A 52,593-nucleotide genomic window follows, 5' to 3' on the forward strand; every position below is an offset into this window, starting at 1 on the left:
ATGTGTGTACTGAACTGCATAGTTCTGACTACCTTCTGCGTATACTTCGATATCAGCATCGCCATTGCCCTTATCGGTAAGTTTTCCTGCTCCGCCTTCTCCTGTCCAGAAATCCCATCCGTCTGCTGTAAGGAGATTATCACCTGATACTCCTGATTCTACAGCATCAGTATCGATCAGGGCCAGATTTGCGATGGTTACAGTCTTGCCTGCATTGCCCGTTCCGTTACCGAACATAAGAGCAATCTTACCATTTGTCTCAAAGTTAGCACCTGCTGCTGAAGTTGTAACATTTAAATGTGTTACTTCTCCGCCCTTGAGCTCAAGCTTATATGGATTACCTTCAATTATAGAATTCCAACCAAGGATCTCCTGAATGTTAATGAGAACTACAGCATCATCTTCACTGTAGAAATCACCTGAAAGCTTGTATGTCTTACCTTCTGTAAGATTGAGCATCTGTGGCAGCTGAACTGACCACTGCTGACTTCCTTCAGCATCAATCTTTACAACGCCTGCTCCATCTTCATTGTAGCTAAATGTTCCGACTCCGCCTTCGCCTGCCCAGAAGTCCCAAGATTTCTTTGTAAGTTCGTTGTTTTCATTATCAAGCACAAAAGCTGATTCCATGGAACCCGGAAGTTCAGGGGTCTCTTCTGTTCCTTCGCTGCCTTCGCCGTTATCAACGTTTTCAGGCTCTACATAAGCGCCATAAAGGCTCATGTTTGAAACAGTGATTGTCTTACCTGCATTGTCAGTTCCATTACCGAACATAAGAGCAAGTTTGCCGTTCTGTACAAAGTTCGCACCGGCTGCACTTGTTGTGATGTCAAGGTGAGTTGTTTCTCCTGCCTTGATTTCAAGTCTGCACTGACTCTCATCAAGTATTGAAGTCCAGCCCAGGCTTTCCTGTACGTTGATGAATACAACCGCATCCTCGTCGCAGTAAAAATCACCGGTAAGATGATAGGTTTCGCCCTCTACGAGATTCAGCGCATGTGTGTACTGAACCGCATAGTTCTGCCATCCGGTTGCATCAACTCTGATTTCAGCATCGCCATTACCCTTATCGGTAAGATTTCCCGCTCCGCCTTCACCTGTCCAGAAATCCCATTTTCCCTTTTCAAGAACATTAAGCTTCTGAACCTGCTCTTCTTCGCCGGTTCCGCTCTCTCCGGAATTTCCACCCTCTACGGGCTCTTCCTGTCCGGATCCGCTTGAAGCAGCATCACCTGCAACAGTTACTGTAGCTGTGCATGCATTTGACAGCTCATCGCCTTTCTGTCCCTGGATCTCAATGAGATATTCCCCTGCAGCATAGCTGTCAGGATACCAGTGATATCCTAAGGTCTGATCAGCATATACCTCTTCATAGCCATTTGCTTCGCATGAGATTGTCACAGTATACAGTTCGTATCCGGCAGCTCCCCATACGAGCCCTATGCCCTGCTCTGCATTGTAATCAGCCACCAGTCCGAAGGGTGTAGTCAACTCTTCATTGACCGGTACCTGTGCTGCATAGGCCTGCATGCCTGTCAGTGTCGGTGCCGAAAGCGACAAAGTAAGCGCAAATGCCAGCGCTATGGCCATCCGGGTCTTATGATTTTTCTTCATCATTACAAAAACACCTCCCTATTAGAATGTCCCCAAATTGTTATCACCATTTTCGCATAATCCCCGATAACGTTTAAGGTCTCATTTTTTAGAGAGGTGTTATAATTTTATAGATTTTTTATACTATTTTCCGACTGCAGCATTAGCTGTCAGCGCCCATGTTTTTCCTGTATTCGCTGGGCGATACGCCGACAATAGCCTTAAAGCTCTTCATGAAATGTTTCTCATTATCATACCCGACTCTTGCGGATATTTCGTTCACCTTAAGAGGCGTTGTGGCAAGGAGCTTTTTTGCTTCGCCGATCCTCAGATCTCTTACAAATCCCACAAAGTTGGTTCCGGTATAATTCTTAAATGCCGACGAGAACAGCGAATAGTTCATTGATACTTCATTGGATACCACTGCCATGTTGATGTCGGTCTTATAATTTTCCTTGATATAACTGATAGCTTCCTGTATCTTAAGCCTTGTCTGATCTGCGCCATCAGGCTGCTGATGCTCTGCTGATGCCCTTCTAGCAAAGTCCATAAAGCACTGTCTGTAGTCCTCGATGGTCAGAAATGAAAACGGCATAAGCAGCTCTGAGTCAACTTCCTTCTGATATACCTTAAGATATTCAGCTGCAAACTCATCCATGGCAGACCTGAAATCCTCAGGAATTATCTGGCCTCTCTGAACTGATGTAAAGAAAGCGTTCCACTCTTTTTCAAGATCGTCACTTCTGCTGGTTCCAATCAGCTGGACCCTTGCTGCGACTGCCTCTTTTTCGCACAGCTTTTTTCCGCTCTCTAAAAGAGACTGCGCCACACTAGTGTTTCTGTCTTCGCTAAAGAGCGCTACCTTCCTGCAAAATGCATTTTCTCTGCGTAAAAGGGCCTCTTTATAGGCTCTCTTTAGCTCTTTTGAATCCGTGCACACATCGCTTAATCCGGCAAAAGAGCTTATTCCTTCTATAGACTTAAGTTCCTCCACCTTCTCTTTTCCCAGAATAAAAATGTCCATTCCATCGGGCCCGGATATGGCGCTCTGATCGTCAAGATAAGGCATAAGAGTATCTGACCCTGCTGCGATCATGCAGTAAAAAGTATCGCCTGCCGTGTCCCTTATGTTCTTGCTGATAAGCTCAAGCTCGTTCTCCGAAGCATCATCATCCATAAGAAGATACTTTATCAGCTGCCTTCCGGCGTGCTCAGTTTTTTTTTCATCCTCGAGCTTCTGACTTATCTCTTCGTCGAGCTTTTCCATGATAGCTTTTAACTTATCTCTCTCAACGGGTTTAAGGATGTATTCACGAACGCCCTGTCTCATCATCTCGACAGCGTAGGTGAAATCATCATATCCGCTCACAGCCACGGACAAAGGCGGATTGCCAAACTCCTTCATGGCCTTGACCAGCTCGATGCCGTTCATCTTGGGCATTCTGATATCGGTGAACATAACGTCAATGGTCTGCTCTTTAAGAACTTCAAGAGCCTGAAGTCCGTTGGCGCACTCTATGACTTCCTCCACCGGAACTCCGCACCTCTTTATCATGGTGGCGATTCCCTGCCTTATGAGTTTTTCATCTTCTACTACCAAAACCTTGCGCATAAAAAGGCTCCTTTAATCTTTTGATATACTTACTCTCTTCATGGGTATGCGTACGCACACCTTGGTGTAGCATCCCTCCATGGCTGCCACTTCTATTCCGTACTGCTCGCCGAACTCCATGTGGATCCTGTCCTGAACATTCTTAAGACCGATGCCGTTGCTGGATCCGCCTTTGGTCTCGATCTCGCCGGATATCTTTTTCCTAAGAACCTCAAGTTCCTCATCATTCATGCCTCTGCCATTGTCGGTGATCTCTATGGTGCAGCTCTCACCCTCAGGAATTCCTTTAACATAAATGGTAGTGTCATCGGCCAGTTCTTCAACACCGTGAATGATGGCGTTTTCAATTATCGGCTGCAGACTCATCTTAGGAATGCTCTGCTTCATTACCTCCTCGGGTACGTTGAGAGAAAGGTAAATCTCATAGTCAAATCTGAGGTTGATGAGGGCCATGTAATCCTTGATATACTCCAGTTCCTCTGATACAAGGACCGTCTTGGAAGTCCATCTCATACTGTAGCGAAGGAGCTTGCCAAGGCTTGTGATGGCATCTGAAATATCGTACTCTTCCTGCATCTCAGCCATCATCTTGATTGACTCAAGAACGTTGTATATAAAGTGTGCATTGATCTGGTTCTGCAGCGCGCGGAGCTGTGAGTCTTTTACCAAAACCTCTCTCTGAATGTTCTCATTCATAAGAGACTGGATGTTGTCCAGCATTCGGTTAACCTGATGCGCAAGCTCTCCCATTTCATCGTTTCGTCCATCCTCAGGAGTTCTGATGTCAAGGTTTCCGCCTCTGACAGCCCTGATTGTTGAGAGAACTTCGTAGAACTTCTTCAGTACATGATTGACCAGAATGTTAATGATAAAGGCCATCATGAGAAGGATCAGGATCATGCCGATTATGTAATTGTTCCTGAGCTGATATACTTGTGAGAGGCTCTCTGAAATGTCATTTACCGACACCAGCGTTCCGCCCAGTTCCGAGATGTACATTCCGGAGATAACACTCTTTTTCTCTTTGTCATAAAAAGTTGTTATACCGGGCGTTTCGCCTTCCTGAACAATATCTCTCATCTGCTGTGAAATAGCCGTAGCTATCGGTGTGACCGAGGTATCTTCATTACTTCCGAATATGATATTCTCTGTGTCTGTCACAAAACAGCTGGTCTCACCCGGCACATTCTCGTACATGGACGGGAACATAGTCTTCATGGCCATGTTGGCTTCAATGGTTCCAATATTTCCATACTGTCTGTTCACAACAGGGGTTATAAGCGCCAGCATCGGCGTTGTGTCCGAGTTGTCAAAGAGCTTGTCGGTGTAATTAAATATCCATCCCCCGCTCTCGGCCATAACTGCCCATTCCTGCCTTAAGAGCCTGTCGTGATTATAAAGGACAGGCATCATTTCCTGCACATTGTCTGTGACAGCATAGTATCTGACGCCGCCAAGCACCGGGTTTGTGTTTATAAGTCTCTCAAGAGCAGCAACATCGCTCTTGTAGATATCAAGCCACTCTTTGGTGCTGTGCTTGTTGCCTACCCTGGCGTCGATGAGAACAGAATTGAGTTTCTCATTGGATAAGAAGAACTGCGTGGACATGTTGATGGAATCAACGTTGTTGGTGATACTGTCACGCCTTCTCTCCATGGTAGCCTGAGTAAAGCTCACGTTCTCCCTGATTGTAGACTGCTCCATATTGTAAAAGACAATTCCACCCAGGATAGCTACCGGAATGATAACAAACAAAAGCACAATTCCGGTAAGTCTTATATTCAGTTTTTGGCTGTTAATAAAGCCCCAGCTTTTCCTTGGCTTCAATGACATACCTGTACTTTTTCTCCATAAGTTCCCTGTAGCCCAGGGCATCTCTCTTTAGCTTAAACTTCGCCAAAGCAGCGTTAAATTCATCATCACTTTCGGCAAGAAGCAGCTCTTTTAACGTGCTGCCCCATAACCTGTCTATAGCTTCTTCCGTATATTCTTCATCACTTCCGGCCGGGAAGCTCACATCATACTGGCCTGTATATGCAGAGTATTTGTAAGTCCACTCCTCAAGCTGAGCTGTCGGGCCTTCATTCTTCTGACGCCACTTCTGTTGCATTACGTTGTCCTGGAACATCCAGTAGGCATCATCTGCGCCGTAGAGCTCGTCATAGGCTGCCCTGTCTGTATTTAAGAGATCCAGCACATCAGGCCTTACCACTTCTTTCCCATCGATAACATCGTAGGTCACACCCTCAATTCCGAGATATACCATCTTCTGGCCTTCCTCGGATATAAGGTAATCAATGAACTCGATGGCCCTGTCCGGATTCTGACAGTTTTTGGACACCATGGTTATGGTCCAGCCATTTACCGTGTTTGTCGGAAGAACATGATCATCTCCGTTTTCATTCTTGGGTCCGTCAACTGCTATATAGATGCTGTCAGGGTCTTTTGAATAAAGAGTCTTCTGCTGGGCTGACATATCTGTGTACTGATACAGCATGCAGAAATACCGGCCCTGAGCAATCTTCTCCTCCATCTGAGTTCTCTGATCTATGAAGACGTCTGTGGAGAGATACCCTTCTCTTGAAAGGCGGTTGAACATCTTAAGCCATTCTAGATACTCCGGATCAGTATCCCTGTCATAAAGCTTGCCGTCCTTCTCATAGGGGACAGCTAAAAAGTTCTGCAAATACTGGTCAAAAGACACATTTCCTATATCGTCAAAGTAATGCGCACCGATAGGGATAAGAGGCTTGCCATCGATAGTCGGAAATTCCTCTGCAGCCTTTTTTACCGCATTTTCAAAGCCCTCAATGGTAGTCATGTCAGGAGAGCCGATTGCTTCATAAATGTCTTTTCTCACAAGGAATGTCTGATTGGAACCGATGTTGTTATCGGTGTTTATGACATCATCCGGAGTTACTGATGAACATGGATAGCCATAGATATTTCCATCATCCTGGGTATACCAGCTCACAGCCTGATCATCGGTCACTGTCCAAAAATAAGGATCATACTTATCAGCCAGTTCGTTGAGGGCATAGACCATGTCCTTTTGGATGATCTCATTGACCTGTGGCTCCCACCATCCAAGGGTAATAAGGTCAGGAAGAGATCCGGATGCTATGAGCGCGTTAAGCTTCTCCTCCTCGTTTCCCTGGGGAGTGATGAAATTTATATTTACCCCTGTCTTCTCTGTAATAGCCTTAGATACAGCATTCTGTCCCCACTTGGTGTTAAACCAGGAGTAGTTGATGTACCAGTCAAAGGTCACCGGGTCTTTATCAGTGGCCACGGCTTCAGGAGTATCTGTCGGTTTTAAAGTTTCACCGTTTTCCTGATGAACCTCTCCACATCCGCCAAGTACAAGGCTTACAAGAAGCACAGATATTAGGTTTGTTTTCAAAAGTTTCGTTAGTTTCATAGTCCATATTATACCCCATGATAAAGACTGACGCATTAAAACAATGCGTCAGCCTAGGGGTAAAAATTATTCTTTTACGCTTCCTGCGGAAATACTGCTTATGATGTATTTCGAGAAGAAGCAGAAAGCAATGATTATAGGTACAACTGAAATTGCAACTCCTAAGTAAATAGCACCCTGATTCTTTTGCAGATCTGTTGCTGCATTAAGTGTAGAAATCATAACCGGGAGGGTCATTTTCTTTGGTGTGTTAAGGAGGATCAAGGGTACCAGATAGGAATTCCAGTTACCTATAAATGTTCCAATTGACATTGTTGCTATACCCGGTGCCATGATGGGAAGTACTATCCTGTGGAAGATATGGATCTCACTTGCTCCGTCGATCCTGGCTGCTTCCATAAGTGATTTTGAAAGCGTAGCCTTTGTGTACTGCCTCAGGAAGAATACAATTCCAGGTGATGCTATGGCCGGAATAATAAGCGGAATGTATGAATCGATCAGGTGCAGCTTCTGACAGAGGTTATAAAAACCGATCAGAGAAAGCTGTGCCGGGATCATCATAAATACTACTATAACTCTAAAAAGAACGTTGTTTCCTTTCCAGTTGTACATAGCCATACCAAAAGCTGTGATAGCTGAGAAGTAGGCTGTTAGGAGAGTTGCCGGAACAGCAACCTTGAAACTATTAAAGAGTCCCAAAAAGAGATTCACATAGTCAAAGAGAACTTTCCAGTTGTCTTTCAGACTGTGTCCCGGCAGAAATGAAAAGGAATGCGTTATTTCAACGCCTGACCTTGTTGAATTTACCATCATCAGCCAAAAGGGAAGAAGGCACATCAGACCAAGTATTATGAGCGCTATATAGAGAATTGCTCTTTTAATTTTGGTTGCCATGCTTTAATCCTCCTTTCCACCGATGAATTTAAATTCCATGATTGATACAAATAAAATGATAAAGAACAATGTGTATGCTATTGCCGAAGCAAAGCCTACCTGATGAGTTTCAAATCCAAACTTGAACAGATACATAACAACTGTCTGCAGCGTTCCACCGGGTTCTCCTGCCGTTGAAGGTCCGCCGGTTCCATTCATAAGGAATGGCAGATCAAAGAGCTGAAGGCCACCGATCAGTGATGTTACAGCAACATACAGAAGGATAGGTCTTAGGAGTGGAAGTGTTATACTTCCGAACACCTTCCATCTACCTGCACCGTCAATGGCTGCTGCCTCAAAATAATCAGTAGGTATACCCTGTACTCCCGCCATCAGTATGATGAAGGAGTTTCCAAACCACATCCAGGCCTGTATAACGCCGATAACCGCCCAGGCTGTTGATCTCTGTCCCAGCCAGTTTATCTGCTGATCCACTATACCTGTAGCCAAAAGGATCTGGTTAAAGGTTCCGTACTTCCAGTCAAGAAGTGTCTTGAACAGGAAGGCTACAGATGTTGCGGCTATCAGGTTTGGCAGATAGTACACTGCCCTGAATATCGCAAGGCCGCGAAGTTTGTACTTGATATCACTGAATATGATAGTCAATAAAAACGCCATGCCCAGCTGAAGGACAATGTTGAGTGACCACATCTTAACAGTGTTACGAAGGGCTCTCCAGAAGAACTTATCCTTAAGTACTCTGGTGTAATTGGCAAGCCCGTTAAAGACGGGCTCGCCATATCCCTTATATTCTGTAAAGCTCAGGAACAGTGTCCTTAAAACGGGATAAACACTGAATATCAAAAATACTATTACAAATGGCAGCACAAACAGATATGCAGCGTTTTCCCTATTCTTTTTCCTCATTGATGCTCTTTTCTTCATAAAAGTTATCTCTTAATTATCTGTTTACTGTGATTTCTGGATATGTTGACTCAACTACATCATAGAACTCACTTATAGCTGCTTCCTTGTCCATCTCACCTGTCTTAACTGCTGTGCAAGCTGCGCCCCAAGCATCGTTAATGATCTTGTCGAAACGTGTAACCTTTGAGTAATCGATACCGGCTGCCTGCTCCTGCCAGAATGAGTAGAGGTGCTCACCGCCGTAAACTTCGTTAGCATCGTCTTTGTGCTTCTCAAGAACAGATACAAGTGAAACTGTGTCACCTTCTGACTTCTCGATCCACCACTCAGCTGTGTTCTCATCAAGTGTTACCCACTTAAGGAAATCCCATGCAAGATCCTTGTGCTCTGACATAGCTGAGATACCGATGAATGTACCGCCACCGAATCCGTATGAAGGACCTGAGCAAACGCCCCAGTTTCCTGATGTCTCGCCTACGTTATCTCTAAGTGTGAGAACGCCCCAGCTGGGAAGACCAAATGAGAATACCTGAGTCTTATCAAGATCCTTGGTAGCCTCAGCAAATCCCTCTGCATCCCATACGTTGATTGAATCATCAGCATAGCTCTGAACTGCTGCTGTAAGGATCGGAACCTCACCGGCCATAGCCTGGTACCAAGGTGTTGACCACTGGTTTGCATAAGCTGTAAGGTCATTCTGGTAAAGATCTGTTACAAGATCCATGTAGTCAAGTCTAGCCTGATCTACGTTAAGTGTTCCGTCTACTACCCAAGCTGAATCTCCTGAGAAGTAACCAATCTCAGCATCTGATGCAAAGATACGGTATCCGGCAGCCTTAAGTGTCTCTGCTGTATCAAGGATTGTAGGATAATCTTTGAAGAGCTTGCCGATCTCATCTGGATCATCTGTTCCGAATACTTCCTTAGCAATGTCTCTTCTGTAATACATACCTGCAGGAGTGATCTGGTAAGAGATTGCTCTCTGGATACCATCAGCATCCTGACCAACTTCCCAAACGTAATCAACAATCTGTCCCTTGTAGTCCTGAGCGTTGTAAGGAGCCTGGTTAAGATCCTCGAAGTAACCTGCATCATAGAAATCCTCGAGCATCTGAGGCTCACCTACGATGATGTCAGGTGTTGTCTGTCCGCCGTTAAGAGCTGTCTGAACCTTTGTTACGTAGTCAGCAGGCTCGATAACTACTGTCTCGATCTGTACGTTGTGATCTTCTACATACTTCTCAGCGAAGGTCTGAAGGTCTTTTGCCAGTGTCCAGATAACGAGTTTCTCGCCGTCTGTTCCGGCTGTCTCTGTGTTTGTGTTCTCAGCTGCCTCTGCTGCAGGAGCTTCCTCTGAAGTTGCAGAATCTGTAGAAGCTGACTCTGTTCCTGTAGCTGACTGTCCGCATGCTGCAAGTGAAAGTGTCATTGCACCAGCGAGCAAAGTTGCCATTATCTTTCTAAATTTCATATTCTTTCCTCCCAATAGTGAAATTAGATTTATGATGTTTTTGATTATAGAGAGGAAACGGGCAACAAAAAATCACACTTTTTTTATTTAAGTGTGATTTTTTTAAAACGTTTTTATTTTTGTGTGAAGTAAATGGGGAGTCAGTGGGGACGGTTCTCTTTGACTCATTTTGCTTTGCAAAACGAGTCAAAGAGAACCGTCCCCACTGACTCCCCCCAAAAAAAAAATCAAACCTTAAAGCAACTTCCGCCCACGAATTCTCTGCAAATAGAATTCTTCGGAAGGAATGAACTGTCTACGCTTACGAAGTAGTCGAGGAACTTAAGAAGTCTCTTGGCTTCGTAGTACTCAGGCTCGTCCTTGCCTATGTTGAAAAGTAGCGGCTCTGCGTACTGCTTGATGATAGCCAGCTCATAGATCTGAGCTGAGTTGAACATCTCATCGGCCTCTTCCTGGAACGGGAAGATGTTGGCTTCCTCACCGGCTCTTACTGAAGCCCACATACTGATGGTCTTCTTGGCAGATGCGCCACGGGTTCTTGCATCCCTGACCATCCTTCGAAGGAGTCTGCCGTCGGTTGTTGCAATTCGGTTGTGGTTGTCGATGTTAAGAGTTGTAAGTGCGCTGATGTAGATCTTGAACTTGGACTCTGCCGGAAGTGCATAACTCATCTTCTCATTAAGTCCGTGGATTCCCTCGATTACAAGGACATCGTTCTTGCCAAGCTGAAGGAAATCGCCGTTCATCTCACGCTTTCCTGTCACGAAATTAAACTCGGGCATCTCGACTCTCTCGCCCTTTAAAAGTCTTGTCATATCCTGATTAAATCTCTCAACATCAAGAGCTTCAAGGCACTCAAAGTTGTAGCTTCCATCCTCGTTAAGAGGAGTGTCAACTCTGTTTACAAAGTAATTATCAAGACTTATCGGGTGAGGAGTAAGTCCGTAGGTACGAAGCTGGATCGAGAGCCTGTTGGCAAAGCTGGTCTTACCTGAAGAACTTGGTCCTGCTATCATTACGAACTTGACGTCAACTCTCTGGAATATCTTTCTTGCAATGTCTGCGATCCTGCTCTCCTGAAGAGCTTCGTTTACCAGGATCATCTCATTTATCCTGCCCTCGCAGATCATGTTGTTGAGGTCACCTACGTTCTCGATTCCCATCATTGCTCCCCAGTCGGTTGAGAGCGACATGGTGCTAAAGAGCTTCTCCCTGGGTTCAGAAACCACGAGTTTCTCAGGAGCTCCTTTGGTGGGAAGAGTAAGCATCATTCCATCGTGATACTTATCAAGCTGGAATAACTCTATATAAGAAGTGTTAGGCAGCATATAACCGTAGTAATAATCATAGAAATCACCGAGTCTGTAGATGTTGATCTCAGAGCTTCTTCTGTATTTAAGAAGAGACACCTTATCATCCATTCCCTGCTTGGTGAACAGCTCTATCGCCTCATCCAGCGGATAAACCTTCTTTGCAATAGGCATTGCATCGGCAGCCAGTTCCTTCATTCTGTCCGATACTTTTTTTACAAATTCATCTGTAACCGGAATACCTCTCAAAGTGCAGTAGATTCCGTTACCCAGAGCAAACTCCACCTTGGTGGGCGATTTCTTCTTGGTGCCGGCCACATCATTTATGGCCTTAAGGAGCATCATAACGGCAGTCCTTCTCATGGTCTTAAAGCCGATGGTATCAGCAAATGTGACAAAAGTCAGGTTGCCGTCCTTTTTAAGTGTTTTCATCAGCTCGCGGATCTTGCCGTTAAAAATGACACAGGCAATCCTGTGCTCATAATCCTTCTGAAAATCCTTGGCTATTTCTTCAAATGTTGTTCCCTTGTCGTATTCTTTTTGAATTCCGTTAACAGTAATTACAGGCATATGCTCACCTCACTTTTGGTCTTAATCAAAAAGCGCAAGAACAGCACTTATTATATCCAGGCTGTTTTTTACATCGAGATATCTCTCTGAATGTTCCCTTTCATCAAGTCCCTTAAGGATGGACTCATCTACTTCTCTGCCGTGGAGAAGGAAGTCCTTAAGAAGCGGATCTCTCCTTAGAATGTTGTGCTCACCGTAGAGATTGCAGGCTTTAAGCGCCATATCAGGATCACATATTCCGGTGAAAAGAGCTATCGCTTTCTCAAGTTCAGAAAATGAGCCACTGACTCCGTCCCCGGGGCTCACTTTTATTGGGAAGTAGTATTTGCCTTCGTCGAGGATGATGCGCTCGTCGATTATGGCAAAGCCCTTGTCCCTTAAGTACTCTCTAAAGAGGCAGATATCTGACTGAGGCTGAAGAACAGCAGTCTTAATTCCAAGTCCCACTAGGTCCTTTTTCTCAAGGATGCTTATCATGAGTTTTCCGCCCATTCCTGCGATCACAAGAGAGTCTGCTTCGTCTTCATGAAGCTCTGTAAGGCCGTCTGAAAGCCTTGTCTGTATATCTTTTTCCAGGGAATATTCTCGTATATTACTCTCTGCCATGGCAAGGGGGCCCTTGCGGACGTCCATTGCTATGGCAGATTCTGAAATCTTATTTTGAACAAGATAGATAGATACGTAGCCGTGGTCACATCCCACATCGGCAGTGCACTTATGGGCACCATCGCCCCTTAGCATATCAGCAACTGTCCGAAGGCGAAGGGACATTTTCACAGCTACATCATCGAGTGATTTTTTTTCATTCATATCAGTCAAGATAATCCTTGAGCTTACGGCTTCTGCTTGGGTGACGGAGCTTACGGAGAGCCTTAGCCTCGATCTGACGGATACGCTCACGGGTTACGTTGAACTCTTTTCCTACTTCCTCAAGAGTTCTTGCTCTTCCGTCATCAAGACCGAATCTGAGCCTAAGTACCTTCTGCTCACGCTCTGTAAGAGTATCAAGGACCTCAACCAGCTGCTCCTTAAGGAGTGTGAATGCTGCTGCATCAGCAGGTACAGGAACGTTGTCGTCCTGAATGAAATCACCAAGATGTGAATCTTCCTCTTCACCGATAGGTGTCTCTAAGGATACAGGCTCCTGAGAAATCTTAAGGATCTCACGAACACGCTCTACAGGGAGGTTCATCTCCTTTGCAACTTCCTCGGGAAGTGGCTCACGGCCGAGTTCCTGAAGGAGCTGTCTGCTTACACGGATGAGCTTGTTGATTGTCTCAACCATGTGTACAGGGATACGGATAGTTCTGGCCTGATCGGCGATAGCTCTTGTGATGGCCTGTCTGATCCACCATGTAGCATATGTTGAGAACTTGAATCCCTTTCTGAAATCGAACTTCTCAACAGCCTTGATAAGACCCAGGTTACCTTCCTGAATAAGGTCAAGGAAGAGCATTCCTCTTCCGACATATCTCTTGGCAATACTTACAACGAGACGGAGGTTAGCTTCTGCAAGGCGCTTCTTAGCCTCATTTCCCTCGTATATGATCTGGTTAAGCTCTTTCTTCTTGGCATCAGAGAGCTTGTTCTTGCCCTCATCCTCTGCAAGGGTCTTCTCTGCGTCAAGACCTGCTTCCATAGCCTTTGCAAGATCGATCTCCTGCTCAGCTGTAAGAAGCGGAACCTTACCGATTTCCTTAAGGTACATTCTTACAGGATCCTCGATGCTGATTCCATCAGGAACTGACAGGTCGATATTCTCCATATCAACCTCGTCCTCCTCTGAGATGATCATGTCATCATCATCGGGAAGATCATCTACATCATCGGAAACACGAAGAACATCGATTCCTGAGTTCTCAAGAACTTCAAGAACGTTATCGAGCTGCTCCTCGTTAAGTCCCATGTCTGCAAAGAAATCGCTGATCTCTGCATACTCAAGGACGTTTTTCTTCTTCTTGGCAAGAGCGAGGATCTCTTTTATCTTCTGGGAAAAGAGCTCCTTGGCTGCCTCATCAAGTTCACCATCAGCTGCAGCGTTAACTTCAGGCTCAGCAGCCTTAGCTGCCTTACTCTTCTTGGTCTCCTTAACGTTCTCCTCAGCTGCTGCCTTCTTGGAAGTCTTCTTGGCTGTTTCCTTCTTGGCAGGAGCTTCCTTAGCTTCCTTGGCTGCTTTCTCCTTCTTGGCAGGAGCTTCCTTAACGGCCTTTTCTTCCTTAACAGCCTTTTCCTTTTTAGCAGTCTCTTTCTTGGCTGTTTCCTTCTTAGCAGGAGCTTCCTTGGCAGCTGCCTTGGTGCTCTTTGCTGCTGCCTTAGTCTTCTTCTCTGTTTCCTTTGTTGTCTCTTTCTTAGTTGCCATTTTATTCTTCCTTTTCTTTTAGATAGATTTTTTCATTTCAGTCATCTGGAGAAATGTCGGCATGTGCCAGCTTCTCCAGATCTTTCTTGCCCTGGATGGTCTTCATAAGATACTGCGGATCATCGGGCTTAAGCATCTTTTTTTGCCTCTCATATCCCGCCTGCTTAACGGCGTAGATAATGTCATGAAAAGCCTTGCGCCTTTGATCAGGTGTCTCGATATCCACAAGATTGGTGTTGAACATTTCGGCCACCTGCCGATGTTCCTCTTCATCGCCAAACCTGTCAATGACTGCTGCCGGCGAGAAGTTCCCACTCTGCATTCCGGCAAAAAGCTCTTCTGCAACGCTTCTGTATAGATCATCTGAGAAATCCTCAGGCGTTACCCATTTGGTTACCTTGGGAAGAATCCCCGGCTCATCGGTAAGCCAGGTCAAGAGAAGCCTTTGATTCTTCCTTGCGCTGTCCTCGGGAGTCTTCTTAACTGCCGTCCCGGACTTCGGAGTATTGTCAGTCCGCACGGGCACTCCCTTGGCTGCAGTGGTGCTTACAAGCTTTCGAAGGTCATCCACTGCTATGTTATATCTGGCTGCTGTCGCCTCGATGTAATTCTCTCTCTCAACAGCCTCCTCGAATTCGCAGAGCATCGCTGCAAGCTTTCTGTGGAACTCGGTCTTGGATACCGGATCGGACATGTCATGCCTTGACTCCTCCACTCTTGCCTCAAAGAAAAACGGATTCTCTGCGTTCTTAACTCTTTGTTCGAATTCGTCCTTACCCAGGTTCTTGATGAACTCGTCAGGATCCTTGTAAGGCCTTAGGTCTAAGACCTTGCCCTTAAGTCCGACTTCCTTAAGGATTCCGATGCCTCTCATGGCCGCCTTGGTTCCGGCTTCGTCACTGTCATAGGAGAGGACTACGGTGTCGGTGTATCTCTTTAGGATCATGGCCTGTCCCATGGTAAAAGCTGTTCCCAGGGAAGCCACTGCCATGTCAAAGCCCGCCTGATGCATGGCTATTACATCCATATATCCCTCGCAGATTATCATGTAACCTGCCTTTGAACTCTTGGCATAATTAAGTCCAAAGAGATTTCGGCTCTTATCAAATATCGGAGTCTCCGGAGAGTTAAGGTACTTGGGCTTGCCATCTCCCATTACTCGTCCGCCAAAGCCTATGACCTTGCCCTGAGCATCTGATATCGGGAACATTACTCTGTTCCAGAACTTATCATGAGTTCCTCTCTGCTCATCAAAGGATGCAAGTCCGGCCTCGATTATCAGCTTGTCCTCAAAGCCCATCTGCCGAAGGTACTTGACCAGATCATCCGAAGTCATATTGGCAAATCCAAGGCCAAAGTGCTTCATGGTTTCATCGGTAAGTTCCCTCTGCTTAAAGTACTGCATGCCCTTTTCGCCGCTCTTGGCCCTTAGGTTTCTGTAGTAGTATTTGGCAGCTTCTCTGTTGATATCAAGAAGCATCTGCCTCTTATCTCTCATGGCCCTTGCCTGCGGTGAATCGTCCGCTTCCGGGAGCTTAACTCCTGCTCTCTCGGCCAGCTGCTGCAGAGCTTCTGTAAATGTTAAGTTGTCATATTTCATCAAAAAGCTGATCACGTTACCACCGGCTCCGCAGCCGAAGCAGTGAAATATCTGCTTACTCTGTGATACGGAAAAAGAGCCGGATTTCTCATTGTGGAAGGGACAAAGGCCAAAGTAATTGGCTCCCTTCTTCTGCAGGTGGACGTACTGTCCCACCACATCCACAATGTCGTTTCGCGATCTGACTTCTTCTATGATGTCATCTGAATATCGCAATTGTTTCTCCCCACTGTTGTCAAAGTACTGCCCAGGAGTGCGGTACGAATACCTCCTCAAATACTGCAACTGCGTATCTGTCAGTCATGGAGCTGACGTAGTCGCAGACTATTCTCTCCCCGGTAGCCTCTCCCCTGTCTTTCATATTCTTTAGATACTCAGGTAAAAGATCCTGATGATCAATATAGTACTGATAGAGGAATTTGATCATGTCCTCTACCTTGCCTTCCTGCCCCTTGGCTATCGGGTTGGTATAAACCCTGTCAAACATGAATCTGCGGAGCTTGTGGAAAGCATCATATACCTCATCAGACATCCTGATGTCGTCTTTATCCATACTGGTGGCTATTATGTCGTGGATGAAGGTATCCAGCCACTCTCCGTTGGTATGGCCGATCACTTTTGCCAGATCCTCCGGAACATCCTTCTCGGTGATGATACCTCCTCTTATAGCATCGTCCATATCGTGATGCATATAAGCAATCTTGTCAGAAAGACGGACAACCTTGCCCTCAAGTGTTCCCGGAGTAAGGTCCATCTCATGATTCACGATACCGTCCCTGACTTCCCAGGTAAGATTGAGTCCCTTGCCATAGTTCTCAAGTTTCTCAACTATGCGAAGGCTCTGTTCATTGTGCTTAAACCCTTCGGGACTCACAGCATTAAGAGCCCTCTCGCCCGCATGGCCGAAAGGTGTATGACCGAGGTCGTGCCCCAAGGCTATAGCCTCTGCCAGGTCCTCATTGAGCATTAGCGCCTTGGCAATGGTCCTTGCATTCTGAGATACCTCAAGGGTGTGGGTCATTCTGGTCCTGTAGTGATCCCCGTCAGGCGACAAAAAGACCTGGGTCTTGTCCTTGAGCCTTCTGAATGACTTGGAATAAAGAATCCTGTCACGGTCTCTTTGAAAGCAAGGCCTGATATCACAATCCTTTTCTTCTTTTTCACGTCCCTTGGAATTCATGCTGAGAGTAGCATGCTTGCTTAAGATTCTAGTCTCTCTGTCTTCAAGTTTTTCGCGAATTTTCAATGTTTTCTTCTTTCTGAGTATTGGATTTATGTGGGCCTGTCAGAAAAAAAGACCCCACATCATAAATATTCGACGTGGGATCTTAAAATCCTTTTTTTCTAAATTAAATTTTTTAAAATTTAGTACATTTACCTGTTCCACTCTCCAAGACGGCTTGTATACTGGTCATTTATCCACTTAACAGCCTCTTCAAGCCCTTCCTGAGAAATTTCAAAGTGCTCGCTGGTCATAAGTGACGGATCCGTCTTGCCGTAAGCATTTGGCTCAGGCCACACGGTTGCCATAAGTGTAGCCGGTCCTCTCTGATCAACAGGAGTAAACTTAACGTTTTCAAGAGGCTCTCTTGCAAGGCGATATCTCATGCCCTTGTGGCTTCCAAAATATGCCTCTCCGTACTCGTAATGGCTCAGGTTAAAAAATGATGAAACTTCAATTTCCATATAACATATCTCCAAAAAGTCCGGCTTACCTGAATTTGCTAAAGAAACTTGCCATAGGGCCAACTGTATCCTGGAGGTCTTTTATCGCTTTATTAAGGCCGTCATAGTCAACATTTGCCATGTTTGTGATTGCCTCGTTAAGAGCCTCGGAATTGTCCCCCACAAGCTGGTTTAGATTCTTGCTGGCATCAGTCATCTCAAGGACCATGGTATCAACATTGGAAATCGCCTCTTCTGCATCCTTTGCAACCTTGTTGATATTGCCAAGAGTAGCCGTAACCTGTGGTACCAGGACCATTGCCACCATAAGAACTACAAGGAATGTAGCCACTACCGCCAGAGCCGACAGCCTCTGCCAGAAGAGATGTTTTTTGTCGACCTTAAGCATCTCAGCATTGCCGTTTACAGTAATGTTTGTGTTCTCGCCTGTTCCTTCCATAATCCCCTCCTTGTCAAAAGAAATCTAACCTAAGTATACACCCTTTTTGTTCCCTTTTAGTCAAGGGATTTGTGATACTCCTGGAGTGAACTGATATTGCCGGCGCCGTTCTCTTTTACCTGGCGAACGCCCTCTGCAGCGGCCTTGGCAGCAGCAACGGTGGTGATATAAGGAATCCTTGCCTTGATGGCAGCTCTTCTAAGATACCCGTCGTCGTGCTGAGTGTACTTGCCGATCGGAGAGTTGATGACGAGCTGAACATCGCCGTTCTTGATGATGTCCTCTACGTTTGGTCTTCCGCCCTCGAAGTTCTTGTTTATCCTTGTAGCCTCAATTCCGGCTTCTATGATTGTCTCGTAGGTCTTGCCTGTTGCGTAGATCTTAAAGCCTTCCTCTGCAAAGCTCTTTGCAATGCTTGCTGCCTCAGGCTTATCCTCTCTGTTCAGTGAGATAAGTACTGCTCCACTAAGAGGAAGTGCTCCGCCTGCTGCCTCGTATGCCTTAAAGAAAGCTTCTCCGGGAGTCTTTGCAAGTCCGAGAACTTCTCCGGTTGATCTCATCTCAGGTCCGAGAACAGGGTCAACCTCAGGGAACATATTGAACGGGAATACAGCCTCTTTTACTCCGTAGTATGGAGGCTCATCCTTCTTCTTGCTATCGATCAGTCCCTGAACAGGTGAAGGTCTGCCGGTGAGCTGTGATGTGATGATGTCTGTTGCAACAGGAACCATCTTGATTCCGCAAACCTTTGAAACCAGCGGAACTGTACGGGATGCTCTGGGGTTAGCCTCAAGAACATATACAGTGTCATCCTCGATGGCGTACTGCATGTTCATAAGACCTACAACATTCATCTCAACAGCAATCTTTCTGGTGTACTCCTCGATTGTCTTAAGGTTCTTTTCCGAAATGTGCTTGGAAGGTATGATGCAGGCTGAATCACCGGAGTGGATTCCGGCAAGCTCAATGTGCTCCATAACCGCAGGAACAAAGGCTGCCTTGCCATCGCTTATTGCATCTGCCTCGCACTCAAGTGCGTTGTGAAGGAATCTGTCGATAAGGATAGGTCTGTCAGGTGTAACACCTACAGCGGCTTTCATGTAACCTTCCATGGAATCCTCATCCCTTACGATCTCCATTCCGCGTCCGCCAAGAACGAAGGAAGGACGAACCATAACAGGATATCCGATCCTTGCTGCTATTGTCTTGGCCTCTTCTACGTTTGAAGCCATTCCGGACTCTGCCATAGGGATTCCAAGCTTGTCCATCATCATGCGGAACTGGTCTCTGTCCTCAGCAAGATCGATTACTTCAGGTGTTGTTCCGAGGATATTTACGCCCTCTTCCTTGAGCTTGGCTGCAAGGTTAAGAGGTGTCTGTCCGCCAAACTGAGCGATCACGCCAAGAGGCTTTTCCTTGCGGTAGATCTGAAGTACATCCTCAAGAGTAAGTGGCTCAAAGTAGAGCTTGTCTGAGGTATCATAGTCTGTTGATACTGTCTCAGGGTTGCAGTTTACGATGATTGTCTCAAAGCCGAGCTTCTTAAGTGCAAGGCTTGCATGTACGCAGCAGTAGTCAAACTCGATACCCTGACCGATCCTGTTGGGACCTCCGCCCAGGATCATGATCTTCTTATTCTCAGCGCCCTCTGAGAGCTTCATAGGATTCTCAAGTGCGCTTTCTTTCTGATAGGTTGAGTAGTAATAAGCACTTCCGTCGGTGCCGTATACGTGAACGCCATCCCAGTTCTCTGTAAGGCCTGCGCCTTCTCTTCCTGCTCTGATATCATCCTCGGATACAGAGAGAACCTTAGCCAGGTACTTATCTGAGAAGCCGTCTTCCTTGGCTTTAATAAGGTCTGCGCTTTCCGGAACCTTACCGTTATATTTTGTCAAAAGAGCTGTCTCCTCATCAACAAGCTCTTTCATCTGGCTTACGAAGTACTCTTTAACTTTTGTAATGTCGCAGAGTTCCTCTACAGTAACGCCCTTCTTCATAGCTTCATACATAAGGAAGTATCTCTCTGAGGAAGCATCCTTAAGGCGTCGCAGGAGCTCTTTTACCGGCATCTCCTCAAACTTCTGTATGCAGCCAAGACCGAAGCGGTCCTTCTCAAGAGATCTGATGGCTTTCTGGAAAGCTTCCTTGAAGTTCTTGCCGATACTCATTACTTCTCCAACGGCTCTCATCTGGGTTCCCAGCTTGTCCTCTACGCCGTGGAATTTCTCAAATGCCCAGCGGGCGAACTTAACAACAACGTAGTCGCCGTTTGGCACGTATTTATCAAGTGTTCCGAACTTGGAATCAGGGAGTTCCGATAATGTAAGTCCTGTTGCGAGCTTGGCTGATACAAGGGCGATAGGGAAGCCTGTAGCCTTGCTGGCAAGGGCTGATGAACGGGAGGTTCTGGGGTTGATCTCGATAACAACGATTCTTCCGGTCTTGGGATCATGGGCAAACTGTACGTTGGTACCACCGATAACTCCGATGTGTTCTACAATCTTGTAAGCCTGTCTCTGGAGCTCTTTCTGAAGGTCCTCGGAAATTGTGAGCATTGGTGCAGTACAGAAGGAATCACCTGTGTGAACGCCGACAGGATCTACGTTTTCAATAAAGCATACCGTGATCATGTTGTTGTCTTTGTCGCGGACAACCTCAAGCTCAAGTTCCTCCCAGCCAAGGATTGACTCCTCAACAAGAACCTGATGGATGATGGATGCCTGAAGGCCACGTGAGCAGACTGTCTGAAGCTCTTCTTTATTATAGACAAGTCCGCCGCCTGCTCCGCCCATGGTATACGCAGGACGAAGTACAACCGGATATCCAAGCTCATCGGCTTCTGCGAGAGCTTCTTCTATGCTATAGCATGCCTTGGATCTTGCCATCTCAATACCAAGCATGTCCATTGTCTTTTTAAATTCTGTTCTGTCTTCGCCACGCTCAATAGCGTCAACCTGAACACCTATAACTTTTACGTTGAATTTGTCGAGAATACCGGCCTTATATAACTCAGAACATAGATTAAGGCCTGACTGACCACCAAGATTAGGTAGAAGAGCATCCGGCCTTTCTTTTTCAATAACTGCAGCAACACGGTCCACATTAAGAGGCTCAATATAAGTCTTATCAGCCATCTCCGGATCCGTCATGATAGTTGCGGGATTTGAATTAACGAGGACTATTTCGTACCCCAGACTCCTAAGTGCCTTGCATGCCTGCGTTCCGGAATAGTCAAACTCACACGCCTGTCCAATAACAATCGGTCCCGAGCCGATTATCAGTACTTTGTGTATATCAGTTCTCTGTGCCATGATCTTCCTCCCCTATTCGATTTCATTCTTATACATTCTATATTCCAAAGGGGGTTTGCACAAGATGTAAATTTATGTTTTTTTAAGGGGGAGAGGACTCTCCCCCTTTGAAACGAAAAACCCCCGATGCCACAGTCATCGGGGGTGCTTCGTTTCAAATGCGGAAGAAGGGACTTGAACCCTCATGTTGTTGCCAACACATGGACCTGAACCATGCGCGTCTGCCATTCCGCCACTTCCGCAAGCGACAAAAATAATGATACCCATTTTAAAGCTTTATGTCAAGAGTCTCTCATTCTTGAGCTTTTTGTCGGCGTACATAGCATCATCGGCCTCAATTATCAGCTTCTCAATTTTAATGTTGTCATCAATAATCGTAGATGCGCTGCCTACGCTGGCGGTTATTGCATACTCCTTTTTCGAAATGTCTTTTCTCTGTGCAAGGAAGCTTGCGATGCGACTTCTGAAGGTGTCCGCCGACAAATTGACAGGCATCTCGGATATCATTGCGCACGCAAATTCATCGCCGCCAAAACGCGCACTGATTCCGTTGCGTGAAGCTATGTGCTGCACAGCCTCTGCGATGCATTGTATCGCAAAGTCACCCTCAGCATGACCGTAGTAATCGTTGATGTGCTTAAGCCCATCCATATCAACGGAAAAGATTGTGAGGAACTTGCCCTGGTTGTACGGCATATTAATGAGCATATCAAGCTCGCCAAAGAACCCTCGCCTGTTAAAGATTCCGGTCAGATAATCCCTGACGGAAACCTTCTCAATCTCATTATGCATACGGATGAGGTTTCTGTTTACATCCACAACATTAATAGCAGTCGAGAGAAGCATTCCGAATTCTTCGCACCTTCTCACTGCCCTGTCATTTACATTTTCCATTCCTTCAACCAGATAGCCAAAGATTCTGCCACCGGAATGAAGGAGTTTTACAAACATAATGCTTATATTACTCTTTGCTGCGATGGTATCAAAATCAGGAAACAGAATATCCTCGCTAAAAGTATCCCCTATTCCTGATGAGTCGCCGTCCATAAAGCTAAAGAACGTCGTGTATTTTCCCTTTCCAAAGACGCAGTTCTCTTCGCGAAGAAGGTCGGAGTTAAGCGCAACGAACTGAAAATCTCTTTTCCAGAGCCAGAGCGTCTCCTGCGTAACTCTTGAAAGGTCTGTCAGCGTCTCAAGCATCGCTGCCTGTGCGAACAGGCTATTTATATTGGTTACAGCCCAGTTGACATCATCGTAGTACTCAGAAAGCGAACTGACATCGTCAATAGAAAGAGTATCCTCTGACCTGTTGCAGCCACAGGATCCTCTGAGCCTCAGGTTAAAGCCAACCTTTTCATCAGCCCTAGCCAAAGGTTTTCCTTCATTATTCATTATCATCTTGACTATCTGTCTCGCTTCGCTCTGATAGTCCGGCTCAACCGTGGAAATAGACGGAGATTTGAAAAGACATTTTCTCTCCCCGTCAAAACCTGTAACGATCACGTCCTCCGGAATCCTGTATCCGGCTTTTTGAAGCTCATCACTTACGGCAACGGCCATGTTGTCGTTGGCACAGACAATTGCCTCAGGGAGATCACCTTCCTTTAAAAGCTCTTTTGTCACTTCTCTTGCAGGCTTATCCCAGAACTGTCCATAGCCAATTCTCTTTTCATTGATGGTAATTCCGTTCTCTGTAAGAACCTGCTTGTAAGCCTCAATTCTCTCCTCAGAAAAATGATCACCCTCAATTCCTGCCATCATGTAGATATCTCTGCAGCCATGAGCCTGTACAACGTGCCTTACCATCTCGGCAAAGCCGTTTTTATAATTCATTGAGATATTCATACAGTCAGGAAGCGTGCGTTCCATGGCAATGAAAGGGATCTTTTTCCTGGCTGCAAGTCTCTTGAAGGCATCTATAAGATAGTCGTTCTTTATAAACTCAAGCTGAACGATGATCGCTTTTAGGTCAAGAAAACCAGCCATCTGAGTAAGTTTCATCTCGCAGTTGTTTCTGTCCTGATCACTGAACGTGGTCTCAGAAAAACCGAAGACGATCATCAGATAGCCGTGCTTTCTGCATTCTTCTTCCATCGAACGGATAAAGTAGCAGTTCTTTTCTTCATCGATCATTCCGCCCATAAAGGCGATAAGCTTCTTTGTATTTTCCATCATCTACTACTTGTTCTTCTGTCTATACCGCTTGTTGCATAATACCTGGCTTTAGCCTGGTACATCTCATTGTCAGCCTTCTTCTCAAGCCCTACAATGTCAAGGCTCTCGTTATCTGCATGTGTTGCATATCCAATAGAAATAGAGAGTTTATCTGAATACTGTCCGGACCACTTATCAACATAGCTTTCAATATCTCTTTTAACTTCTTCAGGATCCCCGGTATGCAGGATTGCTGCAAATTCGTCACCACCTATTCTGTAAACCTTGCCCTTACTTGCAATCCCCAGTAAAAGACATTCCGCAGCCCCCTTAAGGAGCTCATCGCCACCGGCGTGTCCCATGGTGTCGTTTACTCTCTTCAGGCCGTTAACATCCGCTGATAAAATGACAAAGTCTTTATCAAGACCGTTTTTCTCATACTCCGCAAGGTCTTCCTCATAGCTCCGGCGATTGAATAGCCTTGTCAGCTCATCCGTCATAGCTATCCTGACAAGACGCTCTTCGCGCTGTCTCTCATCATCAACATTTCGCGTAGTGAATACAACCTGCGTCGGCATACCTTCATCGTCAACTTCCACCGGGATGTACTGAGCTCTGAACCATCCGTCTACCACATCAATGAAATCTTCACTGAGAAGTCTTTTCCCAACAAGTCTTTCTCTTACGGTACTGATATCCGTAAAAGCTATGAAGTCATCGAGCTGATCAGGCATAACTTTCTCTCTGATTTTTGTGCTCATAACGGTGTGTTTATGAACGCTAAGGTCGAGATTATATTTGACGTGGTCCTTGTCTCTTACTGACATCTCAGTATTCTCGTTAAAATCAATAAGATTTACCTTATCGTAAATATCAGCTATAGACTGAAGGATGTTCATCTTGTCCTGTATTTCAGAGTTCTTGGACTTCTCAAGCTTGACAGTAGCCTCAGAGGTATTTCTCAAGGAATGAAAGCGCATTCCCATTCCGATGGCTGAAACCAGAACCAGTATTGAAAAGTTTATGGTATTGATCCCGGAGCCTCCGTCTGCCTTGAGAATGACAGAATAAAGGACAACATAGGTATAGAGAGTCATCAAGGTGCTGGTCCAGGGTTTCAGGACTATAAAACATACCAGCATCACTTCACAGGCGTAGAAAGTGAGTATCTGCTCGCCGCGCTCATACCTGCGATACGACCCCCACATAGACCACAAAGACATTAGTATATAGTAGATAATCTGCATAAGCTCAACCTTTAGATGATCGAGCTCATCTCTTGATAGCATATATCTTGTGACAAAAAATACGCTTAAGCATGTGATGATACAGAACAGGACACTTCCGATACTAAGCCACTCTTCGTGCCCAAAGCTCTTTCTTGACAGCACAAAGAAGAGCAGTGTCAAGGTTTCAAAAACGGCCACTACAAGTGATACGTTTTTAATATTCCTTGTGCTGGTCTGATCCATCAGTTCTCTGACGTCTCTATCAATCGTGGGAAAGAAATAGTTTTTAATCGCTTTTATCATAGCGTCACCTGTTCGTATTCTATCTCACTTTATATGATATCATCAATATATTATACATTTATAAACGTTTAATAAGCAAACTGTTAAAAAAACACCCTTTCAGGCTCAAGGCCCAAAAGGGTGGAATCCGGATTTTTTTCTCTCTCGTTTATTTTCATACATGAGCTTATCCGCTCGCCTCATAACATCGGTAACTGTACTGTCCCTCTCCGGATCATAAACAGCAAAACCCTTTGATATACATACGTAATCCCATGGTTCCACGGCTGCTGATGCATTGGTAGTCTCTGCAGCAATGTCAAACTGCTTACTAAGGGTATCCAGGTTAAGATAATCATCCTTCCTCAGAATTACAGCGAATTCATCTCCACCTATTCTGAACACGGGACTGTGCTTGAAAACATTACTTATGGTATTGCAGGCTGCATTAAGATATGCATCGCCCTTATCATGTCCGTACTTGTCATTGATTATCTTAAGGCTGTCACAGTCAAAAACGCCGATTGCAAACTCCGGCTTTTCTACTCCATTGTCAATCTGCTCCTGTAGTTCTTTTGTCATCTTCTCGAAGGCACCCTTGTTCTTGACATGCGTAAGCGCATCGACAAATACCTGCTCATTCAGGTCGCTGATGTGAGCCTCCATGTTGTCCGAGAGCTTTTTAAAAGACCTTGTAAGTCTGCCAAGCTCATCGTCTTCATCATAGGTAAGATCTGAGTCGTAGTTTCCCTTCTCTATCCGCTCGGTTGCCTCAGTCAGCTGCTCAAGGGGCTTTGTTATGCGCCTGGTATATACCATAAGAAACAGGCTTGATATCAGCAGCACCAATATAGCTCCCAAAGAGATGTTCTGAATAAGACCTATCCAGTCTCCCTTAGTCTCCGATTCAGGGACGGAAACAATAAGGCGCATGCCATTGCTTAAAGGGACCCAGGCTGCCTCTTTTTCCTCGCCATTATATTTATATCGCACAAAAGAGCTATTGCCCGACATATCAAAGGGTATCTTATACTTGGTCGCTCCGGTTGAATCTGTAACATCTAAGTGAGGATGGTAAAAGAGCTTACCGTCTGCGCCACAAAGATATGCGTATCCGTTGTCGTAAAACTGTATGCTGTCGACTTCCTCAGCCATCGTTGTGTAGTCAACTTCTATGCCGACAACACCGATAAACTCTCCCTTATAATAAACCGGAGCATCGTAGGAAATAACGCGGACATCCAGATTGTCAGTTATGTACGGCGGAAGCCAGATGGATTTTCCTTCATGCTTGGGGACAGTAAACCACACCAGCTTCGACGTATCATTCACATCATACTGGGTGATATCGGTAACTTCGTGCTCTTCAAAGCCGTCGCCTGTAAGATTGATGTACCAGAAGCCCTTCTCTTTGGTGGAGATGGACGGATCGATACGATAGTAATATGTAAGAACTCCTTTTGTCTCGGACGCCATCATTCCAAAATAATCTCTGGCACGCTCCATGTGCTCGCTTAACTCTTCATCACTCGTGCCTTCCAGATCCTCTTCCACAAAGGCAGCTACACTTTCAACCGAATTCTGAACACTGTCGAAATAATAATCAAGGCTCTTTTCCCCGTTCTTGCACAGCATAAGAAGGAGCTGATCAGTCTTACGACTCTCAGTCCTTCTTATGAAGATTGCACTCAGGAGCGTGGTAAAAAGCAGAGCCACAAATATCACGCAGAGCATTGTAACTGTAATTCTTGTTCTAAGCGAACGCATCAATCTATCTCCTCAGGTATATCCTGCTCAGAATATCCGAATATGTATAATATACTAGATTAATTGTACATCACATAAACGGTTTTGCGTTCATTTTAGAAAAATATAACATTTAGGGGGAGTCAATGGGGACGGTTCTCTTTGACTCCTTTTGGGGAGTCACCGGGGACGGTTCTCTTTGACTCCTTTACTTTCCAGCCTTCTGTATAATATTACGATTTATTCCCGTAAGTCTCTCAATTTGACGCACTGTTAATCCATGCCTTTTCAACTTTACCAACGATGCATTCCTATCTTCTATGCTATATGCTTTCAATTTGGTTCCTGACGAGATCTTCAGACATGCCTTAAGCTCTTTTTCTGCCCATTCATCATCACGCTTTGTATCAAATTCCAAGCATTGATCTTCTGTACCAATATTAACAAATTCAGAGTATTGCTTACAATCTCCTATCAGAGCCTTTATCAGCGTTAAATCCATAAATTCCGGCGGATTATCATATAGTCCATAACTACTCCATCTATACTCAGCCGCATGGCATATCCCTGCTTTCTGTGGATTTTTCAAAATATATCTGAATACTGTCATTAAATAATTCTCTGTCTCAACAGGCTCACTCAGGTATCTATCTTGGAAAAGGTGTCCTACCCTATCATATTTTTTATTATAATAGCCCGAATAACTCACACCTATCTTTTTCATTAAAAGAGCTAACGAATTTGATTCACCATGCACCAATAAATGAACATGATTTTCCATAAGACAATAAGCACATATTTTCACTTCCGTCTCAAGGCTATACTGTTCAAGTCTTTTCAAAAAATGCTTAAAATCCATACTATCTTCAAATAAAATTTGTTTGCCAACTCCACGTACAATGACATGCATGTACCCGGATTCGCTCATACGCCGTGGTCTACGGGGCATAAATTCACCTCCCAAAAACATATTTAAAATGGAAAATAATTAAGCAAAAACCATTGCTTAATGTCCCCTGAGAAGGGGCAAGATATTTTAGATTAATGAAAGGTTATCACCAACAAATCTTTTTGTAAAGAGGGAGTCAAAGAGAACCGTCCCCATTGACTCCCGGTGACTCACCCGGGGAAAAGAAAAAGGACCAACTCTTTCGAGTTGATCCTTTACAGTGCGGAAGATGGGACTTGAACATTTCTGCCAGCCCGCAAAGTCAGTAAGAAAGGAGGTTCTGACACCGTCTCCCGAAAGGGAACCCTTTAGGGAACCCCTCATCATATCTTCGGGATTAACGTTCCACATCATCTTCTATAAATTTTATAACTCGCGCAGGCACTCCGCAAACAACACAGTTATCTGGTACATCTTTAGTAACAACCGCACCGGCTGCGATTACCACATTGTTGCCAATTGTGACTCCCGGAAGAATTGTACAGTTGCCTCCAATCCACACATCATCTCCGATTTTTACGGGTTTTGCTATTCCAGCGTGGTTTCTTCTTTTCATTGGAGACAGTGGATGTCCCACTGTAGTTATCAGCGTGCCTGGCCCTATCATGCAAAGCGTCATCATAGCAGGTTCACATCTTCTACATCAGTATCAACGTCAATGATGGCTCCATCAGATATCCTTACATCATAGTTGTACTCAATACCCTTTACAATGAACTCCACATCATATACTGCACACCGTCCTCAGGCCCCCTTAATTCTCTTATGCTTCTATTTAAATTTCTGTTCCATAAATGAAACTATTCTTTTCTCAATATTCTCAGCTTCCACCTTGTCACCGGCACTTACTGAAACATACATCTTCATCTTTGGCTCTGTTCCTGATGGCCTTACTACTACTGAGCATTTTTTTTCAAGATAAAATTTAATTACATCAGATTTTGGCAGTCCATCAATCCCGTTAGCGTAATCATTGACCTGAACAACCTCAAGTCCTCCGATTTCACTCGTGTTCTGTCTCATAGCAACCATAATTCCATTCATCTTTTCAAGGCCCGCCGAACCTTCAAACTCATATGAATGGAGGCTATTAAGACAATAACCATACTTTTTATATAGCTCATCAAGCTTATCAAGCAGACTTATTCCTCTTGTCTTATAATATGCAAACATCTCACAAATAAGGAATGCACCATCCACAGCATCTTTATCACGTACATATGATCCGCTGAGATAACCATAGCTTTCTTCAAATCCAAAAATATACGAGTCGGCTTTACCCTGCTTTTCAAGACGACCAATTTCCTCACCTATGAATTTAAAGCCTGTGAGGACATTAACAGTTTTAACGCCATAACTTTTGGCAATCTGTTCTCCTAAATCTGTGGTAACTATAGTCTTTACAACCTCAGCATCTGCAGGCATTGTTCCATTTTTCACACGCATCGAGCAAACATAATCTAGGAGCAGACATCCTGTCTGATTACCAGTAAGAAGAACGTACTCTCCTTCTGAATCTTTAACTGCAATACCTACTCTGTCGCAATCTGGGTCCGTAGCTATCAGCAAGTCTGCATTACATTTCTTGGCATATTCCATGCCAAGCGCCATTGCTTCCTTTATCTCAGGATTAGGATATGAGCAGGTTGGGAAATTGCCATCAGGCATTTCTTGTTCTTTTACGAGTGTGATATTAGAATATCCAGCCTCCTTAAGTGCTCTGGTTACTGGAGCTCGCCCAGTACCATTTAGAGGGGAATATACAATCGCAACATTCTTATCGATCTCATCATCTTCTGAAATTAAACTCTGTCCCAAAACTTCATTAATGAACTTCGTATATACGTTTTCAGAAATATATTCCACACTACCAGCCTGTAATGCAGCTTCAAAATCCACATTTCTAACATCTTCAAAAATATCTACCTTTTCAATCTCGTCTAAAATAGTTGTTGCTGCCTCAGTAGTAATCTGACATCCATCTGCTCCATACACCTTATAACCATTGTATTTTGCGGGATTATGAGAGGCGGTCACCATAATGCCCGCAGCACATTTAAGCTCTCTTACAGCAAACGACAAGCATGGTGTTGGCATAAGCTCTTTGTATATAAACACCTTAATTCCACTTGCCGCAAATACACCTGCTGCAACCTTGGCAAACAAATCCGCCTTAATTCTGGAATCATAGCTTATAGCTATTTTTCTATCTTTCTCCTGAAAAATCGTATTTACGTAATTTGCAAGTCCTTGAGAGGCCTTAGCAACAGTGTATATATTCATTCTGTTTGTACCTGCGCCGATTACACCACGTAGACCTCCAGTTCCAAAGACAAGATTACGGTAAAAAGCATCCTCAATTCTTACCTCATCTCCAGCCATTGCCTTTAATTCTTCTACTAAATCTTTATCAGCTGCAGCCTTATCACACCACTCGCTGTAAGTTAACATATAATCCCTGCTCATTATCTTTTTCCTTTACTCTATCTGCCGTTGATAATACCGCCTTAAGCTGTCCTGTTATTTCCACTCTTCCAAAATCATTTGGAATGATGAAATTATCCCCCTTAGAAATAGGCTGTCCGTTAATAATTCCACTGCCATCTGTTACTGTCATATTTAGGAATGGATATTTCTGTCTGAAGGAAATCTCACCATCAAGATTTAAATAGAACACGCTGTACAAATCACAGCTATACAGTGGAACAAGCTCGTTAGTAATTGAGTTTGCTGTATGAATCACACACTTTTCTGGGTCCTTAGCCGGAACTGTAATAACATCTTCGCTTTGCTTGATATGAAGCTCACGAGGTTTTCCATTTGAAAGTCTGTCATAATCGTAAACTCGATATGTAATATCACTATTTTGCTGTGTCTCGAGAATAAGAAATCCGCCCTTAATAGCATGAACGGTGCCTGGATCAATCTGAATAAAATCACCCTTTTTAACAGGTACTTCTCTAATCAAATCATCCCAACGGCCTTCAGCTATCATATTTTCAAGCTCTTCTTTTGTTTTTGCATTATGGCCAATCACAAGGCTTGCATCCTCTGGACAATCGAGAACATACCAGCACTCTGTCTTACCAAAGCTGCCATTTTCATGAACTGCAGCATATTTATCATCAGGGTGCACCTGGATACTAAGATCATCTCTAGCATCTATAAGCTTTACAAGAAGAGGGAATCTATCTACATCCAAGTTTCCAAATATCTCAGGATGCTTTTCCCATAATTCAGAAAGCTTCCATCCCTCAAAGTTACCATACTTAGTCTGGCCGTCTCCGTTAGGATGGGCTGAGATTCCCCAGCACTCGCCCACATCTGAACCTTCCTCTTTGTATCCAAAATCTTCATGAAGCTTGCTGCCACCCCAAATATTATGTGTGCATACTGGCTCCAAAAATAATATTTCCTTATTTATCGTATTTACGGATAAGCTTTCACCATTTGTTTCTATCAGCTTCTTGTACCAGTAACCCGAGTCCTTAACTATACGACGCTGATTATGATAATCCACATATACTAGACCAAAACGCTCTTTAAATCCCTTTTCCCACTCAAGGTTATCTAGGAATGTCCAACAAAAATATCCCCTTACATCTGCGCCATCTAAAATAGCCTTCTGCATTTCACTGATATACTCATCAAGAAAAGTGATACGATTAAAGTCGTGCACACGTCCATCTATGGATATACTGTCATGACAAGCCATTCCATTTTCAGTTATAAATAAGGGATATGGATACCGCTCTGTAAGAAACTTTATACCGTAATAAAATGCTCTAGGTGTAATAGGCCAATCCATAGCAGTGACTGGGCTTCCCACTTCTCGCTCAACATACTCAGGCTTACCATTTTCCCCAGCTCGAATATAATATCCGTTATATATATTCTGACCCATGAAATCCAATGGTTGGTGAATAAGCTCCATATCTTCATCTGTTATCTCTGAAAGATATTCTTTATATTTCTCTAATCCTTCCTCTGGATAATGCCCCAGAAAAACTGGATCAGAGAACCATGAAACATTCCACGCCCATCGCTCAATAGGATTTTCGAATCCAAAATATACTTTTTTTGCGGCTTCTATATCCTCAGGAGAATCTGAATATGGGTAAGCTACTCCCCCTGTTGGAGCAAAACCGATTTTAATATCCTGTTTTGAATATCTTCTGAGATTTATAACTGCCTGACCATGAGACTTCAAAAGATTGTGAGCTATGCGAAAAGAATCTTTAATTGAGACCTTAATTCCTGGAGCGTGTTCGCCTGTCATATGTCCTAAAAGAACAACACATTGTGGCTCATTAAAGGTGATGAAATTGCTGCAGATATCTGAGAAGTTCTCAGCAACAACTTTTGCATACTCTCCAAACCATTCCACAACCTCATCATTAAGCCAACCACCTTTGTGATAAAGCTTTTTAGGAAATTCCCAATGAAACAATGTGATATATGGCTCAATTCCGTCAGCCTTCATTGTAAGAATCATATCTCTATACATTTCTATGGCTTTTTGATTTACTCTGCCTGTTCCGTCTGGAAGAATTCTCGACCAGTTAATAGAAAAACGATATGCCTTTATTCCCATGTTTTTCATTAGTGCATAGTCTTCTTTATAACGATGCATGTGATCACAGGACACTTCTGCTGTTTGATTAGCATAGCCCTTTCCTTCACCTAAGAAATCATCCCAAATCATCTCACCTCTGCCATCATTTGGATCAGTTCCCTCTATTTGGTATGCGCTAGAAGCCACACCCCATACAAAGTCTTTTCTAAACATATCTACACTTCCTTATCTAGCCAAAATAATAGAAACCAAATTAAATGGATTTGTTATATCCTCTTTACATTCAAGTTTTATTTCAATACTGTGTTTTTTATAATCAGCGTGCTCTAACACTATAGTAAGCTCTAGCTTATCTCCCCAGGTCTCATCAAAATTTCCGTCCAATAGAGCTACCTCTTTGCCATCCACCATAACATGTGCTTTTGGTGCACAACCTTCTACGTATTTACGATATTGAACAGCTATACCAGAACATTCCTCCTGAATCGAGATTGATGCTTCATCATTCTCGGCCAACCAACCATTCTTAAAGCAATCAGTAACATCCTCCTGAAGACTATTATCTACACGAAATCCCTGAATTATTGCCTGGACATTTCTGCTATTAATCCTAATTGCAGTCTCATAAGTATTAGCGGTTATTGATTCCGGAAAGTTATTTTCATTAAATGCCTGCTGCTCCCCAATAAGAATCTCCTGCATGGTTCTATCCAAAAAGTAATTAACCACAGATGCAACGAGCTCATGTCCCATATCATTTGGATGGAGATTATCAGGTGTGATATCACTAGCTTCTATTTTTCCATCTCTGACAGCTGGATATATAGAACTCTGCATGCTGATAAGTGGTAGCTGATAATGTCTAGCCACCCTTGAATGCTGAAGCTGAGCATTTGCACCAGTATCATAAAATACATTACTGATTAGAATAACTGCAGGTGCTGTTTGTGACTGATAAATATGTCTAACAAGACCCTCGTAAGTCTCTAAGAAATGCTCATCACTCTCGTCATTTACAGAGAACTCAACAAAAACTACATCTGGCGCATGACTTAACAAGTCACTATCTACTCTAGCTGCTGCAAAATGAGATGTTGTACCTCCAATTCCAGCATTGACATATTTGAAATCAGCAGACTGGAAATTTTCCTTCCACCAGCTAAAAACCTTATATGCATAACAATTGTATTCATTTGTAGCAAGAGAACCTTGGGTTATAGAACCACCTATAAAACCTACGGTAAGTGCCTCTCCATTTACCGCTCTCTTCATAACCTGTTTAACTCTATACAAATTACCTCTATTACAAATAGCAGCTTTGTAATCGATAAACTCTTTCATATCTCTTCCTACCTCCAAGCCTCTATATCAAGTCCATTTATAAACTGCGATAATTCATCAGCCATCTGTTCTGCTTCGGATTTACGTATATGACCGGGCGTCCCTACACCATTTTGCTTAAACAAGAAATGATGTACCTTAGGATCTGATAGTTCCTGCCATACTTGATGAATTGAATTATCCCAATTCACGTTATGCTGTAAAATTGTTGTTATCAGAACAATATTGGCATCAGGGTATATATCTCTCAGCTTTAAGATGAATGCTTTATAGCTATCTCTCCATTCATTGGCTTTCTCACAACTGTAAGAATCTGCCATATAATCTGTTGGATGACTGTCGTTTTGTCCGATGGCAACTACCACAACATCAGGTGTATACTTTTTGAAATCCCATTTTGTATGTTCACCAAAAGCAGGATTATATCTAACCTTGTCATACACTGATTCCATGCCTAAATAATCAGGCTCATTAAACCAGCCAGTATTATCTAATAGAGCAATACCCCCTTGTGCTACATCATGTATCTGGGCATTTAGCTTTCTTGCAGTTAGCCATGCATAGGAGTAATAACTATTTGAAAGCTCGCCCTGATGCCACTGGGGATCATGCTTTCCTTCATAGCCTTCAGCCTCTGAAACCTCTCCTGCAGAGACGCTATCTCCATAGACTTCTATTTTTCTACTCTCCTTAGGTGGAAGCGATAACAGCTCAGCGGTATCATCTACCTCAAAACCATAGAATCCTAGCTCATGACAACTATCCTGTCTCTTAAATAGCATTACCTCATGTTCTTTGGGTCCCACATCATCAACAAGAATGATTTTCTGTATTCCCCCTTCATTTGAAAGCTTATGTTTGATCTCTTTTCCATCAACAAAAACACCTATGTAGTTGTCCCAATAATTGTTTTTATTATCTACAACAGCTGTAATATTCCTTCCGTATATACGAATTTTTACATACGAACAAGGGAAGATAAATATAGTTTTATCAGGCTCATGATCGATCCTTCCACTGTATTCAAGGAACTCGTTATCAAACTTAATAAACACTATAATTACCTTCCCTTTATGCTCTCTTAACTATTGTCAATTATCTGATCCCGATCTCTGTATCCTCCTTGGTTACGACGCTATGCTCCTTAATATAATCAATGATCTCATCAAGATTTGTAAAAGCCAGGCCCACATAGCTATCCGCAGCGCCGTAGTAAAGCGCAATCTTCCCGCTCTTAGAATCATGGATTGTTGCACAGGGGAAGCATACATTTGGAACAAATCCGCGTTCCTCATACCACTGTTCCGGAGTAAGCAGGAAATTCTCGCAGCGGTACTTAACCTTAGAAGGGTTATCAATATCAAGGATTGCTCCGCCGATTGAATAGACATAACCATTGCAGGTTCCGGTAACTCCATGATAAAAGAGCAGCCATCCTTCGGAAGTTTCAATTGGAGCTGCACCTCCGCCTATCTTTACTGACTCCCACCACTCTGAGCCTTTGCCCATGACATGTCTGTGTTTTCCCCAGTACACCATGTCAGGACTTTCGCTTAAGAAAATGTCTCCAAAAGGTGTATGTCCACTATCTGAAGGGCGTGAAAGCATTACATAGTTGCCATTTATCTTTCTCGGGAACAAAACCGCATTTCTGTTAAAAGGAATAAATGGATTCTCAAGTCTGACAAATTTCTTGAAATCTGTCGTCTTTGCAATGCCAATTGCAGCTCCGTAAAAATCCTGACACCAGATGATGTAGTATGTATCCTCAACTTTTACAAGACGAGGATCGTAAGCATACTTCGGCATAAAAGGATTTCCTTCCTCATCTTCAAATGGTATTTTTTCAGGTTCGAAACTCCAGTGAATAGCATCTTTACTGTGTCCCAAGTAAATATATGGAATACCATTCACCTGCTCGCCCCTGAAGACTCCGATAAATTCGCCTCCATATGGCATAACAGCACTGTTAAAAATTCTTGTAACTCCCTCAAGCGGGTTACGTCCTATGATAGGATTATCATCATATCTCCAGATTGGAGCTCCGACCAGATTAGCCGGTTTCTCCTGCCAGGGTATATTGGCCACTTCAGGGCTGATCATTGTATATTTTCCCATGAATTACTCTCCTTTATTTCTCATTCTGCAAAAACTCTAAGTTTTTTCTGATTAAATCGCATCTTTGCGCAACACACTCAACCGAACGCAGCGGATCCTTAGGGGTGTTGAACACATAATCAAGCATTTTATCGATGGTAGTTGTTGCTACATGTACTCTCGTATCACTTGAAGCATAGTAAATGTAAAGTTCATTCTTTTCATTAACTATTGCACCATTTGTAAATACTACATTTGATACATCTCCAACACGCTCTTCTCCTCTTGGTCCAATAAGCAGTCCAGACGGTTCGGCAATGACCTTTGCCGGATCCCTTAAATCTGTTGCAAAAGCATAGATTACATATCGAAGACCTGCTGCCGTGTTCCTTACACCATGGGCAATATGAAGCCAGCACTTATCAGTCTTTATCGGTGTTGCTCCGGCACCGTTCTTAGCTTCAGTGATCGTGTGATACTTTCTGATGCTTGTCATTTTTTCTTCATCAATAACAGCGTGAGTGATATCATCACAGAGCCCAAACCCGATGCCGCTTCCACTTCCTGTATCAATGAAATCATCCATTGGACGTGTATAAAATGCATACTTCCCATCGACAAATTCCGGATGAAGAACCACATTCCTCTGCTGTGGACTTCTTAGAGTTTTAAGATTGTCAAGCCTCTCCCAGTGCTTTAAGTCCTTTGTGCGGACAATTCCTGCAGCTGCAACTGCTGCAGACAGATCGTTAACAGATGTATCTTTGCTCTCAGAGCAGAACACGCCATAAATATATCCGTCCTCATGCTGAGTGAGTCTCATATCATAGACATTGGTTTCTTCCGGACATACATCATCAAGAAGAATCGGATAATCCCAGAACTTAAACCCACAGGTTCCATTGTCACTTTCAGCCACGCCAAAGAACGATTTTCTGTCATTGCCCTCTATGCGGGCTACAAGATAATACTTTCCATTCAGATAAATGGCTCCTGAATTCATGACTGCATTTATTCCAAGCCGTTCCATAAAGTACGGGTTCGTATCAGGATTAAGATCATATCTCCAAGTGAGCGGAATATGCTCTCTGGTCAAAACCGGATAGTCATAGCGGTCATAAATCCCATTGTAAAAATCTGATCTTACATTTTTTCTATTTAAAAGCTTTTCCTGCTTTTCTTTTTCGATATAATATCTTTCATGCATTGATTTAACCTCTGTTGTCATTCTTTAGTCTGTCCATCACTTCAAAACACATCCTGCCATTGTGATACGGACACTTCCACGGTTCTACAATTGGCTCTCCTCCAATCGGTTTTCCATCTTTATCTACTACCCAGAACCATTCAGAACCATCTCTTTTGTCAATAATCTTATCTTTGATGAATTTCCAGATAGACATTGCAGCTTCCATGTATTCAGATTTGCCGGTAGCCTGCCAGCCGTTGATAAAACCAACTACAGCCTCTGCCTGGACCCACCAGACCCTGTTTGTATCAACGACACCTTTTTCACATTCATTAGCAAAAGAGTTTCCATCAAAAGCCACTTTATAAGTCTGCTTGGTCAATTCCCTGGTTATTTCAGCTAATCTTTTTTTTAATTCAGGATCATCTAAAATCTCAAGAGTCCTGTCCACAAGCCAGGCTGTCTCAATATCATGACCGTAAGAATGAAGGTCAATGATAGAATTGTATTCATTATCAAAAAACACTTCCTGCCGTTTCAATGTAGGGTTGTATACTTTTGTTTCAAATATGTTTAAAATCCGACGAATGCTCTCTTCAACCTTTTTAGCTCCGCTCACCTTGTAAAGCTGTGTATATCCTTCAAGAACATGAAGGAGAGTGTTCATTGTTTTTGCCGCCATAACACCATTCTCAGAAAGCTTTTCATTTGACTGCGGTCTGAAGTCTACCGTGAATGCTTCAAGGTATCCGTATTCATCAGTACACTTCTCCTCAATAAGGTCATAAATCTCAGTTGCGATTTCAAGCGCCCTTTCATCGCCGGACGCTTCGTAATAAGCACATAGAGCATATATAGCAAACGCCTGATTGTATGTATGTTTAGTTGTATCTATAGGATTACCCTTATGATCCATCTCCCAGTAGACACCACCAAATTGCCTGTCAATGCACTTATCTCTCAAAAACTCATATCCATGTCTTGCACATGAAAGTAGCTTTTCATCCTTAAGTCGCATATATGCATTTGCAAAAAACCAGGTTATCCTGCTATTCAAAATTACACCCTTAGAGTGCTCCATATAAAGTTTTAAATCATAATCCATGTAGCCATAATATCCACCGTTAATATCATCCTTGAGCGACATCCAAAATGGTATGATATGGCTTTCTAATTCTTCTTTCATTTCATCAACTAACATTTTCTTTTTATTCCTTAACTGCACCTGACGTTAATCCGCTGTATATCTTTTTCTGCATAACCAAAAACATTATCAAAGCCGGAAGCAAAGTTATTATTACTCCTGCACATATCACTTCCCACTTTGTTCCATATGGACCTTTAAATCTGAACAACGCTGTAGATATGACAGCCAGTTCAGTCTTGGGCATGTATAAATATGGCGTATAGAATTCGTTGTAAAAAACTACGCCCTTGAGGATTACCACTGTCACAATTGCAGGCTTTAACAGTGGCAATATAACAGTCGTGAAGATCTTTATATGACCGGCACCATCCATAATCGCAGCTTCATCAAGAGAAAGCGGTATATTATCCATGAACTGCAAAAATATGTAAATTGAGATTATATCCGTACCCGCATAAAGAATCACTGTAGAAAACAATGTGTTAAACAAATTGAGTTTTACAATGATCTGGAATACCGACATCTGCATGGTTATTGACGGAATGAGTGATGCAATCAAAAAGAGATTACATATCAGATCTTTACCTTTGAATTTAAACCTGTGAAGCACATAGGCAGTCATCGTACCTGTAAGCACAGTAGCCGCCAGGGATAGAACAAGAATAATTATTGTGTTCCTGAAACCTAAAAGCATCTTGCCGTCCACAAATGCAATCTTGTAATTCTCAAAATTCATGAAACTCTTTGGTAACTCCAGCACCCCTGTAGTTCCTAGTTCGCTTGATGTTTTAAATGATGCCAACACAACAACAACGATTGGCACAACAGCTATCAGAGAAGCAATGATCAATGACAGGTACACAAATGCAGTAACTATTTTTCCTTTATAATCATTCCTCATCATTTCTCATCTCCTTCAAAGAATCGCTTCTGAATAAATGTCACAATCATGATAAATATCAGCAGTACAACACCCATAGCAGATGCAAGACCAACCTTATGGATAGTAAAAGCAGTGTCCAGGGTCTTAAGGACGAATGTAGATGATCCATTAGCACCATCCGTCATGATCTTGGGAATTTCAAATACCGATATTGCACCTTTTACCGCAAGAATCAGATTAAGACTGATGATCAGCTTTATTCCCGGAAATGTTATGTACTTAAACTGCTGCCATCTGTTAGCACCATCAATAGCTGCAGCCTCATAGAGGTCCCCATTTATTGACTGGATTGCTCCTATGAACATAACCATGTTCTGTCCCAGATAGCGCCATACTGATACGCCTGTCAACGAGTAGTTAATTATCCGTGGATTGCCCAGCCAAAGAGGTATCTTGCTCTGTGGTACCCCAAGAGCCATCAGGATTGTATCCAGTGTTCCTGCCTGTCTGAAGAAATACATGAATATAAATCCGATCGCCACACCATTTATCAGATAAGGAAAAAATATTACGCCCTTGAAGAATGAAGCACCCCGTATTTTTGCGGTAAGAACTACCGCAAAATACAGAGCAACTACAATCTGAACAATCGATCCCACAAAGTAGTAAATGCTTGTCTTAAATACCGTAAGATATTCAATTCTGGTAAAAATCTGTATATAGTTTTTAAGGCCTATAAACTTCATGGTGGGGCTTGTACCATTCCATTTGAAGAAACTATATCTGACCATATCAAAGAACGGTACATAGGTGAAAAGCAATAACAAAATTATGGGAACTGCCAAAAAGATCACAGCCACTGCTGTCTTTTTGAGCTTCTGATTATTCATTATTCAATATCCTCTTCCTGTGCTTCAGTCCATCTTGCATTCCAATCATTCATGATGTCATCAAATGTCTCGGATGATGTACCAAGTGCCGCTTCAACAATTCTCATCTTCTCTGTATCAGCATAAAGTGCAATCTCAGAATCATTATTTATCAGATCAAAGAGTCCTTCATTCTCCGCTGTAGCCGGATTGTCAGATACGAGAGTGATGTTAGCGAAATCTTTTAATGTTGAAGGCATTTCTGAATCATTCACAAGTGAGATACCTCCCTCAGAAAGCGCAAATCCTGATTCATTGATCATGAAATCAATCCACGCACGAGCAGTAGCCTTGTTCTCAGAATGTGAGTTGATAGCATAGCAGTAATCTGATCCAGCTGTTGCATACTGCTTTCCATCGATATTGTAGGGGAATGGCATGTATCCAATATCTTCAGCATGCTCGCCGGCATCCATGCACTGCTGAATAGCCCATGATCCAAGGGTCATTGTTGCTATTTCGCCATTATTGATCATCACCTTTGAGCTTTCCCAATCTGATGTGATTGGATCCTCCTCACAGAGCTTATTGCTGATCACATCGTAAAGGAGTTTATGCACAACATAGCAGGATTTTCCCTCGCTGAAAGGATTTTCCTCCCTGGGCATTACATTGTTATGATAATCTGCATCTCCTGTAACTGATCCCCAACAGTGATCCTGCCACTGTGTAAGAGGCCACCCGGCTGCTGCATTCGTATAGTAAGGAATCGCATCAGTGTTTTCTTTAATAAGTGCTAAATCATCAAGGAACTCCTCAGGAGTTGTCGGTAGTTTCTCAACACCGGCTTCTGCCCAGATACGCTTGTTATACACAATTCCCTGTGCATTGATTGTTGACGCCAGACCATAAACCTCGCCATCATAGTATTTGGCATAAAGGAACTGTTCCTTATATTTATCCTTAAGTTCATCTACAGTTCCAAGTGGCTCGAAGAAATTAGGGAAATCGACATTACCCAGTGAATTAGGGATCGATAGCACATCGCCATATTCCTCAGTCTGAAGTCTTATGGCCACATCACCTTCATAATCTGTGATAGCTTCAAACTTTACCTCTGTTCCCGGGTACTTATCCTGGAACGCCTTTGCATAATCTGCGAATTTGGAATCAACAAGATCAGTTCTGTTAGTCAGAACTGTAATTGTTCCAGTGATTTCCTCATTGCTTTCTCCCTGATCAGCTGCTCCGGTGGTTGTTTCTGCCACTTCAGCTGTCTCAGTCTGAGTATCTGATCCAACTTGTGAGCTTCCACATCCTGTAAGCATTGCAGCTGTCATAAATACACACATCAGTTTTGTTAACGATTTCTTTTGCATAACTTTTCCTCCATTATTTTGTAACTCCCTTTGTTAAGTAACATTTTAGATTTTGTTGAATATTTGTTACTTAATATGTTTATGTTATCAATATACATTTTGTTAATTCCTGTGTCAATATTACTTTACAACAATTTATTATTTTGTCACTTTGCATAATTATTGTCCCTCTGTTTTATGCTTTATTAATAGAATAAGCTTGGCATTATTCTGTCACCATACCTTATATCACCTTGTAAACCAAATTTTACTTTACTAAATCAGAATAATTAGCTAGTATGTTAGATGAAGAATTATAGACAGGAGTATAGTATGGCAAAAGAAGTTACTTTAAGAACCATTGCAGAAGCTTTAGGTATCAGTGCAGTATCAGTCTCTAAAGCACTGTCAGATAAAGAAGGCGTCAGCGATAAAATGCGGGAAATTATCAGACAAAAAGCTGATGAGATGGGCTACGTATATAAGAGTAATATAAATAAAGAAACTGAAGATCAAAAACATAACATAGGTGTACTTATTGCATCCAGGTATATCTCTGAAAATGCTTTCTATTCCCAACTTAATACTGGTATTTTGCAGGAAACAGCTCAGCACAATGACACTTGCATCGTGGAAATTCTCAATGAAGATAACGAAAACAATCTAATATTTCCTAATATGATCACCAATCATTCTGTAGACGGTATGATCATATTAGGCCAGCTTAGCACAGCTTATATTAAAATGCTTAAGAATTGTCCTGTTCCATATATTTTTATGGACTTTTACAGTGCAAATCATGATATAGACAGCGTTGTCTCTGACAACATGTATGGCAGCTACCTGCTAACCTCGTATCTGATCCGCAACGGATACAAAAATATTGCATTCGTCGGTTCCATCAAGGCCACCAGCAGTATTTGCGACAGATATTTAGGCTATATGAAAGCACTTATTGAAAACAATCTTCCCGTCAAACCTGAAAACGTAATCGAAGACCGCGGTGGAGATGGCAAATTTATACCCTTAACGCTCCCAAAGAATACTCCTGATGCATTTGTATGCAATTGTGACAATATAGCTTACTTTCTTGTTCAACAACTCAAGGAACTTGGCTTCACCTTACCAGAAGACATAGCAGTTGTCGGATATGATGACTATATCTATTCAACCCTTTGTATTCCACAGCTCACCACAATTCGTGTAAACATGGAAGATATGGTCAAGCAAGCATATGACATGATAGTTAGCAAGATCAATAATCCCGGAATTCGCTACGGCCGGAGAGTTACAAACGGAAAACTAATAGTAAGAGATTCCGTAAAGAGCAGGGTATGATTGGTTATACTCTATTAGTATTTAAAGAACTCAATATCCCTATTTAACCTGCCTGCAATCTCTTTTAGCCCATTTGCAGATCCGGCAAGTGTTGTAACAGTCGCAGATAGTTCCTGCATTGATGCGCCAGTTTCTTGTGATGATGCTGCGTTTTCCTCCGAAATTGCCGAGAGAGCGCTCATAGCATCTTCCACTGCGTTCTTTGATGTATCGCATCTTTCTGCTCCACTACTGATTGTCTGGACTCCACCTACAGTTTCATTTATATCACTTATCATTCCATTGATACTCTGAATGGTATCACCAAGAGAAGCCTGCTGTTCAAGATTTGCATTCTTAACATCCTTTGCTGCAACAACTGCTGCTTTGGCCTGCTCAAGAAGCTGTTCCATCTGTTTCTTGATATCATCAGCCATGACCTTCGAATCTTCTGCCAGCTTTCCAATCTCCTGCGCTACTACTGCAAAACCTTTTCCCGCATCACCTGCTCTTGCAGCCTCAATAGAGGCATTGAGAGATAACAGATTGGTCTGGGTTGCGATATTTGTGATACCTTCAACCTTTTCAGAAATCGTATCAACCGCTTCCTGCGTTCTTTGGATTGTTACTGATATCTCATCAATCTTAGCTGTCATTTCACCTGAAGACTCCTGCAAGCTTGAAAGAGATGCGCTAGATACTTCTGAAGCTGATGTCCTTATGTTTCCAACTATTTTACTCAAAGTGTCATTCAAAGTCTTTGCACTTTCCGCAATAGCTCCGATTTCATCATTTCTCTGCTTCATGGCTTTATCAACTTCATTCGAAAGTCTTCCTTCAGCCATATTTCCTATAAGAGCCGCAATGGCACTCATCTGTTTTGATGTCTTAAGAGCAATCACTATTCCTGCGCCAGCGATAGCTGTAACTGCTATAACTGCAATAAATATCATGGTAACAACATTTCTTGTTATTGCTGCTGACACGTCAGCACTTTCCCGGCCAGTAAATACCATGCCCATGATCTTTCCGTCACCATTTGTCAAAGGGCTGTAATAACCATAATATGGCAACCCTTCAATATTTAGTGAGTCGGATGAATAATCCTTTCCTCCTGTAAGGGTTTTTCTCATCTTTGTCTATATTGGATATTAAGCTCATATCCAATTTGACAATATCCGGTGACATTAGATTTACCAAGTCCATATCACTAAGACCATCTCCAAAATCATCAACCGCAATTTTCAGCCTCTGGGCTTTAGTTGCCTTTCGTTTCAAATTGCAGGCATGTTTTGATATGTAAGGATACTCCAAAATCTCAATAATCCCTAGTCCCCTAAGATCTCCATAGTAATCAGAAAATGCCTTCGCTTCAGCCATAGTAAAATACTCAGAAGGAAATGAGTTTAAACAGATATGCTCTGTATAACCTCGTAATACATATTCCTGCATAGCACCAAAAAATGTAGCTATCTCCAAAACATGAAGTTTGTCTTCCTTGGTGTATTTTTCAATCAATTCCATGACCGACATATCTACCGGTCTCATCAAGGCTTCCCTTGCAAAAATTGTTTTACCGTCTGCTTGAAAGATAGGCTGAAAACGTAGTTAATTCTGAGTTCACCTAGCGCTACCAAAATATCTTTATCAAGCGGCAGATCATCAAAATATATCATTCTTCCCTCTTATCGCCCCAGAAAAAAATAGAAATTGTTCCGGGACCTGTATGGCTTCCGATTGTAGCTCCAATATTCCAGATTTGAACCCTTCCATGTAGTTTAGGAAATTCCTTTTCTATCATAGCAGCGAGTTCATTTGCTTCTTCATAACAGATCGAATGGCACAAATAGCATTTGCCGGAATACATCTCATGATCGGTCGCATGAATACGCATCATTTCCACGGTTCGCTTCATGGTTTTCTTCTTTCCTCTTAGCTTCTCCCGTGGAGTAAGCACGCCATTACTGTCCATATTTAATAAAGGACATACATTAAGTACGGTTCCAATCATTCCGGCAGCTTTCGATATTCTTCCGCCTCGAATATAGTAGGTTAAGTCTGTTGAGAAGAACCAATGATGCATACATAGCTTATTGGCCTCGATCCATTTATATAACGAATCTATTTTCATTCCCCCATCGCGCATATCTGCCAGAGTTTCCATGATAAGACCATATCCGCTGGAAGCGCCAAGAGAGTCCACTATAAATATTTTTCTTTCGGGATATTTCTCCTCAAGCTCTTTTTTTGCATAAACGGCTGAATTATAACTTCCTGAAATACCGCTGGATAGAGAAATATGCAGGATATCCCTCCCCTCTTTTAGAAATTCTTCAAAGAAGGTAGAGTATTCCTCTACTGTAACCTGTGAAGTCTTTGTAACTTCTCCTGCGTCCATTCGGTCAAATAATTCCTTGGGAGGGACGCTTTCTCCGCAGTCATCCAGATAATCTTCATCTCCGATCATAAAGTGAAAATAAATAACCTGTATATTCCTGTCTACAAATCGCTCCTTTGAAAGATCTGCTGTGGAACAACAGCTTAATACATAATCATTCATAGCCTCCTCCCATTTTCATACCGTAAGTTTTGCAAGTATAAAAGAAGCAATCATTGAACATATTCCCGCCAAAATGTCCTGCCATTTATGCCTTTTTAAGTAAATGGATGCCCACACGCTGGCGGCAAACAAAACACCGAATAAAAATGTTACTGTCGGTGTAAGATACGCAGTCGAAAATACAACCGGAGATATAGAACTGGCCGCATGACCACTTGCACGAACATGAAATACCTTATTAAGCAATGCAAGCAGAATGACCGTAAAGAAATAGGTGTAAAATATTTCACGTATGGCTGCTGTTCCAAATCTCAAGCTATAGATAAAACAACATACATATCCGATAATACTGAATATGAAGGCAAGCTGCCTCTGTCCCTTTCGCTTATCAGAATTTTTATTTCCAAAAACCGACCACGCCGGATATGACAATAAGGGAAGCACTACCAAGCCTGCGAAGGCCATACCTATGTCATTTGACGCAGCAAATGAATCACCTCTTTGGAAATATAAGAAGCAAAGCAGTATCGCCACCATGAAAGGTGGTACTGTTATAATACGAACAACCTGCGCAAGCCTGTCCATATATCTTTTCTTATCAGAATACTCCATCATGATCCTCCATATCTGGCTTGTCCGTCACTGTCAACCCTTTGAGGCAGGGGAATAGGATTTTTCCCATAGCAAATCTGCCATCGGTTGCCATACATCCTTTAATACCTGTTCTATCGCATTTACTATTTCCGCATAACCTTGGCATTCATTCTGTTCACCTTTATCTATCCCGAAGTTGACTGCCTTTTCAAATGCTGTTCTTTCTACTGAGTGTTTAATCTTTCCGGACATAAATCCTCCTGACGCTTTACAATTACCTTACATGTGTTAAAATAACTCAATTGATGTATATTAGCGTCCTATACAATAATTAACAATGATACTTTTGGGAATCAGTATAGTTAAATATACTTTTTTCAAAATATGTAAGGAGATTTTTATAAATGGACAAAAGAATTGAAAAGACTAAGCATATGATCAAAACGACCATGCTTGAACTTATGAAGAAAAAACCATTTAATAAGATCACTGTGAAGGAAATCTGTGAGAACGCATACACAAGCAGGATTACTTTTTATACCTATTATGAAGATAAATATGATCTGATCGAGGACATCGCCACCGACATCAAAAGCGAAGTCCTAAACTATTATGAGTTGCTTCAGTCAAGAAATAATGCCGCAAACGATGTAATACAGGCTCATATGAATATTGTGGATTCCATACTTGAAACAGAGAAAAAATACTTCGACTCTACAGGTTTCACCCCACACACATTAAGTCCTGAGATGCAGCTTTTTTATTTTCGTTATATCAAACAATTCGTCGCGGACATCGAGACCAGTCTTGTAAAGATAAATCCCCGGTATCCGGAGAAGCTATTCTCTGCTTTCCTTGCAGGTGGAGTATGGGCATATATCGGTGAAGCGGAAGCAGGCGGTCATTCCCTTCAAGACACAAAAAACGAGGTGAAGAGCCTGCTTACAGAAATATTAAAAAGTAAATTATATGATTTATAATCCGAATATATTATAAATCCGTTGTTATTCTTTTTCCCGGAATCAAAGAACCTAATTGATTGAAAGCTATAATTGCGGTGAGTAGCTGATCGTGCCTTGTTTATGAATTGTTTACATGGTTACTGGCAATGTATCGCCGAGTTGGTTCCTCCTCCACCGGATAACTTGCGCCCTCCAAGGTATACTATATAATTATATCGGTTGTTATACATATTTTTCTGCTACCTATGGTGTGAACTTTAGTTCCTGCATGGCCTCCATCGAGGCCGGTTATGCTGTGGCTGAGGGTTTTAAAAGAGCCGACAATGCAGTGGAAGTAGATGTCCGCCCGTTGGCCGATGGCGGTGTGGTGTACGGTCCTCAGAAAGGTGCTACTCCTTCCATGATCACAGATATGGATACAATGATCATGCACAGGGGCGTCTTGCCGACTCCGTTTCTTCCGGCAATAGTGGTCAGCCAAAATTTATGACTGTGTGTTTATTTTATAGCCATTTTTTCCACTAGCTTTTTTAATGTACAGTTGTTTGTCTGCAGCTTGTATGCCTTCTTCCAGCAAAAGTGTTGATTCTGAATATATAACTCCACAGCTTGATGTAACGTGAAATTTGTTGTTCTCATATATTATCTGTGAAGTTATATCAGACATAATATCATCTAATCTTGTAATGAGTTCTGTTTCTGTCAAACCACAACTATATACAACAAATTCATCTCCGCCTATACGAGCCGGAATCCAGTTATCATCTTTATATTTAGCAAGTGCTGCGCTTATGTGTTTAAGCGCTTCATCTCCTCCACCATGACCCATGGTATCATTTACCTGCTTAAATGAATCAAGATCAAATATCATAACAGCTGTAGGTACAGCTTTATCCTGAGAAATAATTCTGTTAAATTCATGTTCCAATCCATCTCTGTTGTATAAACCTGTGAGTGGGTCTGTTTGAGATTTATGTGTTAATAGTTCTTTTTCCTTAAAATCCTCCTCGGCACTAACTATCTTACCTATTAGATAAATTGTAGAATCATGCTCATTTATAGTCGAAAATAATAATTTATAGTGCTCTGCCTTACCATTATTGTCATAATCAAATATCTCCGATACATTTGATTTATTGTGCTGACACTCAATAATCTGGCTACGTATAGACAATAAGAACGGATTGGTCAGATTCTCAAAATCATATTTTTCAATAAGATTGAATTTCTCTTTGAATTTAGAATCAAATGTAATGCAGCTTGTTTTATAGTCAATTTCAAAAATATATTCATCAATCAGGTTTGATAATTTTTCGTATTTCTGAATTTCCTTTGCCCTTCGTCTCAGACCCCTAATAGTTATAATTGCAATTATTACTGTAGCTATGACAACTAAGGCAGCAATTAAAGAAATGAGCATACTGGCAACAAATGGATTATTTTCAAGATATTGCTTGAAACTAATAGAATAATTGCTTTTTCTCATATTCTGGAGTAATAGCATTTGCATATCTGTTGCTGGTATTTTATACAAAATTTTATTAAAAATAGAAATTAACCTAGAATCTACTCCCTCGCAAAAGCCAAATGATACATTACCATAGTAATTAAGCGGCTCCATTTTTAAGACATTATTGCTATAAAACGGTACAAAGAAACTCGCAGAATAATAATTTATAACAGTGTACTCTGCTTCTCCATTAAACACCATATTAAGTGCATCTTCTACAGTATCAGCATAATACTGCTGATGTGGATCAGATATGAAGTTATAATCTTCTCCAGAAATTACCACCTCAGAATTGGCACTTATATTGTCCCTATCAAAATCATTGTTATATACAAGTATTACTGTATTCCCTAAATACGGACGAGATAATTGTATATCTTGTATTTCTGTAGGTGCATAAGCCATCATATCGATGTTTCCATTGATAATGTCTATTTGCAAATCTGCCTGATTGGAATAAGAAATATAATCAAATTGTATACCGGTTTCATTTGATATAATATTTGTAATTTCCGGCGCCAGTCCTTTTATAGTGTCATCATCTAAAAAAACAAATGGTATAGTAGTATCGACATATCCAACAGTGACTTTGGGATTATCTCTTATATAGTCCATTTCTGATGCAGAAAATGTTACTTCATATTGCTTATCTGTAAACTGGGCAGAGTTTTGCCATAATCCCTGATTGTTGTACGAATCCGCATATTCTCCCTCAGGCCTTGAAGCTTCCCATCTTGTGTTCCAATCATCCATAATAGAATCAAACGATTTATTTGAATTATTGGCAGCATCCGCAATTATATTTTGTATTTCGATTGAATTTGCTAAATCAACACCAGTTAAAAGGTCCTTGTATAATTTGTATTGTGCATCTGTTGCCGGGGTGTTAGGTATTATTGTAACATCCTTTAAATCAGTATATGACTCAGGGTATGGATTACCTTTAAGAATTGAAATACAATCATTATCTATAGCATAACCTGATTCGTCTAGCATATAATCTATAAAAGCTTTAGCAAGTTCAGGATTGGCAGAATTTTTACTTATTCCATAACAATAATTGCCGGCAAGTGTAGAATACTGTTGCCCATTTATATTATTCGGAAAAGGCATAAATGCAACATCATCAGGATTAGGTCCAGCAGCCTTTATCTCCTTTATTGCCCATGAACCCATTACCATACATGCTATTTCACCGGTATTTAACATGATTTTTGAATCATTCCAATCCGTATCCAATGGGTTGTCTCCGGCCAAATTTCTATTGACTATTTCATACAACAAAGAATATGTATTGTAATGTGTAGAATCCCTCTTAAAAGGTTCTTTCTCGAATATAAAATGATTAAATTTATAGTCAGAATCCCCAGTCATTTCGACAAAGGGGAAAACTTCCCAATATAGTAAAGCCCATGGATCATTGTATTGAGTATAAAATGGAATTGCAGATGTTCTCTCATCTATAAGATTAAGATCTTTTAAAAATTCTTCTGTATTAGTAGGAATTCTAGTAATTCCAGACTCTTCAAAAATTCTCTTATTGTAAATGAAACCATTTATGTAAACAGAAGATGGTAACCCATAAACTTTATCTCCGTTTATCTTACTTTCTGATAAATAATCGTATTTTTCAGCCAAATCATAAATATCACCAAGGGGGCGGAAAAATTGCGGTATATCATCATTCCCCATATATCCAGGAATCAATAGTACATCTCCATATTCCCCTGTAGCCATACGATCTTTTACTTCATTTTCATAGTCAGAATAATACTCAATAGAAACCGAAATGTTAGGATACTTTTTCTCGAAAGAAGTTACATATGCGCGCATTGATTCTGATGAAATATTCAGAATCACATTAAGATTACCTGATAAATTTGAGTTAGTTTCAACGGCGTCGCATCTAATTGAAAAAATGCCGGAAACTAAACATAATGCTAGTATTGTGGAAAAGAACATTTTGTTTAATCGCATATACTATCTCCATAATTAGTTAGTATCTAAATAGATGCATCATAATACTTGCAGAGCATCACATCGATAGTTTTGTAATTATTCCTGCCCAAGAAAATAATCACATCTAAGTTTTTCCTTCGTAAAATTATTATAAAACAGATTATTCTCAACTAATAGGGTTATCATGTTCACGATGTATATTTATCTTCTAAATCCAAGTTTACAGCCAATCACGTTACTGCCTGACTCCTTCTAAAAAGAATCAAAGACATGTAGAATTGTTTCTGAACCCCAAATAATTCAGCCATGGATTTCTGTGTAATCCACAGGCTTTCATCCATTATATATGCATCAACAGATACATCCCCTTCGTCGGAATGATATAGCACCATTTCCATCTGTTTTTTATAGCTTTCCATCAATTATCTCCTTAATTAAACACATTCAACAATACTTATCGCCATGGATTTCACGCCTTAATTTATCTAATGCCTTTTTCTCAATGCTCTTTAAGTAGTTCTTTGAAAGATGAAAATACTTAGCGGTCTCTGGAATTGATTTTTCTTCCTCAAATGCTATTAACCCATATCTGAATGAAAGAATCTTCTGTTCTCTTTCTGACAGTCCGCAAAAGAAGTTCCAAAGCCTTTCGCTTCGAAGGCGCCTCACCACAAGATTACCAACAGGATCAGATATTTCTCCACTAGGTATCTTTTCCTGTTCAGGGACCCCTTCCTCATCTGTGGGATCATCATCCAAAAACACCTGAGCATTCCCATCATAAGCAAGTCTATGCTCAAAAGATGAATCACCTTTTCTACACAGGTCATTCATGGCATTACGCATTACTTTGTAAGCAAAGGTAATGAACTTAACTCCGGTTGAAGGATCAAAGCTCCTGGCTGCTTCTATCATAGCAATACAACCTTCTTGGAGAATATCTTCCAGCTCAATACCGCCATAGTGATTTATATCAATCTCATGAATTGCTTCCAGTTCTCTTGCTATCTGAAGTATCAGACCTTCGTTTTCTAAAATAAGCAAGGTTTGTGCATGGGGATCATTTTGCTTTACCAGACTACAGAGTTCCTTATTATGTTCATCTTTCCTCTCTGATTTTGTCAGTTTTCTGTCATTCATGTCCCAGCCAATAAATCAAATACATCATCAACAATAGTTTTTCTTTTTTCCTCATCCATATCTGGCATATCAGGGTTAAGTTGTATTCCATCCATGATAACCTGCTTAAGGATTTTTTTCTTTTCCTCCATTGGCAAATCCTTCATATTAGGTATTTCTTTTGATGCTTCTTTCACAGCATTTAGTATTTCGTAGCACAATGTTTCATCGATTTTGTTATTCTCAGCTATTTCCTTTGAAACCTTTACCTGAATCTCCTTAACTGCTTTCATAAGGTACATTTGTATCTTATCAATTTCAAATTTGTTTGTTTGGATTCTCGAAGCTTTAAGTTTCTTCCTTGTTTCAGCAACATCTTTGTCATTAGGAATCTTTCCCGATACAACGAGTTCATTAAGCGTGTCCATTGAAAAATTCAAAAGAGCATTATGCGCCGTAAGCATCTGTGTGACAGCTCCGGAAAAAAAGTCAGCCATCAACTTAGCAGCCACAGCAAATCTGTCATTGATCAAAAGTTCATTTACAACACGAGGATCCACTTTTTTCGAATACAAATTCTTTGCAGCCTCAACCGACAGCCCAAGCTCTGCAATATCATATCTGGTATCTTCCGGTGTATTCGATATTCCTAAAATGTAATCTGTGGGAACCCCATAGAGTTTAGAAAGCTTGATAAGGATGTCACTACTTATAGTCTTGGTCGAACCATTTTCGATTCTGCCATATGTTGTTCTATCAATTCCAATTTCATCCGCAAGCTTATTCCGACTGTTAAAGCCATTGGCTTCACGTAATTCTCGCAATCTTTCCTGCAAGTTGCCAGGTAAATATTCCCCCATATCTTCCTTCTCCTCCAAACAAACGTTCCCGATAATCATATCATAACTGATGCAAATTTGCACTAAATCTTTATTTTGTCCTCATGATATTCCAGCAAAAAATGCAAATGCATAGCAAATCAGTCCTAACACCTTTTTCACACGAATAATTAATTAGAGGCAGATAAAACAATCCGCTCCGCAGCAACCCAAAGTCTTTCAGCCCTTGCCAAAAAGCAAGGGCGCACTTCTATACCTCTTCCAGAGGTACGTGCGTTTTGCTCTGCAAAAGTCTACCCGGCTTCGCCAAATTGCGTTCGCTATCGCTCCGGGATTGCAGGCAATCAAGAAGAAAAGGCATAAGTAACTATCAACAAAACTGCTCCTCAAATTTGAGGAGCCGAAGCAAGTGACCAAAAAGTCGCCAAAAGAAAGAGAGGTAAATTATTATGGCAGACAAACCAAGTTTATTAGCACAGCTTCATCCCAATCCAAAGCTTGAGAAACTCAGAAATGAGAAAATCAAAATCACTACGCAGAAAGAAAAAGCCGAAGTCAAATTAACTCAGTCAGGACACCGAGTGACTCAGGTAGAAAATGAAATCGAAACCGACAAGAAAAAAGCACGTACCGCCAGAAATAGCCGTATATGTTTCAAAGGCGCTCACATTGAATATCTGATTCCTGAAACAGCGGATCTTAACAAAGAGCAGTTCATGAAATTTTGTGATGCTCTTTTTT

At 42.1% G+C, this 52,593-nt stretch carries 43 protein-coding genes and 1 tRNA gene (1 of these 44 running past the window's edge); 4 read left to right on the plus strand and 40 right to left on the minus strand.

Annotated features, from left to right (window positions below):
• The 31 genes from G589_RS0102565 to G589_RS0102715 form a co-directional block, all read right to left on the minus strand.
• Window positions 1–1,617: the 5' portion of a glycoside hydrolase family 16 protein gene (locus G589_RS0102565; RefSeq protein ID WP_026520992.1), read on the minus strand. The gene continues 3,282 nt to the left of window position 1, outside the view; 1,617 of the gene's 4,899 nt are visible here — the first part of the coding sequence; its start codon is at window positions 1,615–1,617; its stop codon lies off the left edge, out of view.
• Window positions 1,618–1,756: 139 nt separating this feature from the next.
• On the minus strand, window positions 1,757–3,205 hold the full coding sequence (locus tag G589_RS0102570) for a response regulator transcription factor (protein WP_026520993.1): 1,449 nt from the start codon (window positions 3,203–3,205) through the stop codon (window positions 1,757–1,759).
• 12 nt (window positions 3,206–3,217) lie between these two features.
• Window positions 3,218–5,038: a sensor histidine kinase gene (locus G589_RS0102575; RefSeq protein WP_026520994.1), complete on the minus strand. Its 1,821-nt coding sequence runs from the start codon at window positions 5,036–5,038 to the stop codon at window positions 3,218–3,220.
• Window positions 5,001–6,626 carry an extracellular solute-binding protein gene (locus G589_RS0102580; protein WP_026520995.1) on the minus strand — a complete coding sequence of 542 codons (1,626 nt, stop codon included), beginning with the start codon at window positions 6,624–6,626 and terminating at the stop codon, window positions 5,001–5,003. Before G589_RS0102580 ends, G589_RS0102575 begins: the two co-directional genes overlap by 38 nt.
• Before the next feature lie 66 nt (window positions 6,627–6,692).
• Window positions 6,693–7,520 carry a carbohydrate ABC transporter permease gene (locus G589_RS0102585; RefSeq protein ID WP_026520996.1) on the minus strand — a complete coding sequence of 276 codons (828 nt, stop codon included), beginning with the start codon at window positions 7,518–7,520 and terminating at the stop codon, window positions 6,693–6,695.
• Window positions 7,521–7,523: 3 nt separating this feature from the next.
• The gene (locus G589_RS0102590; RefSeq protein WP_022767464.1) at window positions 7,524–8,444 is read right to left on the minus strand and encodes a carbohydrate ABC transporter permease; all 921 of its coding nucleotides are present in this window, start codon (window positions 8,442–8,444) and stop codon (window positions 7,524–7,526) included.
• Between the two features lie 16 nt (window positions 8,445–8,460).
• Window positions 8,461–9,897, minus strand: a complete 1,437-nt coding sequence (locus G589_RS0102595) for an ABC transporter substrate-binding protein (RefSeq protein ID WP_026520997.1) — start codon at window positions 9,895–9,897, stop codon at window positions 8,461–8,463.
• Window positions 9,898–10,124: 227 nt separating this feature from the next.
• On the minus strand, window positions 10,125–11,777 hold the full coding sequence (locus tag G589_RS0102600; protein ID WP_026520998.1) for a TGS domain-containing protein: 1,653 nt from the start codon (window positions 11,775–11,777) through the stop codon (window positions 10,125–10,127).
• A gap of 21 nt (window positions 11,778–11,798) precedes the next feature.
• Window positions 11,799–12,587, minus strand: a complete 789-nt coding sequence (locus G589_RS20850; RefSeq protein WP_051192131.1) for a class I SAM-dependent methyltransferase — start codon at window positions 12,585–12,587, stop codon at window positions 11,799–11,801.
• A 1-nt stretch (window position 12,588) separates the two neighbouring features.
• Window positions 12,589–13,761, minus strand: a complete 1,173-nt coding sequence (rpoD, locus tag G589_RS0102610; RefSeq protein ID WP_026512342.1) for an RNA polymerase sigma factor RpoD — start codon at window positions 13,759–13,761, stop codon at window positions 12,589–12,591.
• Between the two features lie 412 nt (window positions 13,762–14,173).
• Window positions 14,174–15,952 (minus strand): DNA primase, encoded by a 1,779-nt coding sequence (gene dnaG / locus G589_RS0102615; protein WP_026520999.1) that lies wholly within the window; start codon window positions 15,950–15,952, stop codon window positions 14,174–14,176.
• 19 nt (window positions 15,953–15,971) lie between these two features.
• Entirely contained in the window at window positions 15,972–16,982 is a 1,011-nt protein-coding gene (locus G589_RS0102620; RefSeq protein ID WP_026521000.1) for a deoxyguanosinetriphosphate triphosphohydrolase, read from the minus strand.
• Between the two features lie 128 nt (window positions 16,983–17,110).
• Window positions 17,111–17,422 carry a hypothetical protein gene (locus G589_RS0102625; RefSeq protein WP_026521001.1) on the minus strand — a complete coding sequence of 104 codons (312 nt, stop codon included), beginning with the start codon at window positions 17,420–17,422 and terminating at the stop codon, window positions 17,111–17,113.
• 25 nt (window positions 17,423–17,447) lie between these two features.
• A complete protein-coding gene (locus tag G589_RS0102630) occupies window positions 17,448–17,861 on the minus strand; it encodes a hypothetical protein (protein WP_026521002.1) in 414 nt (137 codons plus the stop codon).
• Window positions 17,862–17,917: 56 nt separating this feature from the next.
• Window positions 17,918–21,172, minus strand: a complete 3,255-nt coding sequence (carB, locus tag G589_RS0102635) for a carbamoyl-phosphate synthase large subunit (protein WP_026521003.1) — start codon at window positions 21,170–21,172, stop codon at window positions 17,918–17,920.
• A 159-nt stretch (window positions 21,173–21,331) separates the two neighbouring features.
• Window positions 21,332–21,414 (minus strand) — tRNA-Leu (locus G589_RS0102640).
• 34 nt (window positions 21,415–21,448) lie between these two features.
• Window positions 21,449–23,347 carry a diguanylate cyclase gene (locus G589_RS0102645; protein WP_026521004.1) on the minus strand — a complete coding sequence of 633 codons (1,899 nt, stop codon included), beginning with the start codon at window positions 23,345–23,347 and terminating at the stop codon, window positions 21,449–21,451.
• Window positions 23,344–24,858: a GGDEF domain-containing protein gene (locus G589_RS20855; protein WP_026521005.1), complete on the minus strand. Its 1,515-nt coding sequence runs from the start codon at window positions 24,856–24,858 to the stop codon at window positions 23,344–23,346. The genes G589_RS0102645 and G589_RS20855 overlap by 4 nt, the downstream gene beginning before the upstream one ends.
• Before the next feature lie 105 nt (window positions 24,859–24,963).
• A complete protein-coding gene (locus tag G589_RS0102655) occupies window positions 24,964–26,604 on the minus strand; it encodes a sensor domain-containing diguanylate cyclase (RefSeq protein WP_026521006.1) in 1,641 nt (546 codons plus the stop codon).
• Window positions 26,605–26,791: 187 nt separating this feature from the next.
• Window positions 26,792–27,532, minus strand: coding sequence for a transposase (locus tag G589_RS0102660; protein ID WP_026521007.1), 741 nt, complete (start codon window positions 27,530–27,532; stop codon window positions 26,792–26,794).
• A gap of 337 nt (window positions 27,533–27,869) precedes the next feature.
• Window positions 27,870–28,088 (minus strand): DapH/DapD/GlmU-related protein, encoded by a 219-nt coding sequence (locus G589_RS18625; protein WP_330366643.1) that lies wholly within the window; start codon window positions 28,086–28,088, stop codon window positions 27,870–27,872.
• Between the two features lie 215 nt (window positions 28,089–28,303).
• Window positions 28,304–29,983, minus strand: a complete 1,680-nt coding sequence (locus G589_RS0102670; protein ID WP_026521008.1) for a phospho-sugar mutase — start codon at window positions 29,981–29,983, stop codon at window positions 28,304–28,306.
• Window positions 29,958–32,321, minus strand: a complete 2,364-nt coding sequence (locus G589_RS18630; protein WP_081668909.1) for a GH1 family beta-glucosidase — start codon at window positions 32,319–32,321, stop codon at window positions 29,958–29,960. Before G589_RS18630 ends, G589_RS0102670 begins: the two co-directional genes overlap by 26 nt.
• Window positions 32,322–32,333: 12 nt before the next feature.
• A complete protein-coding gene (locus G589_RS0102680; protein ID WP_026521009.1) occupies window positions 32,334–33,449 on the minus strand; it encodes an SGNH/GDSL hydrolase family protein in 1,116 nt (371 codons plus the stop codon).
• An 8-nt stretch (window positions 33,450–33,457) separates the two neighbouring features.
• Window positions 33,458–34,504 carry a GDSL-type esterase/lipase family protein gene (locus tag G589_RS0102685; RefSeq protein WP_026521010.1) on the minus strand — a complete coding sequence of 349 codons (1,047 nt, stop codon included), beginning with the start codon at window positions 34,502–34,504 and terminating at the stop codon, window positions 33,458–33,460.
• Window positions 34,505–34,544: 40 nt separating this feature from the next.
• Complete coding sequence (locus G589_RS0102690) at window positions 34,545–35,567, minus strand: glycoside hydrolase family 130 protein (protein ID WP_026521011.1); 1,023 nt, start codon at window positions 35,565–35,567, stop codon at window positions 34,545–34,547.
• A 13-nt stretch (window positions 35,568–35,580) separates the two neighbouring features.
• On the minus strand, window positions 35,581–36,753 hold the full coding sequence (locus G589_RS0102695) for a glycoside hydrolase family 130 protein (RefSeq protein WP_026521012.1): 1,173 nt from the start codon (window positions 36,751–36,753) through the stop codon (window positions 35,581–35,583).
• A 4-nt stretch (window positions 36,754–36,757) separates the two neighbouring features.
• Window positions 36,758–37,936, minus strand: coding sequence for an AGE family epimerase/isomerase (locus G589_RS0102700; protein WP_026521013.1), 1,179 nt, complete (start codon window positions 37,934–37,936; stop codon window positions 36,758–36,760).
• A gap of 7 nt (window positions 37,937–37,943) precedes the next feature.
• Window positions 37,944–38,786 carry a carbohydrate ABC transporter permease gene (locus tag G589_RS0102705; RefSeq protein WP_026521014.1) on the minus strand — a complete coding sequence of 281 codons (843 nt, stop codon included), beginning with the start codon at window positions 38,784–38,786 and terminating at the stop codon, window positions 37,944–37,946.
• On the minus strand, window positions 38,783–39,655 hold the full coding sequence (locus G589_RS0102710) for a carbohydrate ABC transporter permease (RefSeq protein ID WP_026521015.1): 873 nt from the start codon (window positions 39,653–39,655) through the stop codon (window positions 38,783–38,785). The genes G589_RS0102705 and G589_RS0102710 overlap by 4 nt, the downstream gene beginning before the upstream one ends.
• Window positions 39,655–41,013, minus strand: coding sequence for an ABC transporter substrate-binding protein (locus tag G589_RS0102715; RefSeq protein WP_026521016.1), 1,359 nt, complete (start codon window positions 41,011–41,013; stop codon window positions 39,655–39,657). Before G589_RS0102715 ends, G589_RS0102710 begins: the two co-directional genes overlap by 1 nt.
• Window positions 41,014–41,325: 312 nt before the next feature.
• Between G589_RS0102715 and G589_RS0102720 the strand changes: the two genes are divergently transcribed.
• Window positions 41,326–42,330 (plus strand): LacI family DNA-binding transcriptional regulator, encoded by a 1,005-nt coding sequence (locus G589_RS0102720; protein WP_026521017.1) that lies wholly within the window; start codon window positions 41,326–41,328, stop codon window positions 42,328–42,330.
• A gap of 14 nt (window positions 42,331–42,344) precedes the next feature.
• On the opposite strand, the gene G589_RS0102725 is transcribed toward G589_RS0102720, so the two are convergent.
• The 5 genes from G589_RS0102725 to G589_RS0102750 all read right to left on the minus strand — a co-directional run bounded on the left by G589_RS0102725 (window position 42,345) and on the right by G589_RS0102750 (window position 45,715).
• Window positions 42,345–43,442 carry a methyl-accepting chemotaxis protein gene (locus G589_RS0102725; RefSeq protein WP_242826404.1) on the minus strand — a complete coding sequence of 366 codons (1,098 nt, stop codon included), beginning with the start codon at window positions 43,440–43,442 and terminating at the stop codon, window positions 42,345–42,347.
• Window positions 43,387–43,857: an EAL domain-containing protein gene (locus G589_RS0102730; RefSeq protein ID WP_026521019.1), complete on the minus strand. Its 471-nt coding sequence runs from the start codon at window positions 43,855–43,857 to the stop codon at window positions 43,387–43,389. The genes G589_RS0102725 and G589_RS0102730 overlap by 56 nt, the downstream gene beginning before the upstream one ends.
• 124 nt (window positions 43,858–43,981) lie before the next feature.
• Window positions 43,982–44,869, minus strand: a complete 888-nt coding sequence (locus G589_RS0102740; RefSeq protein ID WP_026521020.1) for a DegV family protein — start codon at window positions 44,867–44,869, stop codon at window positions 43,982–43,984.
• Window positions 44,870–44,884: 15 nt separating this feature from the next.
• Window positions 44,885–45,484: a hypothetical protein gene (locus tag G589_RS0102745; protein WP_155832487.1), complete on the minus strand. Its 600-nt coding sequence runs from the start codon at window positions 45,482–45,484 to the stop codon at window positions 44,885–44,887.
• A 30-nt stretch (window positions 45,485–45,514) separates the two neighbouring features.
• Window positions 45,515–45,715 carry a hypothetical protein gene (locus G589_RS0102750; protein WP_026521022.1) on the minus strand — a complete coding sequence of 67 codons (201 nt, stop codon included), beginning with the start codon at window positions 45,713–45,715 and terminating at the stop codon, window positions 45,515–45,517.
• 152 nt (window positions 45,716–45,867) lie between these two features.
• Here G589_RS0102750 and G589_RS20860 point away from each other — a divergent pair, with 152 nt between their 5' ends.
• Both G589_RS20860 and G589_RS0102760 read left to right on the plus strand, forming a co-directional pair.
• On the plus strand, window positions 45,868–46,443 hold the full coding sequence (locus G589_RS20860) for a TetR/AcrR family transcriptional regulator (RefSeq protein ID WP_026521023.1): 576 nt from the start codon (window positions 45,868–45,870) through the stop codon (window positions 46,441–46,443).
• A 277-nt stretch (window positions 46,444–46,720) separates the two neighbouring features.
• A complete protein-coding gene (locus tag G589_RS0102760) occupies window positions 46,721–46,915 on the plus strand; it encodes a hypothetical protein (RefSeq protein ID WP_196811834.1) in 195 nt (64 codons plus the stop codon).
• Here G589_RS0102760 and G589_RS0102765 read toward each other — a convergent pair.
• The 4 genes from G589_RS0102765 to G589_RS20865 form a co-directional block, all read right to left on the minus strand.
• Window positions 46,910–49,912: a GGDEF domain-containing protein gene (locus tag G589_RS0102765; protein WP_026521025.1), complete on the minus strand. Its 3,003-nt coding sequence runs from the start codon at window positions 49,910–49,912 to the stop codon at window positions 46,910–46,912. The genes G589_RS0102760 and G589_RS0102765 overlap by 6 nt on opposite strands.
• A 212-nt stretch (window positions 49,913–50,124) precedes the next feature.
• A complete protein-coding gene (locus G589_RS0102770) occupies window positions 50,125–50,313 on the minus strand; it encodes a hypothetical protein (RefSeq protein ID WP_026521026.1) in 189 nt (62 codons plus the stop codon).
• A 25-nt stretch (window positions 50,314–50,338) separates the two neighbouring features.
• The gene (locus G589_RS0102775; RefSeq protein ID WP_196811835.1) at window positions 50,339–50,938 is read right to left on the minus strand and encodes a sigma-70 family RNA polymerase sigma factor; all 600 of its coding nucleotides are present in this window, start codon (window positions 50,936–50,938) and stop codon (window positions 50,339–50,341) included.
• 92 nt (window positions 50,939–51,030) lie between these two features.
• Window positions 51,031–51,873: a helix-turn-helix domain-containing protein gene (locus G589_RS20865; protein WP_051192132.1), complete on the minus strand. Its 843-nt coding sequence runs from the start codon at window positions 51,871–51,873 to the stop codon at window positions 51,031–51,033.
• A 428-nt stretch (window positions 51,874–52,301) separates the two neighbouring features.
• On the opposite strand from G589_RS20865, the gene G589_RS0102785 reads away from it, so the two are divergent.
• The coding region (locus G589_RS0102785; protein ID WP_026521028.1) for a DUF3847 domain-containing protein at window positions 52,302–52,593 on the plus strand (292 nt) is incomplete at its 3' end.

Origin of the sequence: Butyrivibrio sp. VCB2001 (genome assembly GCF_000423965.1) — a bacterium.
Lineage (GTDB): Bacteria > Bacillota > Clostridia > Lachnospirales > Lachnospiraceae > Butyrivibrio.

Bases quoted from the DNA above. Each gene is read 5' to 3' on its own strand.
- G589_RS0102570 (WP_026520993.1), bottom strand. From the start codon at position 3,205: ATGCGCAAGGTTTTGGTAGTAGAAGATGAAAAACTCATAAGGCAGGGA.
- G589_RS0102575 (WP_026520994.1), bottom strand. From the start codon at position 5,038: ATGTCATTGAAGCCAAGGAAAAGCTGGGGCTTTATTAACAGCCAAAAA.
- G589_RS0102580 (WP_026520995.1), bottom strand. From the start codon at position 6,626: ATGAAACTAACGAAACTTTTGAAAACAAACCTAATATCTGTGCTTCTT.
- G589_RS0102585 (WP_026520996.1), bottom strand. From the start codon at position 7,520: ATGGCAACCAAAATTAAAAGAGCAATTCTCTATATAGCGCTCATAATA.
- G589_RS0102590 (WP_022767464.1), bottom strand. From the start codon at position 8,444: ATGAAGAAAAGAGCATCAATGAGGAAAAAGAATAGGGAAAACGCTGCA.
- G589_RS0102595 (WP_026520997.1), bottom strand. From the start codon at position 9,897: ATGAAATTTAGAAAGATAATGGCAACTTTGCTCGCTGGTGCAATGACA.
- G589_RS0102600 (WP_026520998.1), bottom strand. From the start codon at position 11,777: ATGCCTGTAATTACTGTTAACGGAATTCAAAAAGAATACGACAAGGGA.
- G589_RS20850 (WP_051192131.1), bottom strand. From the start codon at position 12,587: ATGAATGAAAAAAAATCACTCGATGATGTAGCTGTGAAAATGTCCCTT.
- G589_RS0102625 (WP_026521001.1), bottom strand. From the start codon at position 17,422: ATGGAAATTGAAGTTTCATCATTTTTTAACCTGAGCCATTACGAGTAC.
- G589_RS0102630 (WP_026521002.1), bottom strand. From the start codon at position 17,861: ATGGAAGGAACAGGCGAGAACACAAACATTACTGTAAACGGCAATGCT.
- carB (WP_026521003.1), bottom strand. From the start codon at position 21,172: ATGGCACAGAGAACTGATATACACAAAGTACTGATAATCGGCTCGGGA.
- G589_RS0102645 (WP_026521004.1), bottom strand. From the start codon at position 23,347: ATGATGGAAAATACAAAGAAGCTTATCGCCTTTATGGGCGGAATGATC.
- G589_RS20855 (WP_026521005.1), bottom strand. From the start codon at position 24,858: ATGATAAAAGCGATTAAAAACTATTTCTTTCCCACGATTGATAGAGAC.
- G589_RS0102655 (WP_026521006.1), bottom strand. From the start codon at position 26,604: ATGCGTTCGCTTAGAACAAGAATTACAGTTACAATGCTCTGCGTGATA.
- G589_RS0102660 (WP_026521007.1), bottom strand. From the start codon at position 27,532: ATGCCCCGTAGACCACGGCGTATGAGCGAATCCGGGTACATGCATGTC.
- G589_RS18625 (WP_330366643.1), bottom strand. From the start codon at position 28,088: ATGAAAAGAAGAAACCACGCTGGAATAGCAAAACCCGTAAAAATCGGA.
- G589_RS0102670 (WP_026521008.1), bottom strand. From the start codon at position 29,983: ATGTTAACTTACAGCGAGTGGTGTGATAAGGCTGCAGCTGATAAAGAT.
- G589_RS18630 (WP_081668909.1), bottom strand. From the start codon at position 32,321: ATGTTTAGAAAAGACTTTGTATGGGGTGTGGCTTCTAGCGCATACCAA.
- G589_RS0102680 (WP_026521009.1), bottom strand. From the start codon at position 33,449: ATGAAAGAGTTTATCGATTACAAAGCTGCTATTTGTAATAGAGGTAAT.
- G589_RS0102690 (WP_026521011.1), bottom strand. From the start codon at position 35,567: ATGGGAAAATATACAATGATCAGCCCTGAAGTGGCCAATATACCCTGG.
- G589_RS0102695 (WP_026521012.1), bottom strand. From the start codon at position 36,753: ATGCATGAAAGATATTATATCGAAAAAGAAAAGCAGGAAAAGCTTTTA.
- G589_RS0102700 (WP_026521013.1), bottom strand. From the start codon at position 37,936: ATGTTAGTTGATGAAATGAAAGAAGAATTAGAAAGCCATATCATACCA.
- G589_RS0102705 (WP_026521014.1), bottom strand. From the start codon at position 38,786: ATGATGAGGAATGATTATAAAGGAAAAATAGTTACTGCATTTGTGTAC.
- G589_RS0102710 (WP_026521015.1), bottom strand. From the start codon at position 39,655: ATGAATAATCAGAAGCTCAAAAAGACAGCAGTGGCTGTGATCTTTTTG.
- G589_RS0102715 (WP_026521016.1), bottom strand. From the start codon at position 41,013: ATGCAAAAGAAATCGTTAACAAAACTGATGTGTGTATTTATGACAGCT.
- G589_RS0102720 (WP_026521017.1), top strand. From the start codon at position 41,326: ATGGCAAAAGAAGTTACTTTAAGAACCATTGCAGAAGCTTTAGGTATC.
- G589_RS0102725 (WP_242826404.1), bottom strand. From the start codon at position 43,442: ATGAGAAAAACCCTTACAGGAGGAAAGGATTATTCATCCGACTCACTA.
- G589_RS0102730 (WP_026521019.1), bottom strand. From the start codon at position 43,857: ATGAGACCGGTAGATATGTCGGTCATGGAATTGATTGAAAAATACACC.
- G589_RS0102740 (WP_026521020.1), bottom strand. From the start codon at position 44,869: ATGAATGATTATGTATTAAGCTGTTGTTCCACAGCAGATCTTTCAAAG.
- G589_RS0102745 (WP_155832487.1), bottom strand. From the start codon at position 45,484: ATGATGGAGTATTCTGATAAGAAAAGATATATGGACAGGCTTGCGCAG.
- G589_RS0102750 (WP_026521022.1), bottom strand. From the start codon at position 45,715: ATGTCCGGAAAGATTAAACACTCAGTAGAAAGAACAGCATTTGAAAAG.
- G589_RS20860 (WP_026521023.1), top strand. From the start codon at position 45,868: ATGGACAAAAGAATTGAAAAGACTAAGCATATGATCAAAACGACCATG.
- G589_RS0102765 (WP_026521025.1), bottom strand. From the start codon at position 49,912: ATGCGATTAAACAAAATGTTCTTTTCCACAATACTAGCATTATGTTTA.
- G589_RS0102770 (WP_026521026.1), bottom strand. From the start codon at position 50,313: ATGGAAAGCTATAAAAAACAGATGGAAATGGTGCTATATCATTCCGAC.
- G589_RS20865 (WP_051192132.1), bottom strand. From the start codon at position 51,873: ATGGGGGAATATTTACCTGGCAACTTGCAGGAAAGATTGCGAGAATTA.